Annotated in this window: 51 protein-coding genes and 1 pseudogene; 29 read left to right on the plus strand and 23 right to left on the minus strand. The window is 49.9% G+C overall.

What is annotated here, in order from left to right; all coding sequences use genetic code 11:
- Positions 1-163: 163 nt before the first annotated feature.
- The 4 genes from H6G00_RS34215 to H6G00_RS34230 form a co-directional block, all read right to left on the minus strand.
- On the minus strand, positions 164-1,279 hold the full coding sequence (locus H6G00_RS34215; RefSeq protein ID WP_190800141.1) for a PEP-CTERM sorting domain-containing protein: 1,116 nt from the start codon (positions 1,277-1,279) through the stop codon (positions 164-166).
- Between the two features lie 427 nt (positions 1,280-1,706).
- Entirely contained in the window at positions 1,707-2,165 is a 459-nt protein-coding gene (locus H6G00_RS34220; protein WP_190800142.1) for a hypothetical protein, read from the minus strand.
- A 514-nt stretch (positions 2,166-2,679) separates the two neighbouring features.
- On the minus strand, positions 2,680-3,243 hold the full coding sequence (dps, locus tag H6G00_RS34225; protein ID WP_190800143.1) for a DNA starvation/stationary phase protection protein Dps: 564 nt from the start codon (positions 3,241-3,243) through the stop codon (positions 2,680-2,682).
- Between the two features lie 190 nt (positions 3,244-3,433).
- The gene (locus tag H6G00_RS34230) at positions 3,434-3,667 is read right to left on the minus strand and encodes a hypothetical protein (protein WP_190643520.1); all 234 of its coding nucleotides are present in this window, start codon (positions 3,665-3,667) and stop codon (positions 3,434-3,436) included.
- A 150-nt stretch (positions 3,668-3,817) separates the two neighbouring features.
- On the opposite strand from H6G00_RS34230, the gene H6G00_RS34235 reads away from it, so the two are divergent.
- The 6 genes from H6G00_RS34235 (at position 3,818) to H6G00_RS34260 (ending at position 11,436) form a co-directional block, all read left to right on the plus strand.
- Positions 3,818-5,986, plus strand: coding sequence for a flavin-dependent dehydrogenase (locus H6G00_RS34235; protein WP_242042665.1), 2,169 nt, complete (start codon positions 3,818-3,820; stop codon positions 5,984-5,986).
- 120 nt (positions 5,987-6,106) lie between these two features.
- A complete protein-coding gene (locus tag H6G00_RS34240) occupies positions 6,107-6,391 on the plus strand; it encodes a DUF3303 family protein (RefSeq protein ID WP_190800144.1) in 285 nt (94 codons plus the stop codon).
- A gap of 462 nt (positions 6,392-6,853) precedes the next feature.
- Positions 6,854-8,200 (plus strand): GAF domain-containing protein, encoded by a 1,347-nt coding sequence (locus H6G00_RS36455; RefSeq protein ID WP_190643273.1) that lies wholly within the window; start codon positions 6,854-6,856, stop codon positions 8,198-8,200.
- A gap of 95 nt (positions 8,201-8,295) precedes the next feature.
- Positions 8,296-9,288, plus strand: coding sequence for an aldo/keto reductase (locus tag H6G00_RS34250; RefSeq protein ID WP_190800145.1), 993 nt, complete (start codon positions 8,296-8,298; stop codon positions 9,286-9,288).
- Between the two features lie 110 nt (positions 9,289-9,398).
- Positions 9,399-9,998 (plus strand): TetR family transcriptional regulator, encoded by a 600-nt coding sequence (locus H6G00_RS34255; protein ID WP_190800146.1) that lies wholly within the window; start codon positions 9,399-9,401, stop codon positions 9,996-9,998.
- A gap of 127 nt (positions 9,999-10,125) precedes the next feature.
- On the plus strand, positions 10,126-11,436 hold the full coding sequence (locus tag H6G00_RS34260) for a serine hydrolase (RefSeq protein WP_190800147.1): 1,311 nt from the start codon (positions 10,126-10,128) through the stop codon (positions 11,434-11,436).
- Positions 11,437-11,686: 250 nt separating this feature from the next.
- On the opposite strand, the gene H6G00_RS34265 is transcribed toward H6G00_RS34260, so the two are convergent.
- Positions 11,687-12,226, minus strand: coding sequence for a phycobiliprotein lyase (locus tag H6G00_RS34265; protein ID WP_347278265.1), 540 nt, complete (start codon positions 12,224-12,226; stop codon positions 11,687-11,689).
- Positions 12,227-12,474: 248 nt separating this feature from the next.
- On the opposite strand from H6G00_RS34265, the gene H6G00_RS34270 reads away from it, so the two are divergent.
- A complete protein-coding gene (locus H6G00_RS34270) occupies positions 12,475-13,200 on the plus strand; it encodes a M15 family metallopeptidase (protein WP_190800148.1) in 726 nt (241 codons plus the stop codon).
- 5 nt (positions 13,201-13,205) lie between these two features.
- On the opposite strand, the gene H6G00_RS34275 is transcribed toward H6G00_RS34270, so the two are convergent.
- Both H6G00_RS34275 and H6G00_RS34280 read right to left on the minus strand, forming a co-directional pair.
- Positions 13,206-13,676 (minus strand): hypothetical protein, encoded by a 471-nt coding sequence (locus H6G00_RS34275; protein WP_190800149.1) that lies wholly within the window; start codon positions 13,674-13,676, stop codon positions 13,206-13,208.
- A 117-nt stretch (positions 13,677-13,793) separates the two neighbouring features.
- On the minus strand, positions 13,794-14,270 hold the full coding sequence (locus tag H6G00_RS34280; protein WP_190800150.1) for a TspO/MBR family protein: 477 nt from the start codon (positions 14,268-14,270) through the stop codon (positions 13,794-13,796).
- A 136-nt stretch (positions 14,271-14,406) separates the two neighbouring features.
- Here H6G00_RS34280 and H6G00_RS34285 point away from each other — a divergent pair, with 136 nt between their 5' ends.
- The gene (locus tag H6G00_RS34285) at positions 14,407-14,661 is read left to right on the plus strand and encodes a hypothetical protein (RefSeq protein WP_190800151.1); all 255 of its coding nucleotides are present in this window, start codon (positions 14,407-14,409) and stop codon (positions 14,659-14,661) included.
- Between the two features lie 150 nt (positions 14,662-14,811).
- Here H6G00_RS34285 and H6G00_RS34290 read toward each other — a convergent pair whose 3' ends face one another.
- The 7 genes from H6G00_RS34290 to H6G00_RS34320 all read right to left on the minus strand — a co-directional run bounded on the left by H6G00_RS34290 (position 14,812) and on the right by H6G00_RS34320 (position 21,222).
- Positions 14,812-16,074, minus strand: a complete 1,263-nt coding sequence (locus H6G00_RS34290; protein WP_190800152.1) for a SufS family cysteine desulfurase — start codon at positions 16,072-16,074, stop codon at positions 14,812-14,814.
- Positions 16,075-16,111: 37 nt separating this feature from the next.
- Positions 16,112-17,476 (minus strand): Fe-S cluster assembly protein SufD, encoded by a 1,365-nt coding sequence (sufD, locus tag H6G00_RS34295; RefSeq protein ID WP_190800153.1) that lies wholly within the window; start codon positions 17,474-17,476, stop codon positions 16,112-16,114.
- Positions 17,473-18,264: a Fe-S cluster assembly ATPase SufC gene (sufC, locus tag H6G00_RS34300; RefSeq protein WP_190680436.1), complete on the minus strand. Its 792-nt coding sequence runs from the start codon at positions 18,262-18,264 to the stop codon at positions 17,473-17,475. Before sufC ends, sufD begins: the two co-directional genes overlap by 4 nt.
- A 65-nt stretch (positions 18,265-18,329) precedes the next feature.
- On the minus strand, positions 18,330-18,953 hold the full coding sequence (locus tag H6G00_RS34305) for a restriction endonuclease subunit R (protein ID WP_190800154.1): 624 nt from the start codon (positions 18,951-18,953) through the stop codon (positions 18,330-18,332).
- A gap of 8 nt (positions 18,954-18,961) precedes the next feature.
- Entirely contained in the window at positions 18,962-19,381 is a 420-nt protein-coding gene (locus tag H6G00_RS34310) for a retroviral-like aspartic protease family protein (protein ID WP_190800155.1), read from the minus strand.
- Between the two features lie 15 nt (positions 19,382-19,396).
- Positions 19,397-20,833 carry a Fe-S cluster assembly protein SufB gene (sufB, locus tag H6G00_RS34315; RefSeq protein ID WP_190643261.1) on the minus strand — a complete coding sequence of 479 codons (1,437 nt, stop codon included), beginning with the start codon at positions 20,831-20,833 and terminating at the stop codon, positions 19,397-19,399.
- A 26-nt stretch (positions 20,834-20,859) separates the two neighbouring features.
- Positions 20,860-21,222, minus strand: coding sequence for a ferredoxin-thioredoxin reductase catalytic domain-containing protein (locus tag H6G00_RS34320; RefSeq protein WP_190643260.1), 363 nt, complete (start codon positions 21,220-21,222; stop codon positions 20,860-20,862).
- A gap of 152 nt (positions 21,223-21,374) precedes the next feature.
- On the opposite strand from H6G00_RS34320, the gene sufR reads away from it, so the two are divergent.
- Together sufR and H6G00_RS34330 are read left to right on the plus strand one after the other, a co-directional pair.
- Positions 21,375-22,025 carry an iron-sulfur cluster biosynthesis transcriptional regulator SufR gene (sufR, locus tag H6G00_RS34325; protein WP_190643259.1) on the plus strand — a complete coding sequence of 217 codons (651 nt, stop codon included), beginning with the start codon at positions 21,375-21,377 and terminating at the stop codon, positions 22,023-22,025.
- Between the two features lie 4 nt (positions 22,026-22,029).
- On the plus strand, positions 22,030-22,446 hold the full coding sequence (locus H6G00_RS34330) for a hypothetical protein (protein ID WP_190800156.1): 417 nt from the start codon (positions 22,030-22,032) through the stop codon (positions 22,444-22,446).
- Between the two features lie 55 nt (positions 22,447-22,501).
- On the opposite strand, the gene H6G00_RS34335 is transcribed toward H6G00_RS34330, so the two are convergent.
- Positions 22,502-26,389 carry a PAS domain S-box protein gene (locus H6G00_RS34335; protein WP_190800157.1) on the minus strand — a complete coding sequence of 1,296 codons (3,888 nt, stop codon included), beginning with the start codon at positions 26,387-26,389 and terminating at the stop codon, positions 22,502-22,504.
- Between the two features lie 543 nt (positions 26,390-26,932).
- Here H6G00_RS34335 and H6G00_RS34340 point away from each other — a divergent pair.
- On the plus strand, positions 26,933-27,670 hold the full coding sequence (locus H6G00_RS34340) for a Uma2 family endonuclease (RefSeq protein ID WP_190643256.1): 738 nt from the start codon (positions 26,933-26,935) through the stop codon (positions 27,668-27,670).
- A gap of 61 nt (positions 27,671-27,731) precedes the next feature.
- Here H6G00_RS34340 and H6G00_RS34345 read toward each other — a convergent pair whose 3' ends face one another.
- The 4 genes and pseudogenes from H6G00_RS34345 to H6G00_RS34360 all read right to left on the minus strand — a co-directional run bounded on the left by H6G00_RS34345 (position 27,732) and on the right by H6G00_RS34360 (position 33,231).
- Positions 27,732-30,077 carry an amylo-alpha-1,6-glucosidase gene (locus H6G00_RS34345; RefSeq protein ID WP_190643255.1) on the minus strand — a complete coding sequence of 782 codons (2,346 nt, stop codon included), beginning with the start codon at positions 30,075-30,077 and terminating at the stop codon, positions 27,732-27,734.
- 531 nt (positions 30,078-30,608) lie between these two features.
- Positions 30,609-31,698 (minus strand): annotated as a pseudogene (locus H6G00_RS36995) (glycosyltransferase family 4 protein).
- A 541-nt stretch (positions 31,699-32,239) separates the two neighbouring features.
- A complete protein-coding gene (locus H6G00_RS34355; RefSeq protein WP_190800158.1) occupies positions 32,240-32,644 on the minus strand; it encodes a BON domain-containing protein in 405 nt (134 codons plus the stop codon).
- Between the two features lie 92 nt (positions 32,645-32,736).
- Positions 32,737-33,231: a hypothetical protein gene (locus H6G00_RS34360; RefSeq protein WP_190800159.1), complete on the minus strand. Its 495-nt coding sequence runs from the start codon at positions 33,229-33,231 to the stop codon at positions 32,737-32,739.
- 260 nt (positions 33,232-33,491) lie between these two features.
- Between H6G00_RS34360 and H6G00_RS34365 the strand changes: the two genes are divergently transcribed.
- From H6G00_RS34365 to H6G00_RS34380, 4 genes are all read left to right on the plus strand, one after another.
- Complete coding sequence (locus H6G00_RS34365; RefSeq protein WP_242042667.1) at positions 33,492-33,773, plus strand: acetyltransferase; 282 nt, start codon at positions 33,492-33,494, stop codon at positions 33,771-33,773.
- 47 nt (positions 33,774-33,820) lie between these two features.
- Positions 33,821-34,561, plus strand: a complete 741-nt coding sequence (locus tag H6G00_RS34370; protein ID WP_190680450.1) for an LmeA family phospholipid-binding protein — start codon at positions 33,821-33,823, stop codon at positions 34,559-34,561.
- Positions 34,562-34,632: 71 nt separating this feature from the next.
- A complete protein-coding gene (locus H6G00_RS34375; RefSeq protein WP_190800160.1) occupies positions 34,633-35,154 on the plus strand; it encodes a DUF2231 domain-containing protein in 522 nt (173 codons plus the stop codon).
- A 247-nt stretch (positions 35,155-35,401) separates the two neighbouring features.
- Complete coding sequence (locus tag H6G00_RS34380; RefSeq protein ID WP_190643249.1) at positions 35,402-35,902, plus strand: hypothetical protein; 501 nt, start codon at positions 35,402-35,404, stop codon at positions 35,900-35,902.
- Between the two features lie 62 nt (positions 35,903-35,964).
- On the opposite strand, the gene H6G00_RS34385 is transcribed toward H6G00_RS34380, so the two are convergent.
- Positions 35,965-36,852 (minus strand): PAS domain-containing protein, encoded by an 888-nt coding sequence (locus H6G00_RS34385; RefSeq protein ID WP_190643248.1) that lies wholly within the window; start codon positions 36,850-36,852, stop codon positions 35,965-35,967.
- Between the two features lie 416 nt (positions 36,853-37,268).
- On the opposite strand from H6G00_RS34385, the gene H6G00_RS34390 reads away from it, so the two are divergent.
- A complete protein-coding gene (locus H6G00_RS34390; protein WP_190643247.1) occupies positions 37,269-37,517 on the plus strand; it encodes a hypothetical protein in 249 nt (82 codons plus the stop codon).
- Between the two features lie 98 nt (positions 37,518-37,615).
- Here the strand turns inward: H6G00_RS34390 and H6G00_RS34395 are convergent, their stop codons facing one another.
- Positions 37,616-38,020, minus strand: coding sequence for a hypothetical protein (locus H6G00_RS34395; RefSeq protein ID WP_199318878.1), 405 nt, complete (start codon positions 38,018-38,020; stop codon positions 37,616-37,618).
- Between the two features lie 122 nt (positions 38,021-38,142).
- The gene (locus H6G00_RS34400; protein ID WP_190643245.1) at positions 38,143-39,432 is read right to left on the minus strand and encodes an inorganic phosphate transporter; all 1,290 of its coding nucleotides are present in this window, start codon (positions 39,430-39,432) and stop codon (positions 38,143-38,145) included.
- A 639-nt stretch (positions 39,433-40,071) separates the two neighbouring features.
- On the opposite strand from H6G00_RS34400, the gene H6G00_RS34405 reads away from it, so the two are divergent.
- The 6 genes from H6G00_RS34405 to H6G00_RS34430 all read left to right on the plus strand — a co-directional run bounded on the left by H6G00_RS34405 (position 40,072) and on the right by H6G00_RS34430 (position 48,107).
- Positions 40,072-40,923, plus strand: a complete 852-nt coding sequence (locus H6G00_RS34405; protein WP_190643276.1) for a WecB/TagA/CpsF family glycosyltransferase — start codon at positions 40,072-40,074, stop codon at positions 40,921-40,923.
- Between the two features lie 16 nt (positions 40,924-40,939).
- Positions 40,940-42,052: a glycosyltransferase gene (locus H6G00_RS34410; protein ID WP_190643244.1), complete on the plus strand. Its 1,113-nt coding sequence runs from the start codon at positions 40,940-40,942 to the stop codon at positions 42,050-42,052.
- A 66-nt stretch (positions 42,053-42,118) separates the two neighbouring features.
- A complete protein-coding gene (locus tag H6G00_RS34415) occupies positions 42,119-43,138 on the plus strand; it encodes a glycosyltransferase (RefSeq protein WP_190800161.1) in 1,020 nt (339 codons plus the stop codon).
- Between the two features lie 141 nt (positions 43,139-43,279).
- Entirely contained in the window at positions 43,280-45,349 is a 2,070-nt protein-coding gene (locus H6G00_RS34420) for a GNVR domain-containing protein (RefSeq protein WP_190800162.1), read from the plus strand.
- Positions 45,350-45,359: 10 nt separating this feature from the next.
- Entirely contained in the window at positions 45,360-46,751 is a 1,392-nt protein-coding gene (locus H6G00_RS34425; protein ID WP_190800163.1) for an O-antigen ligase family protein, read from the plus strand.
- A gap of 342 nt (positions 46,752-47,093) precedes the next feature.
- A complete protein-coding gene (locus H6G00_RS34430; protein WP_190800164.1) occupies positions 47,094-48,107 on the plus strand; it encodes a glycosyl hydrolase in 1,014 nt (337 codons plus the stop codon).
- 109 nt (positions 48,108-48,216) lie between these two features.
- On the opposite strand, the gene H6G00_RS34435 is transcribed toward H6G00_RS34430, so the two are convergent.
- Complete coding sequence (locus tag H6G00_RS34435) at positions 48,217-48,462, minus strand: hypothetical protein (protein ID WP_190680469.1); 246 nt, start codon at positions 48,460-48,462, stop codon at positions 48,217-48,219.
- 224 nt (positions 48,463-48,686) lie between these two features.
- Between H6G00_RS34435 and H6G00_RS34440 the strand changes: the two genes are divergently transcribed.
- The 7 genes from H6G00_RS34440 (at position 48,687) to H6G00_RS34470 (ending at position 57,611) form a co-directional block, all read left to right on the plus strand.
- On the plus strand, positions 48,687-49,715 hold the full coding sequence (locus H6G00_RS34440; protein WP_190800165.1) for a glycosyltransferase: 1,029 nt from the start codon (positions 48,687-48,689) through the stop codon (positions 49,713-49,715).
- Between the two features lie 4 nt (positions 49,716-49,719).
- A complete protein-coding gene (locus H6G00_RS34445; protein ID WP_190800166.1) occupies positions 49,720-50,769 on the plus strand; it encodes a glycosyltransferase family 4 protein in 1,050 nt (349 codons plus the stop codon).
- Entirely contained in the window at positions 50,769-52,304 is a 1,536-nt protein-coding gene (locus H6G00_RS34450) for a lipopolysaccharide biosynthesis protein (RefSeq protein WP_190800167.1), read from the plus strand. The genes H6G00_RS34445 and H6G00_RS34450 overlap by 1 nt, the downstream gene beginning before the upstream one ends.
- Positions 52,305-52,341: 37 nt before the next feature.
- Complete coding sequence (locus H6G00_RS34455; protein ID WP_190800168.1) at positions 52,342-53,646, plus strand: polysaccharide pyruvyl transferase family protein; 1,305 nt, start codon at positions 52,342-52,344, stop codon at positions 53,644-53,646.
- Positions 53,643-54,887 carry a glycosyltransferase gene (locus H6G00_RS34460; RefSeq protein ID WP_242042668.1) on the plus strand — a complete coding sequence of 415 codons (1,245 nt, stop codon included), beginning with the start codon at positions 53,643-53,645 and terminating at the stop codon, positions 54,885-54,887. Before H6G00_RS34455 ends, H6G00_RS34460 begins: the two co-directional genes overlap by 4 nt.
- Positions 54,888-55,267: 380 nt before the next feature.
- Complete coding sequence (locus H6G00_RS34465; RefSeq protein WP_190800169.1) at positions 55,268-56,506, plus strand: glycosyltransferase; 1,239 nt, start codon at positions 55,268-55,270, stop codon at positions 56,504-56,506.
- Between the two features lie 124 nt (positions 56,507-56,630).
- The gene (locus H6G00_RS34470; RefSeq protein ID WP_190800181.1) at positions 56,631-57,611 is read left to right on the plus strand and encodes a glycosyltransferase; all 981 of its coding nucleotides are present in this window, start codon (positions 56,631-56,633) and stop codon (positions 57,609-57,611) included.
- Positions 57,612-57,671 lie beyond the last annotated feature (60 nt).

Below are 57,671 nucleotides of genomic sequence, written 5' to 3' on the forward strand. Positions count from 1 at the left end.
TACGCTTGATGGGTTGCGTCAGCAGTTGCGAGAACGTCTGGCAGCACTCACTCCTGAAGTGATTGCATCGATTACCGCTCGTCCCTCTATCTTGGAAGCTTTATCTGTCGCCGGAATTTAGAGAATTGGTATAACTACAAGGCGCTATAAAATTGCATCTCTACTAGTTGGACTGATGGCGATCGCCTCTCTTCCTTCCCATAAACATTGCACCCATTGCCACTAGCCCAAGGGTCAATGCAGGTTCTGGCACCACAATAGGGGAGTAGGTAATGCCGATCGGACGTTTCAAATTTGGATTTGTGGATACAAAGATAGGTCCAGTTTCACCCACACCAGGCAACGGATCGCCCGTCTCTCCATCAAACCGCAGAATTGCGCCCTGGTTGCCTTTGGTAAAATCAAACCCAACGCTGTATAACGTCCCGGTTGGGGCAAAGGTAAGACCTCCAACGAAATTGTTGCTGGGGGTTGTACCCGTGTAATTGGTTGATAGAGTATCGACTAAACTGCCCGTAAGCAAGTCATAGCGGCGAATATCATTTGCAAAATCGCTGACAAAGAGATCTCCATCTGCGCCAAACTCCAAACCTAGGAAACTCACGAAGCCAAAACTATCTGGCGATGGTGTAGGTTGTGGCACAAACACATCTGGTTCTGGTGCAGCCGCGAAAATGTTGTAGCGCAACACCTGACTTTCAAACAAGAATTCAATTCCACCTTTACCATCAGCCACGCTGCCCTGAGTCGTGACGTAAAGGTTGCCATCTTCGTCAAACAACAGATCGTTTGGTCCATTCAGCCCGTTCGCCGTACCCGTACCAAAAGCAAACACATCCAGAAACTTACCCGTGGTGCCATCAAAGCGCAGAATTTCATCAGAACGGAAACTGCTGACGTAGAGATTGCCGTCGGGTCCAAAAGCATTGCCGTAGGGGCGAAGAAGGCTCCCCCCCTGGTCAAATCTGCCTAAGAAATCTCCCGTTTTGCCATCGAACTTCAAAATTGCGCCAGAGGTTTCGGTTCCACTGCTGATATAAAGGTTGCCATCGGGACCATAGGTCAGGTCATCTGGGGACGTTAAGCCCCCCGTACCCGCAGCGATGAACTCGACGCCAAATCTACCTGTGCGTTCGTCAAAGATGACAACGTTGTTGCCCTCCGTATTGCCAACCAGCAAAGCTGCGTTTGCGCCTGACACACCACAGGTTAATGAAGCTAAGGTTCCTAAAAAGATAGAAGTTTGGACGCTAAGTAATTTCTGGTTAATTAAACGCATTATTTCTAAAAAAAGACAGCGCCCAATTATCCAAGCCAGTCAAAGTTATGAGTGTTTGTCGAGCTACAAATTTCTAGAAATTTACTGATGCTTCATCTTGTGTGAAGGTTATACCAACCCTCTTTCAAAGCTACATATTTTGGGACTGTCCGTGCACTTCGGAATATGGCACTGCTGCTCTGATGTATGAATTCCGTAGGGGCATGGCATTGTGTTACCCGACAGAGGGAATTGAGATCCGTGAATCGTACCCGCATTCAAGGACGCCCAAAACAAATAGTTTCTACAGAAACTTGCTCCGTAGATGAGTAGCTTAAAGCCAACTACATGAAGCCGCTAGAAACGTAACGCTAAGAACCCCAGATTCTTGGAGAATCTGGGGTTCTCAAACCTACATTAGATATGGGATGAGCGTTTTCCCTTCGAGTTATTCGGCATATTCGCTGAGGAACAGCTGATAACGATAGGTGCCCTGGCTGGGACCAGCAAAATCGCCAATCCAGATGCGGTAGGTACCAGCGGGCCAGGCACCAGAGACTTCAGGCATCAAGCCATTCACATCATCTGAGCAGTAGCGACCATCTGGACCTTCAACTAGCATCGTTACATCTCCGGGAGCTTCTACATAGGCACGGAGATAGCTAAATCCTTCGTTGACGGTGAGAACGTGGTCTGGAGCGTTATCAGCATCTACATAGCCACAGTCAGAGGTAGAACGACCGCCTCCAGACATGCCTGTACCGATTTGGGGGTCAGGCAAGAAACCAGGAGTCAGGCTGAACGAACCGTAATCCTGAGCTTTAGCTTGTTGTGGTAGAGCGAAAATAATGCCAGCACTCAAAGCACAGGTGGTTAAAGCGATCGCAGAATTCTTGAGGATGTTCATAGTTCGGGAAGGTTGTCTTAAGAATCAGGTGTTCATGATTAATAGCACAGTAAAAAACATCTAGGTGTCGTTTGTTACAATTGCTGCGTGATGATTTGGTTAAGCAGCTTGAAGCAAACGTGAAGCTAAAAAGTCAAATTGTTGACCATCTTTTTGCAGTTAGAGTTTGAGAATAAGTTGAACTAACGCAATTCGAGATGTTCCTTCTTTTGACTTTTAGTAGATGGTTGATTGTCCTGCTGTGCTATTGATATTGGGAACTACACTGGCTGTCAGAGCTTTTCCGGTGGCGTAAAACATCCAATAAAATTGCAGTTTTATGCAATGCATTAGAAGAGATTTAGATATATTTTGGAGGAAGAATTATTTTTTATATAAAGGCTTGTTAAAGTCTTTATCTACATAAAAGAATACTGAGGAAGCGATCGCCCCTCAGTATAGATAAAACATTGTCCTATTCAATTAACAGAGATTCATCTTGAACTCGGTGTAATTACGGTTAACCGAGAATAGACTATTTGCTCTTTGCTTTGACTTTCTCTTGGATAGTAGTCCCATCCTTGCTGGTAGTCTCAGGAGCCTGCAAGTGAGCTTCCAGGAACCAAAGGCGCTTATCGATTGTGCGGGAAACCTCGGTGTAAAGGTCAGCCGTATCGGCATCCCCCAAGTCGTCGGTTTGGGCGATCGCTTCCCGCAAAGACTTAGCATAAGGGGCAAAGCGATCGGCCAGCGCCACAATGTGGTCTTTCCCGCTTAGAATGTCAAACGGATATTCTGGCAAGGTTGACTGACTGGCAGCAACGCGAGCTGTTCCAAGCGCCAAACCGCCCAAGGCAGTAACCCGCTCAGCAAACATATCAGTGTACTCTTCCAACTCCGTGGCCATCTCATCAAATAGCTCATGAAGCTGATAGAAGTCCATCCCTTTAACGTTCCAGTGAGCCTGTTTGACCTGAGTCTTGAGATCGAGTGTAGAAGCCAGGGTCTGATTTAGAATGGCAATGACTTGAGTACGAACCTCAACGGAAATATCAATGCGAGTCGGATAGAGAGTCTGGCTACGACCATTAGTACTCATACGCCTGTGTCCTGGTAAGACGGTTAGATCATCAACATTAGTCGAAAAGCAGGCGTTGACGAAACCGTATGCTTAGAGGACGTAGGTCAAGGAGCGATCTTTCTTTTGGTAGCGGGTGAGAGGGTGAAGGGAGTTTGGAGTGATAGGGTGATGCGTTTATCTACTCCGTTATCCTACTTCCCCACTTTATCTACGGGAGGCTTTCCCAAGCCTGGGCAACAATTTCACTCAGCCACACCCTGCTTTGCCAGTCGAGTAGGCTGTCATCCGCTAAAACTTCGGCTCTCAGATCTTCTAAAGATTGCCCCTTAGACCGAGCCACGCCGATGACTCCAGCGATCGCCGCTGCAATTAATTCTTCATCTACACGCTGCTGTCTAAGAGCAACAACTTCTTGAGGGCTAGCCGGAATGGGATAATTCATAGCTGATTAATAAAACGTTCACTCCTTTAACAAATATGAGAAACCTGTAAAGTTTTTTAAGCTATTTCATGGTAATCGGAAGTGTAGCGCACTTTCAGACTTTGTCAACCCGCTTTCAGCATTAAACTGATTGGAGTTAATATCAGCGAAATGAAAGAGATTCTTTATATCGAGATCCCCACCCCTAATGTTGCGGCTGTTCGAGCGTGGTTGCAGCAGCAGTTTGAATTTAAATCTGGAGAAAAAGTCATCACTCCAGATGGCTTTTGCCTCAGATATCCTAAAGCTACATTTCAAGCTGCATCCCTTTCAGAAACGACTGAAAAATTACCATCTGAGCTTTCTGTTTTTGTTTGGTCAGTTCAGCGAACGACCTATCTAAAGGTGTTTCGCTGGGCAAGCCAGCCAATCGCAGACGAGCGGCTGATGGTGCAGCAGTTGACGAAAGGATTGCGGGTTCAGTTTCCCAATCAGTATCCGGTGCCCCCGGCGATCGCCCCTGGACAATCTATTTTTGAGGCGTTAGCGGCAAACTACCCCAAAACAGTGAAGTACTTCCAGGACATGCCCAACGGGGAATATGACCTGAACCGAGCCTATTGGTGGGAACAGCGCTGGCGGAAAGGCGTAAAGAATCCGAAACAGCCCAAACAGGTAATCTTTTCAGCGTCAGAAGGACAAGGTCAACAGGATGCTGAAACTGCCCATCAGTCGTCTACAGAATCTCCTCCTTACGATTTAATTTATATTGGCGGTGCGCTTGGGGTGATCCATGCCGCAGTGATGGCGCGGCTGGGCTACCGGGTGCTGCTGATCGAACGGCTGCCGTTTGGGCGGATGAATCGGGAGTGGAATATCTCCCGCGACGAGTTTCAAAGCCTGATCGACCTGGGTCTGTTTACCCCCGCCGAGTTTGAAAGCATGATTGCGCGGGAGTATGTAGACGGGTTCCACAAGTTTTTTGATGCAAACAATCCGCCCCAGTGTAAAGCCCCCGTTTTGAGAACTCCAACGGTTCTAAATGTGGCGCTAGACACGGAAATACTGCTGCGGCTGTGTGGCGACAAGCTGAAAGCTGCGGCTGGCAAAATTTTGGACGAGACAGAGTTTATTCGAGCAGAGGTGGCGGGCGATCGCGTCACCGTTTTAGTCAAACACCTACCAACCCAGGCAACCCAGACGCTAGAAGGACGACTATTAGTAGACGCAATGGGCACAGCTTCCCCGATTGCCTGGCAGCTTAATGGCGGACGAGCCTTTGATAGCGTTTGCCCAACTGTCGGAGCCGTGGTTGAAAGCGGATTTGAGCCGCAGGTCTGGGATGCCCACTATGGCGATGTGCTAAACAGCCACGGCGATATTTCACGCGGACGACAGCTAATTTGGGAATTGTTTCCCGGAGCAAATGACGAGTTGACGATTTATCTATTTCACTACCACCAGGTGAATGCCGAAAATCCCGGTTCGCTCCTGGAAATGTATGAGGATTTCTTCACTATTCTGCCGGAATATCGCCGCTGCGACCTGAGCAAACTGAAATGGCGAAAGCCCACGTTTGGCTACATTCCGGGTCACTTCAGCACGAGTGGGAGTGATCGCCAGATTGCCTTCGATCGCCTCGTCTCGATTGGGGATGCTGCCTCTTTGCAATCGCCTCTTGTGTTTACCGGATTTGGTTCCCTTGTGCGAAACCTGTCCCGCCTCACCGATTTGCTCGATACGGCGTTGCGCCATGACTTGCTCAAAGCCAAACACCTGAATCAGATTCGCGCTTACCAGAGCAACATTTCTGTCACCTGGCTATTTTCCAAGGGCATGATGGTGCCGACAGGTCAATTTCTGTCGCCGCAAAAGGTTAACGCTATGCTGAATACCTTCTTTGGCATTTTGGCAGGGGAATCACCCGCTGTGGCAGACAGCTTCATCAAAGACCGGGGGAGCTGGCTTGACTTTAACCGCATGGCAATTAAAGCCGCCTGGAGAAATCCGTCTCTGCTGCTGTGGATCTGGCAGCTTGCAGGCGCAAAAGACCTGGTGCGCTGGCTTGGCAGTTACCTCAACTTTACGATTAGCGCTTTGATTAGCTGGCTATTTCGCTGGGTACCTGGCTTTGCCCAACAGATTCAACCCTGGCTAGAGCCTCGCTATCCCGCAGTTTGGCTGTGGCTGCTAGCCCAAAGCTATGCCCTCACTTACGGTATGGGGCGACCGCTTGCACGGATCAAGGCGGGGGGAGAAGAGCGGCGATCACTCACACCTTCCACTTCCCTCAAGTCAGTAGCCGACGTCAGCTCAACCCAAGCTAAACCTGACCCCTAAAAGGTGCATCAACTCTAGTAGTTCTAAATTAGTTGTGGAATGATGTGTTGTGAGAGATACACCTCAGAACGGTGTGCTCACAACACTTTTGAGATCGCTGTAGAACTTAGGAACTACTAAATGCTGTTCATGATTGTTGAGCGATTCAAAGACAACGATATGCTGCCAATTTATAAGCGTGTCCGCGACGAAGGCAGAATGTTTCCTGAAGGACTTAAATACATTGATAGCTGGGTAGAGCCAAATTTCAGCAGATGCTTTCAACTCATGGAATGTGATGACCTGCGGTTGATCCAGGAATGGATTTTGAAGTGGCGTGGTGCAGGCGCAATTTTTGAAATTGTCCCAGTCGTGAGCAGCAAGGAAACTCAACAGGTTGTTAGTCCATTTCTTGATCACTTATGAACCGGTCTGAAATATCAACCCTTCGCCCAAATAAGTCTATCTAAATTGGGCAGCATCCTCGGCTCACGTTAAGTAAGTATCGCTTCATCGTGAATTTCTTATGAAGCTCTCAGTAAATTTCAGGAGATCATAAGTAATCTAGATAAAATTTTCACAGTGTTTTCCCTTACTCGGTCGATCCTTAATTCTGGTGGTGGCTGTTTAGGTCGTCCTATTAAAGGTAAGTAGGAACGGTTTAGGGAGTTAGCTATTTACTCGTCTAACTCAAATAGGATCGCCGTATCGCGGTACATAACCTGAGTAGCTAATGCCAGGAAAGATTGTGCTGTCTTCAGGGTGTATAGGAAAATCCAAAGCTTTTGCAACAGCAAGCTCAACCATTCGCGGCAAACTTCTTGGGCAAAAGCTGCACATCAGAGCCTTTACGCATTTACCTCTTCAATCCAAAGGAAAGCGATCGCCATGCCTAGAAAAACTATACTCATTCCGCTATTTGGATGGATTCCAAAATCACCAGGCGCGAAGTTGAGAGGTTTACTTTATCGAGGGTTATTCGCTGAATTAGGAAATGGCTGCGCCATTCGAGAAGGCGTAGAGTTCACTGCTCCTGAGAGCATTGAGATTGGTAGTAATGTTTTGATTGAAAGCCGAGCACGTCTTGATGCAGCCGGTGTAGATAGCAAGATTACGATTGGTAAAAAGTCTTACATCAGGCAAGACGTTCACATCAAATGTATGGGAGACAATCATCAGATTTTAATTGGAGAACAAGTCAACATTGATCGCGGGGTAGACATCAGAGGCAGTCGGGCAAACTGCCGAATTGAAATCGGTGACAGAACCTATATTGCGCCTTATGTCTGCATTGCTGGTCCCGGTCCAATTAAAATTGGTCGCTACTGCATGATTGCCTCCCATACAGGAATCTATGCTAATCAACATCGATTCACAAATTTGGAGCGTCCAATTCAGGAGCAGGGAGTGACTTGCAAAGGAATTGTAATTGAGGATAATTGCTGGATTGGCAGTGGTGCCAGGATTTTGGATGGGGTCACTATTGGTGAAGGCAGTGTGATTGGTGCAGCGGCAGTTGTGACCAAAGACATTCCCCCCTATTCCATTGCAGTGGGGGTACCTGCAAAGGTAGTTTCTAGCCGCAAACCCAAGGAACTGGTCGCCGCACCCGCTAGCCAAGACATGCACTATCGCGATTTAAGCTATCTGCCCGCATCGCTCCAAGCTGTGGTGGCTGAGACCGAAGAAGTTTTTAAGTTAATCAGTGCCGATCGCGAGAAAGGTCTTGAGTTGCTTCAGCAGCACATTAAAGCTTCTAGCCATACAGTTTTTGGAGAGTCAGAAGATTTTCTGCTACAGCATTTCCTGCACAACTTGCTGCATAGCGTCTGTCAGATGTTGGAGGTAGAGACGGCAACCGTTCTTTTAATCAGAAAAGATGAGCAACGACTAGCCATTCAAGCCACGCTTGGGTTAGAAGAGGAAATTTTAGAGAAAATTAGAATTCCGTTAGGACATGGCTTTGCAGGACAAGTTGCTGAAACGGGCGAACCTGTCGTTGTGGCAAACTTGTCGGACATTGAGGTTGTCAGCCCTGTGCTCCGCACTAAAGGGCTGATATCTATGCTAGGAGTGCCTTTGCGCATTAAGGATCAGGTTTTGGGAGTCTTCCATGTTGGTACGTCCTGTCACCGTCCGTTTACCGGCGATGAGACGAGGCTGCTGAAATTTGTTGCTGACTACATCGGCTGGGCAATCGACCGTTTACAGACTTTGAAGATTGTTGCTTTGTAGCGATCGCCCTGCTCTGACAACTTAAGAATAACAGATATTGATTTCTGTCAGTCGTCATGCGATACTGTTTCTATCACGACAGTGGAGAAGTCGCTATGCAAATGCGTCAGATCGGAAACAGTTCGCTATCGGCGATTGGCTTGGGCTGCATGGGTATGTCGGGTATGTATGGCCCTGCAGACCGAGAAGAGAGCATTGCAACGGTTCATGGTGCGCTTGATGCAGGAATTACACTGCTCGACACGGGTGACTTTTACGGCATGGGACACAACGAACTACTGCTGCATGAGGCTTTGGCTGGACGGCAGCGAGAAGAGGTGTTCATTGCGGTCAAGTTTGGGGCGATGCGATCGCCCGATGGTAATTTCATTGGGTTTGATGGTCGCCCAGCAGCCGTAAAAACTTCACTTGCCTACACCTTGCAACGTCTGGGAACCGATTACATTGACCTTTACCAACCCGCACGGCTTGACCCAGCAGTACCGATCGAGGAGACAATTGGGGCGATTGCCGAAATGGTTCAAGCTGGTTATGTGCGGCAGATTGGCTTATCAGAGGTCGGTGCAGACACAATTCGACGCGCCCATGCGGTTCACCCAATTACCTGGCTGCAAATCGAGTATTCTTTGCTGAGCCGCAGCATCGAGACAGAAATTTTGCCTACGGTGCGAGAATTGGGCATTGGTGTTACGGCGTATGGAGTTCTCTCACGGGGGCTGTTGAGTGGTCGCTGGTCAAAGGAGCGATCGCAAACAGCACAAGATTTTCGCAGCCACCTGCCCCGCTTCTCAGGTGAAAATCTAGACCGAAATTTAACCCTGGTAGAAGCACTGCGCGAGATTGCTCAAGCTCAAGATGCAACGGTGGCGCAGGTGGCGATCGCCTGGGTCTTGGCCCAAGGCGATGACATCGTTCCGCTAATTGGAGCCCGTCGTCGCGATCGCCTCCAGGAAGCGTTAGGCGCTTTAGATCTAAACCTGAGTGCAGAACAACTATCTCAGATTGAAGCGGCAATTCCTCCGGATGCGGTAGCGGGCGATCGCTATGATGCAGGACAGATGGCTATGCTAGACAGTGAAAGACGCTAAAAGCAAATTCTTACCAGGCTTGTTCAAGGGAGATAAAACCAGAATGCCATTCTGGTTTTATCTCCCTATTTAAGTTCTAATAAAGTTCGCGATCGCATAGAAACATCAGCATGAATGACTCAGCTTTGACTTCAGATCGAATCCTCGACGTAGCAGAAGACGTGTTGCGTCGCTATGGTCCCAGCAAGGCAACTGTGGTGGATGTCGCACGAGTGCTAGAGGTGAGTCACGGCTCGATTTATCGACATTTTTCTAGCAAAGTTGCCCTTCGCGATGCAGTCGCCGCACGATGGCTGCACCGAGTCTCTGCACCGCTAGCCGAAATTGTCCAAGAACAAGGAACTGCGGCTGAACGGCTACATCACTGGCTAGAGCGGTTAATGTCGCTCAAGCGACAAAAAGTATTAGACGATCCAGAACTGTTTGCGACCTACCATGCGATCGCCCAGGAATCACGAGAGGTTGTGCAAGCCCACGTTGACGAGCTAGTTGGACAACTCACGCAAATTATTAAACAAGGCATTTCTAGTCAACAGTTTCAGGCTTCTGATCCGCATCAGGTCGCCAGGGCAATTTTTAGTGCGACTGCTCGATTTCATCATCCGGCTCATGCTGCTGAGTGGAGCGATCCAAGCATTGACGCTGATTTTGCTCAAGTGTGGAGTCTGTTGCTAGCAGGTCTTACATCAAGAGATCTGGCAAAAAGCTAATTTGCAAACAGATTAATTTGTCCGTTTGCTGAAAAACTGCAAACAAGTGCGTAAATACCCTTATATTTAATTTTGATTGAGTTTGCTTGCGTTTGATGCTGCTATCTCTTCGGTGTGAGGTCAATTAATGCGCCGGGTCGCATATCTACTCGTTGTTCCAGTGGTTGCCATAGGCATGGTAGCGGCTTTGTCTGTTGCTAACCCCCCCTTAGCGCTGGCTCCCCCGATCGAAACGCCCTACGCTGAGCCACCCGAACTGCCCACGATCGAGTCGTTGGAGCAACTTTATGAGATGCGCGATCGCCTTCAGGCTGACCTGGATCAGGTTTCGGTCTTTCCCGATGGCGATGAAGCAGGAATTTTTTCGCCACCCACGGCAATGCTGCAAACGCTTCAAGCAGTAGAAATTCGAATTCAAGTTGAGGAAACCGCCAAGCAAAACTGGAACCAAGCAATTCGTCTGGCAAATCAGGCGGTTACGGCGCAGCAGCAGTCTGACGGTTCGCTAGAAGCGACAGAAAAACTTTATTCTCTCTGGAATGATGCGGTTAGCTCGCTCAGATCGGTGCCAGAGCAATCCTTTTTGTCTCAAAACGCTAACGAAAAGGCTGAGGAATACGAAAACTACCTGAAACTCGCTTCCTATAACTACGACACGGCTCGTTCTGGCTACCTAGAGCCGATCGCTGAAAAGACGGGACTTGGCTCAGATCGAGTTCACATCACGGTCTGTCGTGCAGCCTCGCGAGAATGCCGCCGCTTGAATGGCAGCGCACCGCCCGCCAGTCCCGCCAGCCTAATCAAAGTGCCAGTGGCGATCGCCGTGATGGAAAAGGTTAATTCCGACAACATTGACCTTGATACGCCCATTTCGATTAGCCGAGGAAACTACACCGAAGACGCATCTGACGTTTGGGTGGGGTCAGAATACCCACTGCGACAAGTCCTGTTGCGGATGATCGAACACAGCAGCAACATTGCCACAAATCAGCTCATTGATTACGTAGGACGCGATCGCATCAACCAAATTTTGAGCGATCGCGGTTACCGAGTCACTCGCGTCAATACCAAGCTCGTTGGCGAACGCACCTATCCAGCTAATGCTGGTGTTGGCCCAAATCAGATCAACACCGATGAACTGACCGAAATGATGGTGTCGATCTACAACAAGGAGAATCCCGGTGACGATGAGCTAATCAAGACGCTAATGAGCCAGGATGATCTGGTGCTGGGTCATCAGGGCTTACGAAACTCGAAAGCCTTCTGGATGGGTGAAAAAACCGGGCAAAACTCGAAAGCGCTAGGTACAACCGTTGCCTTCATGCTGGACGATGAATACTACGTCGTTAGCATCGTGCTTGATTACAGCGGCAATGAACGTGCTATTCGAGAAACCATTAATGCGATCGCCAACCACATTGACCAAAAGGGACTTTAAGCAAACTAGTTTTTCGTTACAAGGCTTCGCCTTATAGTGCCGCTTAGAGCGCTATAGCTTTGTGTACGGACGAAGCATTCGGTAGAGAGATTGCGATTGAGTTGCAGAGTTTTTGCCCGAATGCTTCGCCCCTACCGATACCGTTACCTTATGCAGGATTCGGTATCACAAGGCGGCAGAGCCTCAAAACACGCATCCCCAAGCAGAACCTGGGGACAAGGATACGATTAACCTGACGAAGTACTACGTCCTAAGCCAATCGCTTTTCCAAGTATTGCCCGATCATCTGTTGCTCACCTGCGCGAGAAATGATCGTTTGGCGAGTGCGATACTGCTGACCAACCAGCTTCAACTCTTCCTCGAACACAGAGTCTTTGTACTCGGTTCTCAGACAAAGCGTTTCTGGATTTGGGAAATAGAACTCAGCAGTAACGGGCTTAGAGGTGGCAAAGCCGCGATCGCGATACAGCACATCGCCCAGCGCACCAAATAGCGTCAACCCTTTAGACTGCTTCTTACCTGATACGGAGTCAACGCTGTCCCACGTTACCTCAGCTCCGCAAATCATTGAGTGGCGATCGGACAATTCATGCAAATCTGCTAGGTGAGCCAGTTCATCACAGCCCTGTTCCAGAAAGCGGATGGTGATGTTGCTAACCATCTCCTTCGTTTCGCCATCCGGTAAGGTGTAGTAGCGACGTTCTGAGCGCCACTGACCTACCGAGCGACGAAAAAAATTGCTGATCAGCGATTCGTCTGTAGTAGTGGTAGACCTTGAAGATACAATCACCCGATTAGTTCCTTCCGTAGAAATAATTTGGTCAGAAAGCGGATACAGTGTTTGGGGAAAACTGTCAGCATTCTGTTAATTTTCTTAATGTTAATCGCACAACTCCATGATAGCAATGGTTCATAGGCAGATGTGCCATCCTTGTACACTGTGCCCAAGGGCAAGCTTGAGAGTGAGGTTAAGCTGGACTCAACTGACTCGTCTGTAGCTCTCTTTGGTCTCGTCCGTGTCGTCCGCACAGGTCATTCATGAAACCTTATCAGAGAATCCCGATTCTGGAATGCGGAGAGCCACTGCTCCCGATTCCGGTGGAGCTGTTTGCAATAGAAGATCCCCACCCCTACGTCAAGTTATCTGCGCCTTATGGCGGCAAGTCTCCCTACTCTGTGCGCCAAGGTGTATTGGAAGGATTGATCAGAGCGCAAGACTATCTGCAACAGCTACATCCTCAGTGGCGTATTCAAATTTTTGATGCTTATCGCCCGATCGCCGTGCAGCAGTTTATGGTGGACTACACTTTTGTTGAGACTGTTCAGGCACAAGGCTTTCACCTTAATCAGCTAACCCCTGAGCAGCGTCAGGTAATTTTAGAACAGGTCTATCAGTTTTGGGCTGTTCCCAGTGCTGACCCAAAGATGCCTCCGCCCCACAGCACGGGAGCAGCAGTAGATGTGACACTGGTAAACGATCAGGGGCAAGCTGTAGATATGGGTTCTCCGATTGATGAACTGTCTCCTCGCTCTTACCCTGACCATTTCATGAGTGCTTCAGGCAAGGAAGATTCACGGCAGCAAAGCCTGCGCGAAACCTTTCACCGCAACCGTCAGCTTCTCCGTAATGCAATGATTCGGGCTGGGTTTCGGCAGCATCCTCACGAGTGGTGGCACTTTTCTCAGGGAGATCAGATGTGGGCCTGGCTAATGGGTTTGGAAAGCCTGGACACCATGATAGTGGCTCGCTATGGGTCTGTCTGATTGTCCTATGGTGCTGTCTGATTGCCTTGTTGTGCTGGGGCTCTGCCGCCGCAGTAGCCGTTCACTTCGTTTACTAGATTAGGTTCTTCGGCGATCGCCTGCTGGAGTGCATCATAAGCCTGCTGAGCAGCCTGATTGTCCTGCGCGTTTACCGCCTCAACTAGATTGCGGGTTGAGTCGCCCGTGTTTGTGTAAAGCGTGACGAATCGTTCTTGATAAGTTTGAAGCTGCTCATCTGTGACCTCAATTGCTTGTAGGTTTGTCTTTGCCTGGTCAGCCGTATCTGCAATTCGCAGAAAAGCGGCCGGATCGTCCGGGCTGGCATTCTCAGTGATTGCCTGCACCTCGGTCACCGCTTCATTGGCAACTTCAATCAACTGATTACACTGGGCTATTTTGTTCTGGCTACAGCCGATCGCGAAAACTCCCAGTGCAGCAGACAACACAACAACAGCTCGATTACGCGAAAAGAGCATCTAGATTCTCCTGGGTATGCATCAACGGGGGCTTTAAAAATTAAACCAGGACTTAGGCAGGGATTGGGGATTGGGAATTAGAGATTGGGAATTAGAGATTGGGAATTAGGGATCGAGCTATGCATCTTGCGGATTGAGGCGCATCAGTTCCCATGTGGTGTAGGTGCCAACTGGACTCCACAGCAGGTAAGGCAACAACAGAGCAGATGCCCAGACAGAAATAGGCAATACCAAAATTGCCAGAATTAGTCCCAGGACAAAGCCTGTGCCTCCAATGAAGGTTCCTGCTTTGAGGCTCTTCAGAGTCAACATCACCGAGTTGTAAGACAAAGTGACTAATTCCAACAGCAGATATAACCCCATGAGCAGCCAAGTTTTGCGGCTACCGGGATCATGTTCCCAGACGATGTAAGCAGACCATGCGCCGCAGATAAAAACAGTCGTCCAAATCAACGGAATCAACGGTTCAAATGTCAGCCAATAGGGACGACGTAGCCGAGCAAACCATTTAACGCCACTTGGCGGCACGATTGATCCGCCAACTCCTCCTAAGATCAGTGCAATTCCTCCAATCACCATCCAAGATTTAATCATTATCCTCACCCTTAGCGGCACGATGCTCCGCGTTGTCTAAGCTACTGCCATAGAAATAGCTCGAATTGCACAGCTATCTTTGCAGGTTTGAGAGGTAACTGTAATCAATCTCTAGAGGTGTCGTCAGGATGCAGCATTGATAGATGATTTTTGTTTAGAAGCAAACTTGGAAGAATGTAACTTCTCACAAATTCAACTAGCACTCCAACGGGATGGCTCCGAAGCGATCGCAGACCGTTCTGGAGCAGCCAGAAAAGGTCCAACAGCAGTGCAGAAAGACTTAGCAGCTATGCGGAAAAGCTCAGCAGCGGTGCGGAACGATTTTGGAACTTTTCTCAGCGCTGCTAGAACTGTCGTGTATGTTTTCGGGGCGATCGCTGGTTCTTTGTAATCCCTTGTATGGTGCTGTAGGGTGCGTTAGCGCCAGCGTAACGCACCGGAAGATCGACAGGTGATGCGTTCGCTACCGCTAACGGCATCCTACGCAATTCCCCTTAAGGCGTCCTATGTGGACGATAAGCTTAAACTCTTAAACCTTCCCTTATCCAAAAATTCCGCTAAAGAATTCGATCGCTTCCTTGAGAGACGCGATAAAAGTATCAATTTCCTCGCGGGTGTTGTAGAAGTAAAGACTTGCCCTAGCGGTGGACTGTGCCCCGACGTGACGGTGCAAGGGCTGAGTGCAGTGATGCCCGGCTCGGATGGCGATCCCTGCCTGATCGAGAATGGTAGACAGGTCGTGTGGGTGGACGCTTCCGGCAGTAAAGGCAGACAAGGCAGCTCTACCTTCACCTTTTGAATCTGGCTTAGGTCCGTAGAGCGTCAGTTCAGGAATTTGCTGAAGCTGTTGGAACAGGTAAGCCGTTAGCTCGGCTTCGTAGGCGTGAATTTTGTCCATGCCCAGGCTAGAGAGGTAATCTACAGCAGCACCGAGGGCGATTGCCTCAGCAATGGCAGGAGTTCCAGCTTCAAACTTGTGGGGCAGATCAGCATAGGTGGAATGATCAAAAAATACGTCCGCGATCATTTCGCCACCACCCAAGAAAGGAGGCATGGAACGCAGCAGGTCTAGCTTGCCGTAGAGGAAGCCGATTCCGGTAGGGGCACACATTTTGTGTCCTGATGCGACTAACCAATCACAGTCCATCGCCTGTACGTCTACAGTCATGTGCGGGACGCTCTGGCAGGCATCAATCAAAACTTTTGCGCCGTAGTGGTGCGCCAGTTCCACAATTTCCTTGACTGGATTGATGCAGCCGAGCGTATTGGAGACGTGAACGACCGAGACCAATTTGGTTTTGTCAGACAGCAGAGACTTGAAGTGTTCCAGGTCAAATTCTTGCCTCTCGGTTAGCTCAACAAACTTCAGCACAGCTCCGGTGCGCTGAGCCAACAGTTGCCAGGGAATCAGGTTGCTGTGATGTTCCATGACGGAGAGGATGATTTCATCTCCGCGCTGCAAATTGCTGTTGCCCCAAGCGTAAGCAACCAGGTTGATTGCTTCGCTAGCGTTGCGGGTGTAGATGATTTCTTGACGAGAGGCAGCGTTGACAAAATTAGCCACTTTGTCTCTTGCGCCTTCGTAAGCATCCGTAGCGCGAGAACTGAGGGTATGCACGCCGCGATGCACGTTGGCGTTGTCATGCTGGTAGTAGTGCTGAAGGGCGTTCAGGACGGCCACTGGTTTTTGAGACGTGGCAGCGTTGTCCAGGTAAACGAGTGGTTTGCCGTGAATCTCCTGGTGCAGGATGGGGAAGTCGGCACGAACCTGAGCAGCGAGGGTCTTTTCTTGGGTGAAGGTCATGGATCGGGTGTGGGAGGTAGGGTGTGGGGTGTGAGGGTTAGGGGATTTGAGTTTTAAGAAAGTGGGTGAGGGTGTCCTGGAGGGAAGCGATCGCCACCTGCTCAACCACTTCAAAGGCAAAGGCGTAGACTAACAGGCTACGGGCGCTGGCTGCGTCGATGCCCCGGCTTTGCAGGTAGAAGACTTCATCGGCATCTAGCTGTCCGACGGTAGCTCCGTGGGTGCATTTGACGTTGTCTGCAACAATTTCGAGCTGAGGCTTGGTATCTACCCGTGCTTTGGGCGACAGCAGCAGGTTGCGGTTGAGCTGTCCGGCATCGGTGAGTTGGGCAGCTTGCGGCACAAATACTTTACCGTTGAATACGCCGTGAGCCTTGTCGCCAACGATGCATTTATGTAATTGACGACTGCTGCCGTAAGGCTTGCTGTAGACGATCGCACTATGCGTATCTGACAGTTGATCTTGCAGGGCTATCGTCAGTCCGTTTAAGTAAGTTTCCGTCTGCTCCCCAGTCTGGAAAATCTCCGGATTGTGACGAGAAACCTTTCCACCCAAACTGATAGCAGTGCAGGTGTAACGTGAGTCCCTTGCTTGAGAAACCGCCGTTTTGCCAATGTGAAAAGCAGCTTTGCTTTCACGCTGAATGCGAGAGTGATTGACTTGCGCGTTTGCTTCGACCCACACTTCGGTGACGGAGTTAGTGAAATAAACGCCTTCGTCCAGTCCAACGTACTCCTCAACCAGCGTTACGGCACTGTTAGGTTCAGCCACGACCAAACAGCGAGGCTGGGAAAAAGCTGGGGAAGCGGCTGCGGTTGAGAGAAACAGTAGGTGAATCGGAGTCTCTACCACCAAGTTTTTGGGTGCCCAAATAATCGCAGCATCGGTAAGGTTTGCCGTATTTAGCGCAGTGAAAAGTTCTGCGGCTCCTGGCTGTTTACCCACATAGTGAGAGAGGCGAGACTGAAGGGCAATCGCCTCTTCCTGCTTCCCTGCCAACAATTCTGATAAGCTGCCCACATACAAATCCTTGGGCAACCCTTTCACCAAGGATAGGTGTGGTTGATACACGCCATTCACAAATACCAGTCGGCTCTCTGCGGCTTCAGGTAATGTAAAAGGTGCAATTTGCTCTGAGCTAACCGAGGACTGAGAAGTGCGTGCCTCAAAGTTAACCTGTAGCAGTGAGGATAGATCCGTAAATCGCCACTCCTCATCGCGAGTTGTGGGAAATGCCTGCTCCTGTATCAGAAGCTTGGATTGAGACCGGAGCGATCGCAACAGCTCCAAATCCGTCTCCGGGCTACTCGTTTGCTCTAGCAGGCGCAGCAGATAGCCGTCGCGGTTAAGGGGCGATCGCTGCATTACCTCGTTATTACTCGAAGAAACCTGAATACTCATCGTCCTGCCACCTCAGCCGCTTCTGCCTCTAGCACCCAGTCATAGCCCCTGCTCTCCAGTTCATGAGCCAACTCCTTCGTGCCTGTGGTGACAATTCTGCCGCCTTCCATCACATGTACAAAGTCAGGCTCAATGTAGTTGAGCAAGCGCTGATAGTGAGTAATCAAAATCGTTGCATTATCTGGCTTAGCAAGCTGGTTTACCCCATTGGCGACAATCTTTAGTGCGTCAATGTCTAAACCAGAATCCGTCTCATCCAGAATCGCTAGCTTTGGCTCTAGCATTGCCATTTGCAAGATCTCATTACGCTTTTTCTCACCACCCGAAAAGCCCTCATTGACGCTGCGACCAAGGAAGCTAGGATTCATCTTGACGACTTCTAACCGTTCTCGCACCAACTCATCAAAGTCAAATGCATCCAGTTCTTCTAAACCTTGATGCTTACGACGAGAATTGTAGGCAACTCGGAGAAAGTCCAAGTTACTCACGCCAGGAATTTCTAACGGATACTGGAATGCCAGAAAAACGCCCGATCGCGCTCGATCTTCTGGCTCCAACTCCAGCAGATTTTCGCCCTGAAACAGGATTTCTCCACCCGTCACGTCATAGCTCGGATGCCCTGCCAACACTTTAGAAAACGTACTTTTGCCGGAACCATTCGGACCCATGATGGCGTGGATTTCTCCTGCCTTGACTTCCAAATTCAGCCCTTTCAAAATCTGATTGCCATCTACTTCAGCCGTCAGATCTCGCACCGAAAGAATCACTTCACTGTTTTCAATAATCACGCTAAAAGCTCCTCATCGACTGCCATTCGTTCAACTAAGTAAATTCAATAAAATCTATAACCAGTTCACCTACTTTGACCAACTTGCTTCAGAATCTGAAAAACGTCATATAGTTCATTGCCAGGATTACGAAGCTCAAAAATCTTAGACGTACTGTATTGAGGCACCTTTCCATGTGTCAACTTGACAAAAGTAAAGCTACCTCCAGTGGTAATCATGCCAAACCCAGGCTGGTCCTTATTAGGGTTCGCCAGCATATAAGACAGAAGTTGCGCCAACCCCGCCTCGATCGAGAAAAAAGCTCGTTTAGATTCAATTACCAGTAACCAAAACTGTTCCTTTAGCAGCAGAATGTCAATTTGCCCTCGAATCGCAACCTCATCATCTTCATCAGAAATCTCGCTCGATTCCTCTGCACAAATACGAAAGGGAGGAAGAAAGAAATCTGCCAAAAATAGAATTGGGCTGACAATCGAAAATTGAATTGTTTTCTCAAGTAAGGGAGGGTACTCAATCAGGTTGAGATAGCCTGCTTTTACCTTGTCTAAGTACTGCCTTTCCAGTTCAGTAACCTCAGGTAAATTCTCTTGCCACTCTCGAAAAAACTGGCTGTCTTGGGCTCGTTGTAACCCAAAATTGTCAATTAAATCTCTTAAAGTTGCATCTCTAGCCTGTAGGACTTGCACCATATCACACTCTATTTGAGAAACTTTCGGGCAATGTCGGGGCTTTTAGGATTGACGATCAGCACTTCTCGTTTTGGGTCAACTAATACATCCAAATCTTGCAGCGGATGCGCTCCAAGTAAGACATCTGGTGAGTTCGGTACTACAATCGCGTACTCAACTGTCTTTCGATTCTCAAACCTGAGTTCTACTGGCCCAACTACATCAAACTGAGCCACAGAGCCATCCGCTAACTCTGCCTGCTGCTCATCGACTTTTGGTAGATCCAAATAGTCTCTAACGGCTGGAGTGATTGACAGCATCGAGGCACCACTATCTACTAAAGCTCTGACGATTATCCGTCTAACTCGGTTCTCTGGGATGTAACCCTCACGAAAAAGAGCCAGATCATCCCCACGAGTCAATTCAATTTCAGCGTAAGTGATGCCCATTGTTGCTGATCTCACTTAGCCAACGCTGCCTTCTAGTTTCAGGCTTAATAGGCGGTCGGCTTCGACGGCAAACTCCATTGGCAACTGGTTAAACACATCCTTACAGAAGCCGCTGATCATCATTGAGATTGCGTCTTCTAAAGAGATGCCCCGTTGAGAGAAGTAGAAGAGCTGGTCTTCCCCAATCTTGGAGGTAGAGGCTTCGTGTTCTACTTTGGCGGTGTTGTTTTGCACCTGAATATAAGGGAAGGTGTTTGCTCCAGCAGTATCGCCAATTAGCATCGAGTCGCACTGGGAATAGTTGCGAGCGCCTTCGGCTTTAGGTCCGATTTTGACCAGACCCCGGTAGCTATTTTGCGATCGCCCTGCCGAGATTCCCTTCGACACAATCGTGCTGCGGGTATTCTTGCCGATATGCACCATCTTGGTGCCCGTATCTGCCTGCTGCATATTATTAGTGAGTGCAACAGAATAGAACTCACCGACTGAGTTATCCCCTACCAGCACACAGCTTGGATACTTCCAGGTGATTGCAGATCCGGTTTCTACCTGTGTCCAGGAAATCTTGGAGTTTACGCCCTGGCACAAACCGCGCTTGGTGACAAAGTTATAAATGCCGCCTTTGCCGTTTTCATCGCCAGCAAACCAGTTTTGCACAGTGGAATATTTGATTTCGGCATTATCCAATGCCACCAATTCCACTACAGCCGCGTGAAGCTGGTTGGTGTCAAACATGGGAGCCGTACAGCCCTCCAGGTAGCTCACCGAACTGCCTTCTTCGGCAACGATCAGCGTCCGCTCAAACTGTCCCGAATCGCCGTTGTTGATTCGGAAGTAGGTGGACAACTCCATCGGACATTTGGTGTTCTTGGGAATGTAGACAAAAGAGCCATCGCTAAACACGGCTGAATTCAACGCTGCGTAATAGTTATCGCCTACAGGAACCACGCTGCCCAGGTACTTCTTCACCAGGTCGGGATGGTGCTGGAGCGCCTCTGAGATCGAGCAAAAAATCACGCCCTCTTCAGCCAGCTTTTCCTTAAACGTGGTAGCGACAGAAACGCTATCAAAAATTGCGTCAACTGCCACGTTCGACAACCGCTTTTGCTCAGATAGGGGAATTCCCAGCTTCTCAAAGGTTTCCAACAGCGTCGGGTCAACCTCATCCAGACTGCCCAGCTTGTCTTTCTTCTTGGGCGCTGAGTAGTAAACAATATTTTGGTAGTCAATCGGTGGATATTTCACCTGGGGCCAGGTTGGCTCAGTCATCTTAAGCCACTGACGATAAGCTTTTAGGCGAAACTCCAGCATGAACTCTGGCTCTTGCTTTTTCGCTGAAATCAAACGAATCACATCTTCGCTTAGCCCACGCGGAATCGACTCCGACTCAATATCCGTGACGAAGCCGTACTTGTAAGGCTGGTTAACTAAGGATCTAACCGTTGCAGTCATCGGGGGTGTTCTCTCTCAACAAACAATTAGTATTGGCTAGTCGTAGCCCGGATTTCCTCAAAGGTAATTTCTTGTTGGTCGCCTGCGAAGTCGTTATCCGGAGTTAGAAATAACATGCAGTGGCACTCTTTGCGCTCTCGCATGGGCACACAGGGACAGTTCCAGTAGGCGGCAGCGGCTTCTGCCTCTTTATCTTCGTAGTGACGGCACGGACAGAGGGGCGCACCCAGATCATCTTTATGCTTGGCTAGCCCTTCGATCACGACAGCAGTCACACCCAGGTCGGCACAGAAATAGGTGCCAGTCCGTTTGGCATAGGTTTCAGAAAAGTGCCGCATGGCTTCGAGGCTCTTTTCGGTGGCTTGGGTAGGTTTCTCAGATGGATTCATTTGATAAAGCGACAGGTCAGCCGAATAATTCTATAATTAAAACAACATTTTTGTTGCTTAACTTTATTGTAGGGTACTTTAGCAACATCAAAGTTGTCAAAGTCTATTTTAGGCTTTAAATTGATTTGTCTCAGCACTCCGTTAGGAAGACGATGGCAACCACGCAGGAACCTTCCACTAAACAAGACATCCTGAACTATCTGCTAAAGCAAAGTCAGGCTAGCGCTCAGGAATTGGCTGGCGCGCTCAACGTCAGTCCACAAGCGATTCGCCGTCACTTAAAGGATTTAGAGTCCGATGGCTTAATTGAGCATGAGGCGATCCAGGCGAGTATGGGTCGTCCTAATTTTGTTTATCACTTGAGTCGGGAAGGGCGCGATCGCCTGCCTGACCGCTACGACGAATTTGCCCTCTCCCTGCTCAACACCCTGGCAGAAACCGTTGGACACGACCAGGTCGGTACCATTCTACGCAAACAGTGGGAGCGTAAAGCTGAGGAATATCGAGAGCGATTGGGGACAGGCTCGATCGCCGAACGGGTTGCGAACCTGGTCAAGCTGCGTCAAGCAGAAGGCTACATGGCAGAGTGGTATGCCGTTGACGATTCAGAGAGTGCTGCTAATTCTAAATTTATCGTCACTGAATATAACTGTGCAATTTCTCATATTGCCGAGTCTTTCCCTAGCGTGTGTGGGCATGAGCTAGAAATGTTTGCAGCGGCATTGCAAGATTGCATCGTTGAGCGGACTCACTGGTTGGTCAATGGTGAGCATCGCTGTGGTTATTTGATTCAGGGAAAATAGCAGTATGAATGATTCGTCAGAACCAATGCAGTTCTTAACGCCAGAGGAATCGGCTGAGGTCGATCAGGCATTGCTGACTTCGCGGGACAAGTTTTTGACGCGGGTAGCAATCTATTCACTGCGATCGCTCAAACAGCTTTCTCAACAAACTGGGCTAGCGGTTGAAAACATCACAGCTCAACAAATTGCCGACTGGGTTGAAAACGATGAGAGCCTGCGGCGAGAAGCAGCCGCAAATGAGTCCTTTGGACAGTTTTTTACGCAACTGGTGTTGTCCTCACTCAAGCCGTTACGTCAAGTTGCAGAGAGTGAGGGGAAGGCGATCGCCGAGCTCACACCCTCTCAGGTCATTGCCTGGTTTGAGCAAGAAGCAAAAGCCAAAGTTGGACAGGAGCTAAACTCACAACAACCAGACGGTTAGAAGCTGCATTAGCTCGATAGCCAATTATCAAAAACCCGTAACCAGCAACTAATGATTAACGACCAGTAACCAATGCCACAATTGCTCCAACCAAAACACTTGGTTCAACAGGTTTAGCGATGTGCTGGTCAAATCCGGCTGAGTGAGCAAGCTGCTGATCTTGTTCGCTAGCGTGGGCGGTGAGCGCGATCGCCGGAAGCTGTCTGCCCTGATCCGGGGCTAAATTTCTGACCTGGCGGATCAACTCATATCCATCCACATTCGCCATGCCGATGTCACTGAGCAACAGATCTGGCTGAACGGCGGCGATCGCATCTAGAGCGGCCCGAGCGGAGGCAACTGCAAACACCGTTGCGCCGTATTTTTCTAGCATGAAGGTCAGAAATTCGCGGGTATCTGCTTCGTCATCTACTACTAAAATTTTTAGGTTCTGCAAACTGGGAAATGGCTCAGACCGCTTGATGGGCGATCGCATCTCTGGGGCAGAAGTCATCAATGGAATTCGCACAGTAAAGGTTGCCCCTTGCTCTTCACCTGGGCTATCTGCGGTAACGGTGCCACCGTGCAATTCAACCAAATGTCGCACGATCGCCAGTCCAATTCCGAGTCCGCCATGCCGCCGAGTGATGGAGCCGTCCGCCTGCCGAAAATAATCAAAAATGTAGGGCAAGAAATCAGCGCGGATGCCTTTACCCGTGTCGCTTACCTGAATTTGGGCATGAGTGTCACTGCACCCCAGCCGAATCGTCACCCGTCCACCTTCAGTCGTGAACTTAATTGCATTGGACAGCAAATTCCAAATGACCTGCTGAAGCCGATTTGCGTCGCCTATCACCCAATATTGGGAAGGTTGAATGTTGAGTTTTGAGTTTTGAGTTTTGAAGGAATCCAGCATTTCATCCGCTGGATGACTCGCCGTGGACTCCAATCCAAAATCTGTAATCCAAAACCTAAAATCGATCGATTTTGCATCGGCTGCAAGCTGCATCGTTTCCATAGCTGCCTCAATCACAGGCACCAGGTTCACTGGAGAAACATCAAGGCTGAGTTTGCCGCGCAAAATTCGAGAAATGTCTAGCAAATCTTCGATCAGCTGCGTTTGCAAATTAGCGTTGCGTTCAATCGTTTCAACCGCACGAGCGACGGTGGAAGGATCGAGGTGACGGGTTCGCAGCAGTTTTGCCCAACCTAAAATCGGGTTAAGGGGCGATCGCAATTCATGGGAAAGAATCGCCAAAAACTCATCCTTGGCACGGTTTGCCGCCTCTGCCTCTGCCCGCGCTGCCTGCTCCCGTGCCAGCAGTTCTTCTCGCTCTACCTCCGCCTGCTTGAGTGCGTGAATGTCAGTAGCAGAGCCAATCCAACGGATCAGGTTACCTGCATTGTCTTTGAGCGGCACTGCTCGACCCATAAACCAGCGATATTCACCATCGTGTCGTTGTAGCCGCAGTTCCACCTCAAATGGCTCTTTGGACTGTTTGGCTTGCCTCCACCGTCGTCGATGGGCACGAAGATCATCTGGGTGAATCAGTTGCGCCACAGCACCCGATTGATTGAGTTGATCCAGTCGGGTGCCTGTGTAGTCAACCCAGCGCAAGTTAACATAATCGACCTGCTCATTTGCACCAGCAGACCAGACAAAATCAGGCACCGCCTCTCCTAATGTGCGGTAGAGCAATTCACTTGCCTGAAGCGCCTCTTCTGCCCATTTGCGTTCGCTGATGTCTTCGACAATTCCGGCAATGCGATACAGGTTGCCTTGAGGGTCGTAGATCGGAAAGATTCGTTTATGCACCCAGCGAGTTTCGCCATTTGGTTGGACAACGCGAAACTGTTCGTCAAACTCGGCTCGCGCAAACCCCGTCAGTGCTGCTCGAATCCGCGCCTGGTCGTCAGGATGAATGGCATCAAGCCAGCCCTGAGGATTTGCGTAAAGCTGCTGAGGCGATCGCCCCCAAACCTTCTCATAGGCAGGGCTGACGTAAATTACTTGTCCTGGGGAAACATCGTTGAATTCCTCGTAAATAAAGAAGACAACATCAATGTTTTCAGCCAGTTGCCGGAATCGTTCCTCACTTTCTCGCAGAATTTGTTCTGCCTGTTTCCGTTCAGTAATATTTGTCGCGGCTCCGGTCAGCCCTACTACATTCCCCCCTGGACTGCGGAGGGGCTCCAACGCCACATCATAAGTCGTGATTTGCCCATTAATTTCTATCTCTACCTCGGTACGTGCCCGGATTCCTTGCTCAATCACCGATCGCTTAATTGCTGTAACCCGCTCCGCAGTTTCTAATGGCAAAATTTCTCGATCGGTTTTGCCCAGAATGAACTCGGCCGCCATATCCGGGTGAGGATTATAGATCCAGTTGTGACGCAGCTCTAAATCTTGGGAAAAAACAATAATCGAGCTTCCCTGAAGCGCTACCCGAAAACGTTCTTCACTTTTACGCAACGCCTCTTGAGTCTGTTTGCGATCGGTAACATTTTTGAAATACAGCGAAAATCCATTGTTTGAAGGATAGCCCCGAACGCTAAACCAGGCGTTAAAAGGTGGGTAGTAGCCTTCATCCTCAACGGTAATTCCCTCCAACATGGCTTGCTTACAAAGCCGACCAAAGTTGGTTTGTTCCAAGTCTGGAAACTCTGCCCAGACATTTTTGCCTAATAGTGCTTCACGAGTGCAGCCGAGATTTCGCGCTCCCTCCGCATTGATGTAGGTAAACCGCCACTCTCGATCGACTGCAACAAAGCCATCCGTAATGCTTTCAAGAATTTGAGAGACTTGCTCTCTGGCACTTTCTGCTTCTGAACGAGCAGCTTGTTCCCGCCTGAGCAACTCATCCTTCTCTAAATTAGAGTCTTCTAGACAGGCGTTTGCTTCAGAGAGAGAATGATTGAGTCGAATCAACTGCTCAGACATCTGCGCTCGGGCTTCATATTCGCTCAGGCGCACCCGCTCAACTGCCAACGCTACTTGACTGGCAGCTCGTTCGGTGATGGCAGTGCCTACCAGTAAACCTACCGCGCACTGTACGAGCAGACTCAGCGTATGAACGCTCAACACCTCTTCAGGAATCGGAAACTGGTCTAGCGCGAAGGCATCCCCGTAGCTCAGCAAATAAGACAGGAATGTCACCAGTACACAGAAGCTGGAGGTGAGAATTCCACCTGTTGCCCCAAATCGAGTTGCTGCCCACACGATTGGCACAAAACTGAGAAACGAAAATTGCTGAAACACCAAAACCGCTTCACCCGTTTTCCAAACGGTCAGTAAAGCTGTACTGATCAGCACAGCGAGAATCGGAAGAGCTTCTAGCCAAAAACTCCGATAACGGGGAAGCTGCAAGAGGTGTACGGGTTCAGATGAGTTGGCAGACGAAAGCAATCCCCGTTGCTGCAATAGAGGAGTTAATAAAAGCAGCAAGGCGGGGGTAACTGAGAAAGCCCCCAGTGCGTTACCTAGCCACCACAACACAATGCCCTGGGAGAAGCTAGTTTCTGGCAATCTCTGCAATGTGCCTAAAAGTAAGCTACTGAGTAGGGCTGTAAGAATGCAAGCTGAAAGCGGCACGCTGAGAATGAAGGCAGCTGCATCTTTGAGTCGTTTAAGCGTAAGCGAACCTTGCCAAGCGTAGCGATAAAGCATCCAGGCAACCAGCGGCTCAACTGCATCTGCGGCTCCAACTAAGCTGCTCCAGCCTGTGTGTCCCCACAGCGGCGCAACCATAATGCCGGCTGCACCTGCCAGAATTGCACCAATCGGGCCAAACCAAAAAGTGAGAGCGATCGCCACTCCCGATGGCACAAACCAAAGAGAAAGCGAGGGCTGAACCCGATAAACCAACGCGATCCAGTGAGCCGCGAACAACGCCAAAATCCCTACTAAAACTACAATCCACCAGCGGTGCTGATTCGCAGGAGCGGTATTTGGAGAAGAAAGCATAGGATTCCAAGGGGCGCGACTGCTGAGCTAGATTTATTTGGCGATGTTCCGACACAAAGTCGTCAGCGCCTCGCTACCTCTAGCGATCGCGCTGACCTGTTCATAAAGATATATTCCGATGCAAATCGAAAAAAATCTTCCCCACTAGGAAACAATCCGATATGTAGATTAGACAAACTTATCGGTTGAATAATATAGAACGCGATGGTAAGACAAGGTGATAGTGAGTGATGGTGAGAGGGTGGGAAGAGCACCTCTAAACCCTTACCTTTAACGGGTGATGTGTTTGGATATTGGTTTGATTTTGGGGATGATCAGTGGCAACAAATCAATGTTGTTTCAATTACTGAGAAGGCTGGCAAAGGCAAATATCCTAAAATTACTCAACGAGTAGGAGCCCGTCCTCCCTCAATATGTAAACTTTGACTAACGCATGGCACGACTGCATGTAAGGACTGACAGAGCCTATAGTTCTTGACAAGTACGGGCGATCGCCTTCCGCTAAACTGAGATATACATACACGGATAAAATAACCTGCGCTTATGTCTTCCCCAACTGCTGAATCCGTGCAAGCCGTTCTTGAGGAAGCGAAAACAAACGGTGTTTGCTTTCCTCCAGGAGACCTCTACAGTAACGAACCTCCCTTGGAAAGTGACCTGCACCGCGATCAAATTGATTTGTTGATTCGTCTGCTCCGATGGTATTGGCAGCAGCGACAAGACTTCTACGTTTCAGGCAACCTTACGGTTTACTACAGCCCTTATCAACGCAAGTCAGAAGATTTTCGCGGGCCGGACTTTTTTGTGGTGCTGGGCACAGAACGTAAGCCGCGCAAGAGTTGGGTCGTGTGGGAAGAGGAAGGTAAATACCCCAACGTCATCATTGAACTGCTCTCAGATTCGACCGCCAAAACCGACCGAGGCTTGAAGAAACAAATTTATCAAGATACCTTCCGCACCCCGGACTACTTTTGGTTTGACCCAAACACACTGGAGCTTCAGGGTTTTCATCTTCTGGATGGGCAATATCAAGACCTTCAGCCCAATCAGCAAGGTCAATTGTGGAGTCAACAGCTAAATTTATATCTGGGCATCCATAATCGTGAACTACGCTTCTTTACGCCAGAAGGGCAACTGATTCCTACCCCAGAAGAATCGGCACAGGCATCTGAAGCAATAGCGGAGGCGGAACGACAACGGGCTGAAGCAGAACAGCAACGCAGTGAAAAACTAGCAGCAAAGCTAAGGGAACTAGGCATCGATCCGGATGCAGAAGCTTAAGTCTTATATCGAGGGCTTAAATTTTGAAGGGTGCTCCCGCACTCGGGAGCACCCTTCAAAATTAAGCTTCAATGACGACTCGCAGGTTGCCTCGCTTCTTAATTACCCGGCAGGCGGTCGCACTTCCCGATCGCTCAAACTCTAGATCTAGCAACGTTTGCCCGATTCTGAGATTGTGCAGCGACAAATGGTTGATCGACTCTGGCAAATTAGGGTCAATTACCCGCACATAGTTGTTTGCTGCGTCGGGTACCAGGTTAATCATCATTTGTAACAGTTGGAAAATCGTGCCAGTTGCCCACGCCTGAGGTGAACAGGCAACAGGATACTGCACAGGCCCGCTGTCATCGGTGCGATCGTAACCACAGAATAGCTCTGGCGGACGCTGGTAGGGTTGTTGTAGTGTCATATCTACTAAACCCTGAGCAACTTCTAACGCCTGATCGACGAGTCCTAGCGATCGCAACCCCTGCACGATCATGCCGTTGTCGTGTGGCCAGACAGAGCCGACATGATAGCCCATTGGATTGTAAGCCGGAGAAAGGCTGCTGAGGGTACGAATGCCCCACCCATTAAACATATCTGGCGCGTGGAGCCGCTCTGCTACACTCTGAGCTTTTTCAGGGGTGAGAATGCCCAAGTTTAAGCAATGACCTGGGTTAGAGGTGATGCTGTCTACAGGGTTGCCGTTGCCATCAAGGGCGAGCGCACAGTAGTCCTGATCGGTTAACCAAAAGTCCTGATTAAACCGAGCTTTCAGATCTCTGGCTTCTTCCTGCCAGCGGTCTGCTAGGTCGAGCCGCTTCTTCATGCGGGCGATCTCGCTCAGGCGGACTTTAGCCGCGTACACATAGGCTTGAACCTCGCAAAGAGCGATTGCCCCAGTTGCCAGTTCTCCCTTGCGATTGACGATGCAGTCATTCGAGTCTTTCCAGCCCTGGTTGGCTAATCCCCGCTTAGACCGACGGTTGTAGCTGAGATAGCCCGTTTCCTGACAATTGATGTCAACCCATTCCATCGCAGCTAATGCGTTTGACCAGAGACGATCCAGGGTTTCCCGGTCGTGTGTCCAGGCATAGTGTTCAGCGTAGAGCATCAGCCACAACGGAGTTGCATCGACAGTGCCGTAGTAAGGCGTATGGGGAACTTCGTGGCAACGAGCCATCTCACCCAGGCGCAACTCGTGCAAGATTTTACCGGGTTCCTCTTCACGCCAATCATCGTCCGTTTTGCCCTGATATTGAGCCAGGATTGTTAGCGTTTCTTTGGCGATCGTGGGGTCGAGGATCAGCGTTTGAGAGGCGGCAATGATTGAGTCGCGCCCAAACAGCGTTGAGAACCAGGGCACCCCAGCTGACAAGATTTTGCCCTTGCCAAAGGTTTGCCGCAACAAGTAAACATCTTGCTCTGCCCGCTCAATCACCTGGTTAAAGCCCCGGTTGTCAGTGCGGATTTGAGTTACTAGCGATCGCCAGCTTTGCTCTTCTAACAACTCTGCAGCCTTAGCCTGCATCAGCGTCATCGGCACACTCACCGTTGAGACATGTCGGTTGTTAGTCAATAGCTGCAGCCGATAGCCTAACCGCTGGGTCTCATGAGACTGAAGCTCTAGCTGCCAAATTGCCGTAAATCCCTTAAAGGAGTCGGGCTGGCGATGGCAAAACTGAATGCGGGACTCCATCAAAGCGCCATCTAGCCCTTGATAGGCGATCGTTAACTCTTGGGGAGGGCGATCGACATCACCGTTCCAAGGAATATCTTGCGTTCGCGCCAGTTCTTCCAGCATCGCCAACTCTTCAGCAGAAGCCCCCCGAAAGCGATCGCCCACATTTGCTAGCACAGGTAGCTCAGTAGAAACAGTTTTTTCCTCTGGAGTCTGCACCAGACACAGCAACTGTCCCCGGTTTTCTCGGGCAGAACCCCGCACCTCAAACAAGTCAACAAAGTCAGCACCGAAACTCAAAGTCAGTTCAAATTTGACGGGACGGGTGCTGTAGTTAGTAATGGTTAACTCTTCAAACAGACCACCATTCAGCACAATATCTCGCTGAATGCCAATGGTTTCTGCCCGAATACCGCTATCGAGATTGGGGTTCGCACACAATACTGAAAGAGCAAATCCCTTGCGGGCATCGCTGCTTAGCAAAATGGGTGCCCGTCCTTCAAGCTGCAATTCCAGGCGGCTGAGAAATCGTGTGTCTCGACAAAACAACCCCATGCTGGTGGTTTGTTCGTTAACCAAACATCCACCGATGTTGCCGATCGTATCGGTGATTAGAAATAGGTCATCGTCTTTAAGCGTTAACGTTGGCTGAGGACGTTCTACAAGAACGCAAGGCCACTCTGGAACAGCAGCCTGGTCAGCAGGGATAAAAGTTCTACCGTCGATTTCGAGAATATCTGACATCCTTCCTACTTCAATTCTTGGGTCAAGGGAGTGATCGTAGCTTAGGAAGTCAGGCTAGAACTGCACTGTAAACGCTTAAAAATGCTTCTACACATCGCGTTAAGTGACGGGTCTAAACAGAATTAAACCCATCAGCTTTAGAACCATTGACTTATCCCAGGCTGGTCTAGTGAACCACAAAGCAGTGCAATCGTTAGGACGTTAATCCCAGAAAATATGGAGATGCCATACAGGATAAGAAAACTGCACGACGGGTGTTGCAAAGTTTGTGAGTGGGTCTGTTGGTTGATACCAAGGCACTCTATCAGGAGTGCCACAAAACCATAGTTCACTCATACTTTATTCTGCCAACTCATTACACCAGCTGCCACCCTGCATCCCCCTATAGCAAGATGAATTAAATAATTTCTCAAGATCCTGAGATTTATAGTGGCTTAAATAGAGTGATTCAAATACAGTGACTCGAACCTTAAAAGGGGCTTGGCATTGCCAACCCCTTAGAGAAAACCGTCACGTGCTAAGCGTGAATGATTAGCTAACGCTATATTTGCTCAAACGGGGTAAGCTACGGGATTGCCCATTTTTTGCAAAGCAGCCTTCTAGAATCTGCTGATACACCGCTTCGTAACCATCTACCATGCGTTGAACGCTAAAGTTGTCTGCGATGTGTTGACGACAATCGGCACGATTTAACCGGGGAACTGAGTCAAGCGCTGCTACACATTCTTCTACTGTGTGACACAGGAAACCTGTTTTGCCATGAGCAATTACTTCTGGAGCTGAGCCAAGATTTATCCCAATTACAGGTGTTCCAGAAGCCATTGACTCAATCATTACCAGCCCAAACGGTTCTCGCCAAGTGATAGGGAACAGGGTCGCGACGGCTCCTCCCATTAGAGCATTCTTCTGAACGTGATTGAGTTCGCCTAAAAATTCAATCTGTTTGCTGTCAATGTGTGGCTTAATCGCTTCTTCGTAATAGGCCACATCTACTCGATCGACTTTTCCGCCTATTTTTAGGTGCCAACCTGTTTGTTTAGCAACGGCGATCGCCAGATGCGTTCCCTTCTCGGGAGAAATTCGTCCTAAAAAGGCCAGGTAAGGCGGGTTATCAGGTTGAGCATAAAATTTGTAAGTATCCAGCGCTACTCCGTTGTAGACGGGAGCGACGTAGTTAAGTCCTAGTCTGGCTTCTCGCTGAGCATTGGAGATGCTGACGTAAGGCTGGTTTTTAGCGTGAGTAATATAGTTTTTCGTTGTCGGGCGTAAAAATGCCGTGAAGGGTATGAACTGTAGGGGTCTTCACCAAACCCGTATAAGGAATAGCACTGCAACCCATGTGAGAGTGAATAACATCAAACTGGTTTGCTTGTTCGTATACTCGCCCCAACTGCATCATCTCGTAAACACCAGGTTCTTTCACGGTCGAGTCCAACCGTAGCGCTCTAGGATGAACAGACTCTAACTGAGCCAAGCTAATAGAATCACCTGATGCGAACAGCGTTACTTCGTGACCCCGACGTACTAATTCATCCGTTAGTAAGCTGACAACCAATTCTGCACCCCCATAAGCGGGGGGCGGCACCCTTTCCCATAAAGAAGCAATTTGAGCAATTTTCATTGAATTAATCTCCTAAAAATAAAGAAAGTTAAAACAAAGCAGCTCTATCCTATTCAGGTTTATCCCTTACCCCATCATGCTCGGGAGCTATAACCATAGACCAAAAGGAATGGAAAAACGGCTTTATGAAAGACTATGCGGCAACTGCATTAAATCCTTGCGCCACCTGCATCAAACTAGACTCTTTATGCCTTGGGATACAGATACGGCTCTTGTTTTTAGCTGACAATTGATAGGCTGTTCTTCTCTAGCAATTCAAGATGAACTCGAACTCGAAAACTGAACAGAGAAAGCCTTCTGAGGCGGCACTTAATACTAACAGTGACAGTTTTGATTTTGATCTATGGTCACGAGAAGTGAGAAGTCAGCTATTGGCATCTCTGCGAAAGAGAACGATGCGAGAGCAAGAAGAGCGGTAGTGTTGCATCACTACTGCATTCTTTGCTTAAAGCATTCCTTAATCAGATAAAGCATTGGGTAACTCTATTTCTATGGAGATGGTAGTTGCTCAAATGCCTTGCTTATTTGCTTTTCTAGAGGTTCAAGGGGCGATCGCCACCTGGTCAGTTTCGATTTGTTTCACTCCATCGATCTGAGCCGTGATTTTTACAACTTGCTCTAACACTGACTGATTGGGTGACTCTCCTCGAAACTCGATCATGTTGCCTCGTTGCACGATTTGTAAACTCTCAACATCTGCAACTGAGCTTTGATCCAGCGCTAAAGCCACCCGTTTTGCTAACCCACCCTGGTCAAATTCTCCCTCTAAACCCATGTTTTCTGGTAGGGGTGGCGGGGTGTGCATTCCTGCTTTCTCACGCAAATCGCGGTCATACTGTCCTGTAAGCCCTGGACTCATTTGCCCTTCATAGTGAGCTGGGCGATCGCTAGCAGAGTGCTTATCTTCTGCGACCTTCTCAACGATCAGTCTTTCCATCCAAGTCATGACTTGACCTCCTTTTCAGATCCTTGCGGCGTAGCCCAGCGCTTACTCAATTCTTAGAAGGTGTGTTTAGAAAGCTCGCTCAAGCAGGTTTACTACTGCTGCGCTAACTCTTTTGCTCTAGCCAATTCATCTTTGTCACCCACAAACATCAGTAAATATTTGTGGGAAAGATGATCCCGGTCAGTTGCTACACCTGACTTAGGCACGTTTACTCCAGCAAGGCCAGCGATTAACCCTCCGGCGATCGCTCCGATGCCTGCCCCTGCAAAAATAGCACCCCATGAAAAGGGACCAGAGTTGATAAACGCAACAGGGCTAACCGCTTTCATGTTCCCTGCTCCCAAACTTAGTAGCAGACCAACTAGCGCTCCTAGTATCGTCCCAACCAAAGCACCCCCTCCAGCACTTTCAGCAGCTTTGGTGTCTTGAGCCGGAGGATTTGGGTCTAGAGCTTGAGTTTGGATAAAAACCTGATCGTTGGAAAAACCTGCTTTGAGTAGTGCGTCGCGAGCAACTTCTGCTGACTGCTGCTGCTGAAAGACTCCCACAGTATGGTGCAGCCTTTCTGTTGGGCTTTGACTCGTCATGATCGTCCCCCTCGTATCCGTACTGAGCCTAACTGATCCTAGTGATCCCGTTCTATGTGTCTTCAGCTTGTGTTTTGTTCGCTACAAAAACTTCAGGCCACAGCAGCAAAAGACAATTCAGTTAATCCTTCTTTGGGTAGAACACATCGCTTTAATTACTAGACAAACTATCACTCAAAAAAACTAGGTGAAGCGCTCTATCTAATCTGTCTTGAGAACGAGGAGAGTTAGATTTAGACATTCTAGACTTGAGCGTAACCTTGGGAATCTATAGAGAAGTATTAGCTTCACTCATTGCTCAAGAAGAACTAGGAATAAATATAGGAACCGTAATGTTTTTAGAGAATAAGCAAACAGGAGATCTGGTTGAAGTGCTTGATCCAGAAGCTTTGTTTAACCCTGTAAAAGATTCAATCTCTGCTCAAGTGCAAGCTGGACAAGAGGAACAAGAGCCGGCTTCAATTAGCAAAGAAAATTTGAAATTTCCTTCTGGTGAAGAGTTGCCTCGCTGCTGGGTCGATGCAGATTACCGAACCAACTAACTGTTTTTGAACTGTAATATTTTTTGAATTGCATAAGGTTAGAACGCGTGACCAAAGATGATAGAAGCCTTGAAGGACAAGCATTAGGCAAGGCTGCTGAGATTGGCATTAAAAGCCAACTAGATGAAGTCCAAGAAGTGAATGTCGATGTCGATGCACAGGCTCTTGGACTCGCTCAAGGAAAGGTAGATTCTGTCTCCATCAAAGGCAAGGGAATGGTGATGGAGAAAGACCTGCGGGTTGAAGATATGGAGCTTCAAACGGACAGTGTTTCAATTAACCCACTTAGCCTTGCTTTCGGTAAAGTCGAATTAACTCGCCCAGTAGATGCTTCCGCTCACGTAGTTTTGTTGGAAGAAGACATTAATCGGGCGTTCAATTCTGAATACATTCAGAGCAAAATGCAAGGGTTGGATGTACATGTAAACGGAAAGGTGACAAAAGTTGATTTTCAACAGGTCGATTTTCGTTTGCCTGATTCTACTAAAGTCGCTCTAAGCGCCACCATTTTAGACAAGGAAACGGGTGAGAGTCAGCCTGTCGCTTTTACAGCAAAGCCAGAAATTGGTGAAGGTGGGCAACGAGTTGTTTTGACACAAGTAGAATATCACGATGGTAAAGATCTTTCACCAGAGCTAACAGAAGCACTTTTGGAACGCTCTGCTGAATTACTAGATTTACGTAATTTTGAACTAGAAGGTATGTCCTTCCAAATTCAAAAGTTAGATATTTCTGAAGGTAAATTAGCGCTTCAAACAGCAGCCCGTGTTGAGCAGTTTCCTTCATAAGCCGTTGTAATTCACTACTGTGAATTTGCAATTCCACGCTTTATCCATCGTTTTACACTAGGAGAATCAGCATGACTCAAACGCCTAACATTCCGCCCATTATTGAGAGCGATGAGAGAGAATATCGTGATAGCGGTGTGCCTAGCACCGTGGCGATCGCCGGACACCCTATTCATCCTGTAATTGTGACTCTTCCAATCGCATTTTTAGTCGGTGCGTTTGCGACGGATGCTGTGTATTGGTTGGTGGGTGATGACTTTTGGGCAAGAGCTTCTTTCTGGCTAATTGCTGCGGGTCTAGTAACTGGAATCGCTGCAGCCATAACCGGGATGTTAGATTTCTTGAGAATTGGACGAGTTCGTAAGCATAGTGCAGGTTGGGCGCACATGGTTGCGAATGTGGCCGTGTTGGTGCTGACCATCATTAATCTAGTGCTGCGCTTGAACAATGTAACTGGGGCAGTTCTACCAGCTGGGTTAATCCTGTCGCTGATTGTTGCAGCCCTGTTAGGCATCAGCGGATGGTATGGGGGTGAACTGGTCTATCGCCACAAAATTGCTGTAATTGGCTATGGCGACCCTGAAGGACCATAAAGGCGATCGGTACTGGAAACACCAAGGTTGAATCAAAGGTTGAGTGGAAAAGGGGAAGGATTAGTCCTTCCCCTTTTTATTTACTCCCTTCCTAGTTAGAGATTAAGTACTAAAAGATTCAGGGATGTACCCCCGCTGAGCGGGGGTACATCCCTGAATCTTTTGGTGGAAAAGGAGCGATTGAAATGACTGGCGCTATAAAAGTACACTTTCTAAAAGTTTAGTGCTGGAGCTTCAGGAAGTTTTTATGGAACTATTTACAGGAGTTTTGAGTGCTGTAATTGCTGCAATTGTGTCTCTTATCATCGCGCTCATTTCCTTTGTGACTAACAAAAATACTTTAAGGTCAGAGCGGGAAAAGTTTGAGCGAGAGCTGCAAAGAAGTATGACTTCTAAGCTATATGATTTAAGACTCGAAATGTATCCAGAAGCGATCGCCATCACGGATGGGTTGCGAAAATCACAAATGGCTGCTCAACAAGCACACTTATCTGAAACTTATTTCAAAGATATTGCTAAAAAACTCGATGAATGGCACAGTACCAAAGCATTTTTGTTGTTGTCACGCAGTGCAGTGGATACCCTTTACACTTTACGTAGAGTTTTGAGAGAAAAACCTGAGATGGAGGGGCAGTATTCAAAAGAGCAGTTAGAGAAAATCTGGAAAGCTAAAGGCGCGTTTCGGAGTGCTTTACGTTCTGATATCCAGTTTTTGTATGAGGAAGAAACAGAATCTCGAGATGATTAAACAGAGGGATAGATATAAGAATCAAGGAGGTGATTAGCGGATGCTTTCCTAATTCTCAGGATTTAAAGGGTTAGTTGAAAGGTATTTTCCAAATCGAACGCGGTACCAATTAAAGCAGGGCGACCGTTGAATTCAGCCCAGGTTGCTATTATCTCCAAGCAATGGATCTCACCTGCTTTCGTAATCATTTCTAGCTCATGGCGAAGAAATATAGGTTTACCAAGCTGAATTTCTAGCCTATTAGTATAAGCAAGCAGATCAGGATCAACCAGATCCCAAAGTTTCATGGTGTGAAGTTCTGTTTGGGTGTAGCCCGTCAACTGCTCTGTGGCTGGGTTGACATAGCAGAACTGTTCGTCTTGATAGATAAAAATGGCAGATGTAGCTGTCTCGGCTACTGCCCGAAATTTTGCTTCACTTTCCTGCAACGTTGCCTCTATTTGTCTGCGCTCAGTAACATCACGCGCTACAACACAGAGTGCCAACACACCTTTAAATGAAATTAGGCTCAGTCTAACTTCAGCTTCTATCCAAAATCCATCTTTGTGACGACACGGTTGTTCTGTGATGAGGCAGTGCTGTTCTAGCAGCAGATGATGAATCTGCCGATCGATTTGGTGGCGATCGCCCTCCACTATGTCGTACAAGTTTAAGGTTAATCCCTCAATCTGGTCATATCCCAACCACCGCTGAAAAGCTAAATTAGCTTGCAGAACCTGCTTAGTATCTAGGTCTACTACGCAAATGCTTTCTAAGGTTGACTTGTCGTGGTCTAAAGAATTTTGGTCTGGACGTTTTAAAGAAGTCTGGTGAGCCACACACACAAGTTTTGCCAGAGCTTGTTTGGCAGCTTCGGCTGACCGGAGACGCAACAATAGCTGCTCCAAAATCTGGCACTCAGTCTGGAATATGCCTAACTCAATCACGGGTTCTCCTGATGCTGAGATCACGGGTAGTGCAAACTCCTGAAGCCTGTTAAAGGGTTCAAGGGCTTGACTTAATAACTTGCCCCGATGTTCCTGAGTCAGAAATTAAGAAGGGAAGAGAGAGCCTGCGGGAGGAAGAAGAGTGTAACATTTATTTCCTTCAGGGCTTATATAGACAAAGCACGAAACAGATAATTCCTGCCTTAACAAGGGGCTTAAGCTCTTTATATCTAAAGGTAAGCGCGTGGGTTTGTTCTTAACAAATTTACAAGCCCATTCGGATTAGGTTGTAGATTCCGTGAAGTCTTTATACAAAGCTGGCTTAGCCCGCTTTGGGCTGATACGTTTTAGGTAGGGTAATCTATCGTCTGGCGCTGTAGGAGTCTACAAGCTGAGCAGAGTAAACGGTTTTAAAGTTTGAACAATAAATTTAAGTAAAAATGGCTAGTAAGTTAGTAGCATTTAGACTGCCAGACGATGTCGTACAGGCGATCGAATCTGAAGCTAAGACAACTGGAAAAGACAAAACGGCAGTTGTCGTTCAGGCGCTCCGACATTTCTTTGATTTGCCTTCTGCATCAGAGTCCAACCGGGTAGAAGGACTTCAGCAACAGATGAATGAGCTTCAGCAGAAGGTGGAAAGGTTGACCGAGCAGCTTAGCAAAACGACTTTATCTCAACTGAAGTAACTGGCGCTGTTGCTTAACCTACACACAGGACTGATTATTTAAACGAAGAAAGGGAGATGGGGCTTTGCCCCGTCTCCCTTTCTTCAACCTGTTCCTTTCTAGTTCTCTTGCACGATCGTGAGCGTGTATGGATGGCTGGACTGAGTGCGATCGCCCACAAACACGGAGTAAGTTCCCTGTTCCCACACGCCAGGAACTTCGATATTGCCACCAGAATAGCTATCCGCCAAGACGCACTGATTGCGTCCACCCGGACCCTGGATTAGTAGGGTTGGCTGTCCTTCACTTTGCAAGGTAAACCGCAGGGAGGCATTTTCCCCGGTCACTCTCACAACCTCGTTGGGTGTGCTAGCAATAAAACCACACTGGCTGGATTGCGAACCGCCTGATGAGCCTTGGCTAACCGCTTGACCAGAGGAGATCGGAGTTTGTACATCTGCACGAGCAACGGTTGCAGCGGTGAGGGTTGCTAGTAGAGCGGCAGGGATAACCAGAGCTTTCATTAGTAGTTTCATGTGTTCAACCCTCCAATGGGGCTTCAATATCTGTATCCTAGCGTTGTAATTTTTATAACCTTGTTCTTTCTGTGACAGTTCCTCAACTGAACAATATTAGCTTTGAAATCTCACAGGTTCAATTTCTGAAGGACCGTAAAAATAGCGATTGATAGCCCGGCGGCAGCAGGAATTGTAACAAGCCAGGCTAAGGCAATCTGGCGCAGGGTGCCAAATTGAATAGAGGAGTCCGGCGATCGCCCTCGTTGTACCAGTCCAATCCCCACGACCGCACCCACTAGAGCATGGGAAGTAGAAATCGGCAAACCCAGTCGAGATGCAAGTAAAACAGTGGTTGCAGTCGATAATTCTGCACAAAAGCCAGCACTGGGCTGAAGCGGAATGATGCCTTCTCCAATAGTTTTGATCACGTTCTTGCCGAATACTGCCAATCCAGCCGTGATCCCAATGCCGCCCAGTACCAAAATCCAGGTCGGAACGCTGAAATCGCTAAGAGGAATGCTGCCTGTGCGGTGAATGTAAACGATCGCCGCTAGGGGTGCGACAGCATTCCCTACATCGTTAGAGCCGTGAGCAAAAGCAACGAAGCAAGCGCTGAGAAATTGGAAGCGAGCAAGTTGGGTTTCAACTGGGTTAGGGAATGGGGAGTGGGGAGTGAGGATCGGGGATTGGGGGGGAGGGGGTGCGGATTGGGTGTGGGTTTTGAGTTGGTTCCAGGTGATGAGGGTGAGGCTGGCGGTGGCGATCGCTCCAACCATTAGCGGCAGATCATGGGACGGAAGTGGTAATGCTTGAAATTGCGGTAGACGAAAAATGGGTGGGAGAGCGATCGCGCTAAAAACGCTGACTAGAGCAGCACTGAGCCAGGGAATCCATTCATAAAGCTGCTGGACTGGGTTGGATTGCGCCAGAATCCAGCGGTAAATCAGGGTGTAAAACAGTGCGCTGACCGAGCCACTAATTGCTGGGGTCAATATCCAGGTAACGGAAATGATACCCAGTGAGCCCCAATCTACGGCTTGAGTGCCTGCTGCTAGCCAACCAAATCCGGCGATCGCTCCTACAACGGCGTGAGAAGAAGCAACGGGTAGCCCAAACGTTGTTGCGACTTGTAGCCAGATGCCACAGGCAATTAACGTTGAGGTCATTCCCAGTAGCAGCACATGGGGATCAGCAGCAAACGTAGCGGGATCAACAACTCCCGTAGCAATTGTGTTTGAAACATTTCTGCCAAATAGAACTGCGCCGGTGAATTCGAGAATTCCGGCGATCGCCAATGCCTGCCGCAGGGTTACTGCCTTTGAACCAACAGACGTTCCCATCGAGTTGGCAACATCGTTAGCACCCAGGTTCCAGGCGACATAAAAAGCGAGAACAGCAGTTAGACCAAGAAACAGCATGTTAAGTGAACCAGACCAGCTTAACTCCCTTCAAACTCTCGCCTGTAGCGCCCCTCGTATAACTTAGCTTCATCAAAAATTTATACTTGAGCCGGATAAAACCTTGTGCTGAAAAGAGTTTGATCCTAATTTCTGCAATTTTTGCCTTCCCTGAGATTCAGCCTAGGGTAAGATGTTGTGCTTTTTTCCGCTTGTTACAGTGCGGTTGTTAACTTAACGTTACGTGAACGTCACTTGGAAATAGCCTGCTTTAGTAGGTTTTGTAGCCCACTCATAGCCCATTGTTAAACGCTGGTCTTGACACTATCTTTACACATGGATACAACCGATGTTATACACGTATAACGCCTTGACTTTGACTGACTGTTAGACCTTGTTTGGTTTTAGGTCAGAACTCAGCCCCCGATTCAGCGTTGTTTCAGTTAGGGAGTTCAGTAGATACAGCGCCAAGGAGTTGCAAAGTCAAAATTCAGTTTGAGAACTGAAATGGCGGTCGGATTTAGGGCAATTATCGCCAGTATTCTTCAGCCTTGATTGGAAGGATAGCTAGTGACTTCTAACCCTAAGTCAATCACCTGAAGATTCGTCACAATTGCACACCCCTGACTGCTCACCCTTTAACGAGTGAACTTTTTTCATATGGCTATTTCACACGTTCACCCTACTGTCGTAGCGCTGCCAGATGTGACTGACGCAGAGGCGTTACCAAACCTGGATGTACATCTACTAGGTCGTCGAATTACCTGTATGACAGCGACAGCAATCGTTGGAGCTATTCATAGCGCCTGTGTTGAGCAGAGAAAAATTACGGTGGCGCACTCCAATGTGCATGGGTTCAATCTATCCATGCAGCTACCCTGGTTCTACAATTTCTTGCAAAGTGCAGACATCGTGCATTGTGATGGCACGGGGATTTTAAAGGCAATCCGGATTATGGGAACGGAGCTACCGATTCAGTATCGTGTCTCCTACACTCAGCTATTGCCGAAGCTTTTACAGCATTGTGACCAGCATGGGCTGTCTCTTTTTCTGCTGGGTTCTGAGTGTGAGCATTTGCAGAAAGCATTGGAGAATGTGCGGACTCAGTACCCCAACATTCGGCTGAGCGGTCACGACGGCTATTTCGACATGAATGACCCTGTTGAGAATGATTTAGTGGTTGAGCAGATCAATCGAGTCAAGCCCAACGTTTTGTTAGTGGGAATGGGAATGCCACGCCAGGAAAACTGGATTCGGCAAAACCGTCATCGGCTTTCGACCAATGCGATTTTGGCGGGTGGTGCAGCAATTGATCGGCTGGCAGGGATCGTTTCAACCTGTCCTACTTATCTCTCTAATGCTGGACTGGAGTGGCTTTATCGGTTGTGGCACGAGCCCAAACGGTTAGCGACGCGCTATTTGCTGGGCAATCCTGCTTTCCTGATGCAGATTGCTTTGGCAAAGGTGCAGGTACGTCCGGCAGAGGTTCTGGTGATTCAGTCTCAGCAATGACTTTCATACACATGAGATGAAAATTCTCCAGGCAATTTATCAGTATCAAACGGGTGGCGGCTCGCTTCAGGTTGTCGCGGACTTAGCAACTGCTGCCCGCTGTAGTGAACATGAGGTGACGGTTTTAGCCAAAGATGCTGATGTGTCGGAGGCGATCGCCGCTGAGCGTTTCTTTACAGGCAACAAACTTCTAGACGGTTGGCGGCTCTGGCAGCGACTACAGCGCGAGAATTACGACATTGTGCATGTGCACGATCGCTACTGTTCCCTGTTGTTGCGGTTGATCCCCCAGGTGCCTGCTTCTGTGCAGACCAACCACATTGCCTATCGCACTCGCCGTCGCCTCACCCGCTTTGCTGATTGTGTAGTGGGTTGTTCTAAAGCAATGGACCGACACCATGCGGAGTTTTTTCGTCTGCCGCCGGAGCGACGGGCACTGATCCCCAATGGTGTCTATTTCCGTTCACCCAACCTAGAACGCGCTGAAGCACTGCGTCAGCAATTACCCGCATCATTGCGATCGCGTCAAATTTGCTTAACGGTGGCTCGGCTTTCAGAGCAGAAGGGTCATGCTCATCTGTTGGAGGCGATTGCCCAGCTTCCACACTCCCTGCGTGAATCTTGGTGCTTTGTCTGGGCAGGGGACGGTGAACTCAGAGAAACTCTGCAACTCCAGGCAAAACAGCAAGGCGTTTCCCAGGACATTGTATTTTTGGGGCAAACTTCAGAGGTTTCAGAATGGCTCTCTCTTGCCGATGCCTTCGTGCTGCCGTCTCTGTATGAAGGTTTGCCTCTAGCGCTAATGGAAGCAATGGCAGCAGGTTTACCCTGTCTCGCAACAGATATTGACGGCAATCAAGAATTACTGCATCAGGGTGAAAATGGCTGGCTGTGCCAAGCGCGTGATCCAAAAGCTTTGGCTAATGCACTAGAGCATTTGCTAACGGATGAGGAATTGCGATCGCGCCTCGGCAAGCAAGCTCAAGCCGATTACTGGAGCCAGTGGACCTTTGATCGCACCTGGCAGCAGTACGAAGCGCTTTATCAGCGGTTAGCGTCTAGAAGTCGGGGATTGGGGGTTAGAGGTTGGGGATTGGGAAAGATCTCCAGCCCAACCCCCAGCCCCTAGTTCTTTCTTCATGAAACTTTATTGAGATTTCACCGTCTCTTCAGCAGAAGTATCTGGATCACTGCAATGCCTAATTCATCTGAAGCGTCCAGCGATCGCCTTCCCAAGTTTAGCGTCGTGATCCCGGCGTACAACGCCAGTCTGTTTTTGGCAGATTGTCTCAACTCGGTGTTGGCGCAGACCGACCCAGACTTTGAGGCGATCGTGGTCAACGATGGCTCTACGGACAATACGCTTGAGATTGCGGCAGAATTTGCCCAGCGCGATCGGCGGATTGTTCTGGTTAGTCGAATCAACGGAGGGTTGGCGGCTGCCCGCAACAGCGGCATCGCAGCGGCAAAAGGTGAACTGGTGGCATTTCTGGATGCAGACGATCGCTGGTGTCCTGAAAAATTGGCGGCTCACCGTCAGGCGATGGATAGTGACCCTAATGCATCAGTGAGTTATGACTGGGCAGCGTTTATTGACGTAAAGGGCGATCGCACGGGACTTCACATGAGCCAAGCCCAGATCAACCTGACCCACGAAGCACTGCTGCTCAAAAATTATCTAGGCAATGGCAGTACAGCCGTGGTGCGACGGTATGTGCTAGAGCAAGCCAATAGATTTGACCCCAGCCTGCGCCGGATGGTTGACCAAGAACTTTGGGTCCGCCTGAGTTTTTATGGACATCGGTTTCATCTCGTTCCGCAAACGCTAACCGAATATCGAACGCATCCGGGCAGCTTCACGGCGGACACCGAGCGAATGCTGCAAGGGCTGGAGACGTTTTTGCAGCAGATTGCCGTTTATGCGCCCGATAGCGTTGAGCGGTTAAGACCCCAAGCGATCGCCTTTACCCATCGCTGGATGGCACGGGCTGCTTTTGTTGCTGGAAACTACTCCGCCGCAAGGCAACACGCCCAAGAATCATTAAAAGCTTCGCCTAAAGTCCTGTGGCATGATCCCCGCGCACCGATTACTTTTGCGGCGATCGCCGTTCAGGCTGTCACGCCTCAACCCGTATTCAACCAATTCCTACAGCTAGGACATCAGCTTACATCACGCTGGTTTCAAATGCGATCAGGAGGGCAGGCAAGGATTTAGGAAATGTTATTGATCGTTGGTTTTGAGTATTCCAACCTAAAAAAACAGGAATAAATGCCTATAGCAGGATGTAAAAACTCAAGTTCAATGATTTGATACTGCTCAGTCCTTCTACTCCGAGAGGTGGAATAGGTTGCCGTGATGACAGATTGGTCTTTTTCTCAGCGTCCATCTATCCCAGTTCGGGTGCTGCAAGCGATTAATAAGGAGCGCGTGCCGTTTCTGCTCACGCTGACACTGCTCTTGGGAGTGGGAACCGTGCTAACGCGCCTTCCCGAACGAGTTTATGAGTCAAAGTCTACGCTGCTCATTCAGGCTCCGGCGACGAGTACCCGGTTGATTAGTCCAGGAGAGCAGCCTACGGTGGTAGGCGAACTGGATGCCGTGGGCGATCGCGTCAGTCCAGTCAACAACCAGGTGGCGCTGCTAAAGTCTCGCCCGGTGTACGACCTGGCTTTAGAACGGTTGAACTTGAGTTCCTCGGATGCGCCCTATGGCAATCTCCAGGTAAAAGGAGTGGAGGGAACTGACCTGGTCGAGGTGTCTTACCAGTCAGACTCGGCGGAACTCGCTGCCGACGTTGTGAAAGCTGTGGTTGAGGTTTACATGGAGCAAAACCTCAGCGCCAACCGGGAACAGGGCTCTCAAGCCCGCCAGTTTATTCAGAGTCAGCTAGACAGCTTACAAGGTGAGCTAGCCCAAGCCCGCGATCGCCTGGAGAATTTTCAAACCAGCAGCGGATTCCTTGGCACAACGGTTGAGACAGATGCGATCACAGAATCGCTCAGCGAATTTGCCAGTCAGGTCGCCGCAGCCCGGGCAGAGCTTTCTGCAACGGAGCAAAGAATTGCCCAGATGAGAACTCAGCTTTCAGGCGATCCGTTGACGACGCTGAATGCAGCCGGGGTGAGCCAAGATCCGGCTTACCAGGAATTGCAATCGCAGTTGGTTGAGGCGCAGGGGCAACTGGCTGACTATGAGAATCGGTTCACTGAGAATGACCCGTATGTCGTCAGCGCCCGGGAAAGACGCGATCGCATTCAAGCCTTGATGAATCAGCGGTCAGAACAGTTATTAGGACAACAGACGCCTCAGCAGCCCGTTGACCCGATTCGCCAACGCTTGGTCGAGCAGTGGTTTACGCTTCAGGCGGAGCGATCGGCTCAGGCGGCACGATTGGCTCAACTAACTCAGCAATATAACCAGCTTCAGGCGCGTTCTCGCCAGTTGCCGGAGCTGATTAAACAGCAGTCGCAGCTTCAGCTTGATGCAGAATTGGCGGAACAGGAATATCGCACCTTTGAGCAGCAATACACCGCAACCCGAATTGCCGAACAGCAAGAAGTCAGCAATGTACGGGTGGTCGAGCCTGCTGCCGTGAACAATAACCCGATCGCCCCCAATGACAAACTGCTGTTAGCGCTGGTGGTAGTCGTGAGTACGGCGATCGCCCTGGCGCTGGTTTGGCTGTTGCGATCGCGCAGCGATTCCCTAGAGGAAACCCGGGATCTGAAGCAAATTTTGCCGCTACCGATTTTGGCAACCATTCCTCGACGTGGCAATGGCAGATTGAACCATGAGGAATCGCTAGACCACCAGCCACTCTCACATAGCTATCGCTTGTTGCAAGCTCACATGCGAATGCTGCCGCAGCAGGTACGGGCGATCGCCATCTGTAGCTGGGCACCGCAGGAAGGGCGATCGTCGGTGGCGCATAACCTGGCGCTGGTCGAGGCAAAGTCGGGTCAGCGAGTCTTGCTGATTGATGCCCATCGTCGTCCCAGTCCTGCTTACGCTCCATTGCTAGCTGCTAGGTCCAATGACACAAACGGCTCTCCTTCTTGGCAAAGCACGGTGCAAAAGGTGCTGCCTGGGTTTGATGTGCTGCCTCAAGTTACTGCCAGCCTGACGACCAACTATCGAGATTGGCTGGTGCTGCTGGATCAGGCACGGGAGCGCTATGACCTGGTGATTTTAGACTGTCCGCCTGCTTGCCAAAATGCCGATGCCGCATTGCTTGCCTCCCTTTCAGATGGCGTACTGTGGGTGGTTTACCCCGATCTGCTAGGTCGTCAAGGCGTAGAAGCCGCAGCGGAAACCCTGCAAACCTGGAGTACTCGTCTATTAGGTCAAGTGGTGATTGGAGTAGAAGAACCCTTGCCTGCTGCAATGTCCGACTCCAGCCGCTATTTGGTTGGTAGTGAAGTCTGAGGGAGGCACGATGAGGCTTAGCCCAGAAGATCTACCCTCTAAAGCGCTGCTGAGCTCTGTTGCTTCGCCGGTTTGGATACCGCAAGCCAGGGTAGAGCGATCGCACACTGACCTCTTCGCCGAAAAGATGGTCTTCGGGACGATCGCCCTGGTGCCGCTGTGGTGGATTTTAGGAATTCAGGTATTTGTCTACCCTACAGTCGGCTGGTATTTGCTTTATCGCAGTCTTCAGCGTCCTAGCCGCGTTACCTTGCCGTTCGGCTGGCAGATGTGGTGCCTGTATGCAGGCGTTTGGCTGGTGGCGATCGTCCTCAACCTGTGGACGGGCGGTGCAGAATTAGGACGCAGCGTCACCGCAACGGGCTCAATCCTGGGTGTGTGGCTGCTGACGGTAGCAGTCTGGTATGCGATGCGGCAGCTGAATGTACGCTATCGCGTCATCGTCCGAGCGATCTGCATCGTCGGTGTTTGTCAGCTTGCAGCGGTTGTGTTTGGCGAGATTTACAAGCATCTGACAGGCAGCATTCCTGAAACCCAAAGCTTACTGATCACGCTCGTACCGTCCATGCCTGCCGATATCTTTTTTGAAGCACGGCTCTATAACTATGAGCAACTAGAATGGGACGCTGAACCCGTAACGCGATTGCGGTCTTTCTACTACTGGGCACCGTTGGCGGGTACGATGAGCATCTTTGTCTGCATGGGGTCTTTAGTGGAGCGCGATCGCCTGCTCCGCTGGGTCAGCATTGCGGGAGGACTCATCACCATTCTGCTAGCTGCCGGACGCGCCGCTCAGGTGGGCATCGTTCTTGCCGGATTCATTGCCATCTGGCTAGGCAGTCGCGAAGGCAGACGAGCCTTACTGTGGTGTGCTCCCGTTCTAGGAATTGCCTCGCCCATCATTCTCAGCAAGCTGTACAACTACTTCTTTAACTACCGCAGCGACTCCACCTCGGGACGATTAGCCCTCTATGAGGAAACCTTCCAAGCATTCACTAACTCACCCTGGATCGGCTTTGGCGCACAGGGACGTTCCCAAGTGCTAGATGTACCGCTGGGGTCACACTCCCAGCTTTATTCCACGCTTTACCAAACCGGACTGATTGGCTGCTTTGTCCTAGCCGTCGCCTGGATTGCCATCAGCTTTTCTATCTATCGCCTGGTGCGTCAGCAGCCTAGCCTTTCCCCCACCCTCGGAGCCTGGGCTGGCTTATCCCTCGCCATGCTGACCGGGGAACTAGCCGCCGCCAGCGTCACCGTCTTTGTCTTCGCCGCCTGGCTCGGCTGCGCCTGGAACTGGGCAGATCGACAAGTGCAGCAGGTACCCTGGTCAGCCGCTACCCTGGCTGAGCCGCTGACTCCTTGGGAGAGCTTTGGGCGTTGGTGGGGAGGGAGTGGCTAGGGGCTGGTGGCTAGAGTTGGTTTTTCCCTGGTCAACTCGTAGGTTGGGTTGAGGCACGAAACCCAACAGCATGGGTTACGCTGCGCTAACCCATCCTACTAGTGCGGCAAGTCTAAAGCGTTGGGTTTCGCTTTGCTCCACCTAACCTACAGTTCTTCTCAACTTATGCAGCTTGCGTAGGTTGGGTGAAGCGCAGCGGAACCCAACATCTTAGGCTAGACATGCTACTACGCCTTCCTAACCATCCCTATTCTTCTCCCTAGCCCCCAGCCCCTTCCTCTCCCCCTAGCCCCCAGCCCCTAGCCCCTAACCCCTTTGTAACTACCAACCGGAGAACTCTAAATGATCAAACGTAGAGTAGCCCTGGGACTTTTAGGTGGAGCGATCGCCGGACTGTCGGCTCAGTGCCGTAGCAGTCAGCCGCTCGTGCAAAAATCCCTGGCACAAACTGTTCAATCCCTTTCCCCAACAGCAGAGTTTCTCGGTCTGAATGTGGGTACAGAACTCAACTGGACAAACTGGCGCGACAAACTGCTGCCGCTTTACCAGTCCGCTGGAATCCGCTGGCTGCGGGTGTGGTACAACTGGGCGACGCTAGAATCTGTGCGCGGTCGATATGACAGCGAACTGACGCTGGAGTCTTTGCAGCTAGCCAAAAACATGGGCTTCAAAATCCTGTTTGTCGTTTGGGGAACGCCAGCCTTTGCCGGGAATGGTGAACTGAGTGCCGTACCCAATGCCACCGACTGGGTGCGCTACTGCAACTGGCTGAGAAGCAACATGGCAGGGCTGGTCGATGCCTGGGAAATCGGCAACGAGCCAAACCTGGACAAATATCACCAGGGAAGCCCCGCTAGCTATGTGCAACTGCTGTCGAGTGCCAATCAGGTATTGCGTCAGTCAGCCCCGGTGATCGCGGCTGGCCCCAGCGGTGCGTCCACCGAAGAATATTGGCAGGCGTTGCTCGATAGCGGGCTAGAGCAGCATTGCGATCGCGTCAACATTCACCCCTACCGCGTTCGCTCGGACGAAGTGATTGAAGTCGTCGATCGCTTCCTACGTCGCGTCAACAAACCGCTCTGGATTACCGAGTTGGGACGCTCTACGGATGATGGTGGCGAACGGCTCAAAGCAGAATTTCTCACTAATGTCATGCCCCGTTTGTCACAACGGGCGGAGAAAGTCTTCTGGTATCGCAGCATTCAAGGTGAAGGACTGCACCCCATGAGCTACGGCTTGATTGAAGCAGATGAAGACTCCGGCAGGGTCAAAACCTTGCCTGCCTATTCTGCCTACAACCGCTACGCTCAAGCGCTGACGACTAACGCCACACAAGCAAATCTGTCACAGCCATAAAACGACCTCCCTAGCTCTTGTCCAGCCCCGGCTTGAGCAAAGCACCCATGCCCTGTCCAGCAGCCCCAATCAGGAAAGAGTTAGGAGATGAAAGCCGATTGCAAGTTCATCAACATAACCTCATCTTTTGACACCACTTGAATCTAAAGATGTTGCGGATTTGGGTAGGGGCGCACCGCAGTGCGCCCTTACAACGAGGAAAAATAACCAACGACCATTGCTGAATTGCTCCCAACCATTGCTGAACCATTCCCGACCATTGCCGAGCTGTTCCCGACCACTGCCGAATCATTCCCAACCCTCGCTGAATCGTTCCTGACCACTGCCGAATCGCTCCCGACCACTGCTGAGTCATTCCCAACCACTGCTAAATCGTTCCTGACTACTGCTGAATCATTCCCCACTACAGAAAGATCATTCTTGATCCCGTGTAGCAGTCCCGTAGGTTGGGTGGAGCGAATGCGGAACCCAACAAATCCCAGACCCATGTTGGGTTTCGCCATGCTTCACCCAACCTACTTCTGAAACTTCCCTATTGATAGATTGAGACGACAGGTTGAGACAACGTAGGTTTCTGTAATGACAATGCCACCCGACCCATTTCCCCATCCTGTGCAGTCCCAGGTAGGTATTTCTATCCAAATGCCGATGATTTCGGTGATTGTTCCGGTCTACAACGGTGAAGTTTTGCTGCCGCTTTTACTCCAGTCACTTTCCCGGTTGGAATATCCATCAGACCGTTTGGAAATTTTGATCGTGAACAACAACTCCAGCGATCGCACCGCCGAGATCTTGGCTGAATTCCCGTCTGCTGCTTCCTTCACTGCCCTATTTGAACCGAGTCCCGGTGCCGGAACTGCCCGCAATGCTGGAATTCGACAGGCGAAGGGAGAGTTTTTGGCTTTCACTGATGCTGATTGTGTCGTCGATTCCAACTGGCTCAAAGACTTGTTGGCTGGCTTCACCAATGCCACGATTGGCGCAGTCGCAGGCACGCTCAAACCGCACACGCTGACCCATCCGGTGGAACGCTATGAGGCACTGCGGCTCAACTGTCCGGGACATCGGGCAGTTCATGTGTTTTTGCCCACTGCCGTAACCGCCAATGTGATGTATCGGGCAGACGTGTTTGCCCAAGTTGGGACATTCTTGGAATGTACAGGTGGTGAAGAGACTGACTTGAACTGGCGGATGCAGACCGAAACGCCCTACCGAATTCACTTCTTGACGGAAGGCGGACTGGTCTGGCACCGCTACCGGGCTGACCTGAAAGCATTTTGCCGCACCCAGCGCTATAAGGCTCGCACGCTAATCGACCTGCACCGCCGCTGGAATTTGCACGTGCCGACTGGACGCAAGGAGCTATTTAAGGCGGCGATCGCCCTTCCCAATTTCATCCCTACTGTGATTAAACACAGCCTGAAGCAGCGCGATCGCCTCTTACAGGAACCGGAGCGTGTCCTCTGGGAGGGCATTTGGGAAGCGAGGCTAGATTTATTAGTGCCGTGGGAGCGCTACCGGGGAATTCGGGAAGGACTGGGGCTCCAGGCACCTCCAAGTCAGTCCACCTCTCAAAACATTCCTATGCAGCAACTGTCAGGAGGGTAAACCGATGGCACTGCCCGTCACACCTACGGAACCCGTAGCGATCGATCGAACAAATCCGAAAATTCTGCACATTGTCGGCGACAAAAAAATGGGTGGCGTGAAGTCTACCTTGGGCGGCTTAGTTAACTCTGAGCTGGCAGAGCTGTTTGACTTCACCGTTTCCTCGATCGCTTCCGATCCAACACTAAGGGAAAACTGGCGATCGCAGCCCGATTTGATCGTCTGCCATCACCCGCTGCGGCTTAAGGTGTTGCCCCACTTGATCTTGATGAAATGGCTTAACCCTCATGCCAAAGTGCTGATCCACGAACATGGCTATTCTCAAGGCTACGAAACCTATAACGTGAACGCGATCGACCGTTTTCACACCATGCTCAAAATCTTCTACGGGCTGGCTGACCAGGTTGCTGCCATCTCCCAGGCACAGGGAAACTGGATGCTGAAAAATCGGCTAGTCGCTGCCGAAAAGCTCAAAGTTATTACCCAATGTCCGCCGCTCCAGCGCTTCTTTAAAGTTGCTCCCAAACCCGTTGGAAAACCGCTGGTTTTAGCTGCCTACGGTCGCTTCTGCGAACACAAAGGATTTGACGTTCTGATCAAAGCGCTTCAGCAAACTTCCGATCTTCCCGTCCAGCTTAAGCTTGCTGGAGAAGGACTGCTCGAAGCCGAATTACGCCAACTGGCAGCAGGGCTACCCAATGTGGAATTTGTTGGACGAGTAGACGATGTCCCTTACTTCCTGCAAACCTGCGATGCAGTCGTGATCCCCTCTCGCTGGGAGGCGTGGGGTAACGTTTGCCTGGAGGCAAAAGCCGCAGGCAGACCTGTAATCGCCTCAGACGTAGACGGCTTAACCGAACAGGTGCAGAACTGTGGACTATTAGTGCCGCCGGATGATCCCACCAAGCTGGCAGAGGCGATCGCCCACCTCGTTTCCCTTCCTGCGGAACAGTTCGAAACCTGGGGACGTAACGGTCGCAATGCAGTCCAGGGTAGCAACGAACGCTACCTGGCAGAGTGGAAAGCTCTCTTTCAGGAGGTGCTAGCAGGCTGATGCGAAAAGATGCGGCTAAAACTCCTGAACAGAATCCAAATCAGTACTTTGAAACTGAACACCTGAAAGCCAACATCAAGGGGCGATCGGTGCGAGGCGGCGCGATCACAATGGTGTCGCAAGCCTGCAAGTTTGTTTTGCAAACTGGCTCAACGGTAGTGCTGGCGCGGTTGCTGACTCCCGAAGACTACGGACTGTTTGGCATGGTTGCCGCTGTGACGGGCTTCATTAGCCTGTTCAAGGACCTGGGTTTATCAAAGGCGACCGTGCAGCGAGAAACGATCAACCAGGCGCAGGTGAGTACGCTGTTTTGGGTGAACGTGGGCGTGAGTTTGCTGCTGGCGTTTGTCACGGCTGCTATTGCTCCGGCGATCGCCTGGTTCTATGGTGAGCCGCGACTGATGGGGATCACGCTGGTGTTAGCGATCGGTTACTTCTTCGGTGGACTAGCCGTACAGCATCAGGCTTTGCTCAACCGTCAGATGCAGTTCACCGTTCTGGCGATCATCGACATCGCAGACATGGCGGTCGGCGTTCTCGTCGGCGTAGTTGCCGCCCTGATGGGATACGGCTTGTGGGCACTGGTGTTCATGCAGTTGGCAATGGGGTTCACCAACACGATCATGAGTTGGGCTGTTTGTGGTTGGCGACCCAGCCTGCCTTCCCGCAAAGCAGGCGTTCGCTCCATGCTCGCCTTTGGCGCAAACCTGACCGGCTTCAATGTGATCAACTACTTTGCCCGCAACGCTGACAATGTTTTGATTGGTCGCTTTTGGGGAGCGCAACAGCTTGGACTCTACACCAAGGCATACCAACTCTTGCTAATGCCGCTCTATCAGATCAACGCTCCCCTTACCCGCGTTGCCGTTCCTGCCTTGAGCCGTCTAGCCAGCACCCCCGATCGCTACCGCCAGGCCTACCTGAAAATCCTGGGAGCCGTCTGCATTCTCACCATGCCGCTGATCGTGTTTATGATTGGCACTGCTGACTGGCTGATGACCGTCGTGTTAGGGCCGCAGTGGGTCGAAGCAGGCAAGTTGTTTGCGCTGTTGGGTATTGTCGCCTGGACGCAACCCGTCTCAAATACGACCGGCTGGCTGTTTGTCACTCAAGATCGCACCCGCAAACAGTTGCAGTGGGGCGTGGTGGGCAGCACGTTGTCGATTATTGCGATCGCCGCCGGACTACCCTGGGGCGCAATGGGCGTAGCCGCCTCCTATTCCATCAGCGGTCTGCTAATTCGCACGCCGCTGCTGTTCTGGTATGTCGGTCAAGGAGGCTTCGTTCGCACGGGCGACCTCTACCGCACTCTCGCCCCCTTCGCCTTCTCTGCGTTGGGAGCATTATTGGGAATTGGCGCTCTGCGTTACTGGGTGGAAGTGCCCAGTCCTCTGTTGGGGTTAATCCTTGCAGCAGCCATCACCGTTATCACCACCGGATCAATTTTGCTGGCGATGCCAGCTGGACGTGCCGCCATTCGAGATTTTCGAGATTTGTTAATTCCGCTGCTGTTTAAGAAGAATAAGCCGATTTAGTTTTGGAGAATTCTGCTCAATCCATAAGGAGCCTTCGATGAAAATTCTCATCACCAACGTCGTCATGTTGAATACCGGAGATGCCGCCATTTTGATGGGGCTAATGTCGATTCTCAAGCAGGCGTTTGGTGCTGATGTGGAATTCGTGATCTATGACAGCAAGCCAGAAGTCTCCAGCAAATATTATCCGAAGTTGACCTTCAGACGCTGGGTTTACCTGGATCGGCGCAAGTTTCGCCAATTGGGAAGGTGGAGCGATCGCCTCCAGCAAATCAACCAAAACTACGTCCTCTTTGCTGCCTGGTGTTGGACGCACGGCTTCAAGCAAATTACCAAAGCCTTGCTCTCTCCCAACGAACTCAGAGCCTTAATGGAATATGCTTCTGCCGACCTGATTGTGAGTACGGGTGGAACGTATCTGGTCGAAAACTATTCTCTGGAAAAACGTATCTTTGACTTTCAGTTTTCTTTGCTGCTCAAAAAACCTCTGATGCTGTTTACGCAGTCTCTAGGTCCATTTAGCAAGCCAGTTCATCAGACAGAACTACAAAAGATATTTAACGATGCAGCTTTGATTTTGCTGCGCGATCGCGCCTCCCTCAAACATCTAGAAGAAATTAGCGTAAACACCCAAAATAGCCACGTTAGCTCTGACGCAGCCTTTGCTCTAGCCCAACCAGAGGCAATTCAAAATCCTCAACCTGTACCCAAAAACTCTCGCCTCAAAGTTGCCATTTCATCTCGCCAGTGGTCGCACTTCAAACACATTGATTCTAAATTTGGGATGCGAAAGTATCAGGAATCGCTCAGCAAGGCAACCGAATATTTGGTTGAACAACACGGAGCCGAAGTCACCTTCCTCTCAACCTGTCAAGGCATTCCTGAATACTGGACAGATGATTCCAAGGTCGGTGAAGAAATTGCCGCGATGGTGCCCGACTCCATTCGGCAACACGTCCAGGTAGACCATCAGTTTCGCCCTCCCGAAGCTCTGCTAGAACAGCTAAAAACCTACGACTTTGTCATTGCCACCCGAATGCACATGGCAATTCTTGCTCTAGCCGCAGGGACTCCAGTGCTGCCGATTGCCTACGAATTCAAAACCCGCGAATTGTTCGACCGATTGCAGCTAGGCAAATGGGTTCACGACATCGAACTGATTGAGCCAGAGGAGTTTACGCAGTCGATGGAGGTGTTTATCCAGGAAATTCCTGAGATTCGTCAAACTCTGGCAGTGGGCGTGATCAAGGAGCAGCAACAGGCATTGGCAGCAGGGGCGATCGCCAAGCAAGCCCTGGAAAAGTGGCAATCCGAACAGGGCAATCCAGGAGGTAAACCATGAGCGGTAAGCCGATGAAATTTGCGTTCGTCGTCGGACAATTTCCCGTCATATCCGAAACCTTCATCCTCAACCAAATCACCGGACTAATCGACCGGGGACACCAGGTAGACATCTACACGCCCCAGCGTCGGGCTGCATCCGTGATGCAAACTGATGTTGAAAAGTATAGTTTGCTGGCGCATACCTACAGCCCAATTCCGATGCCATCCAGCTTACCGATGCGGCTGGTTCAAGGACTAAAGTTGATTGCAACTCACTTTCCCAAAGATCCTAAAACCGCTGCTAACCTACTCAACATTGCCAAATATGGTGGACGCGCTGCCTCACTCTGGCAGTTTTACACCGCCGCACCGCTGCTCGGACGCGGACCCTATGATGCAATTCACTGTCACTTTGGCCCATCAGGCTTGAAAGGAGCCTTGTTGCGAGAACTAGGAGTCTTGCAAGGCAAACTAATCACGACCTTTCACGGCTCCGATATCACGACTTATCTGAAGGAGAAAGGCGATCGCGCATACGATCACCTCTTCCAAGTTGGAGACTTATTTCTCCCGATCAGCGAACACTGGAAACAGCAATTGCTCAAACTCGGCTGCGACGAACGTAAAATCGTCGTGCATCATATGGGCATCGACTGCGACAAATTTTCCTTCGCACCCCGGTTTTTGCAAGAGGGTGATCCCATTCGCCTGATTACCATCTGTCGCTTAGTCGAGAAAAAAGGAGTCGAATACGGCATCCGCGCCGTTGCCCAACTCGTCAAAACTCATCCCGACCTCAAACTTAAACTCGAATACAACATTGCAGGCGACGGACCTCTCAAAGCTAACCTGGAAAACCTGATTCAGGAATTAGAAGTTGGTGATACCGTCAAACTCCTAGGCTGGAAACAGCAGCAAGACCTAATTGAACTGCTCGACCAATCCCACATCTTGCTTGCCCCCAGTGTCACCAGTCACAACGGCAACCAGGAAGGTATCCCCGTTGCCCTCATGGAAGCCATGGCTAGAGGCTTACCCGTCATCAGCAGCCTACACAGCGGTATCCCTGAACTGATCGAAAACGGCAAATCCGGCTTCCTCGTCCCCGAACGAGACGTTAACGGAATAGCCGCCAAACTCGACCACCTAATCCAACATCCCGAAACTTGGCCCGACCTAGGCAAAGCCGGACGCACCCACGTCGAACAGCACTTCAATATCAAAAAGCTAAACGACCGATTAGTTGAACTTTCGCGATGAAGAGAGTTAAGAGTTGGAGATTAAGGGTTAAAGATTGGAAATTAGGAGTAAATGACAAATGATGCAGCATGAGACTTTACGAATCATCTTGACCTCCACACGGAAATGAGGCTTTGGAGGAACAAGAGAATTTGTGCATACACAGTAGTTCATAGAAGGAGAGAAACTTCAACCTGTTCCTCCTTCTCCCTTGGGAGAAAAAATTGGGGAATCAATGCTGTCACCCATGCGAAGCGCGCCATGCCTCCTATTCCCAGTACCTTCGGAGGGGGTCTGGGGGAAGCACCCGTCCCCCAGCGGGGGGTTTGGGGGAGCGCCCCCAAGGTTCGGATTCTCCCAGATATTGCTTAAACCCCAATTCCTAAATATCAAAGTTAAGTATGAGAATCGCCTTTATCGTCAATCGTTTCCCTCTTCTCTCAGAAACCTTCATCCTAAACCAGATTGTTGGCTGCATCGATCGCGGTCACGAAGTAGATATCTATGGCATCAAACCCGCCGACCTATCCAAACTGCATCCCGATGTTATCCAATACAACTTATTAGAACGAACTCACTATCGCGATCGCATTCCCCAAAATCGGGTCAAAGAAATTGCCAAAGGGATAAAACTGCTGCTGGCTGACGGGTTTAAGAATCCGGCTGTGGCTTGGCGATCGCTCAATCCTTCCAACTATCGCGAACACCCCGAACTACTCTCCCTGCTCTACGCCACAATGCCCTCACTGGGTAAGCCGCCCTACGATATCATCCACTGTCAGTTCGGCAACCTGGGCTTACTGGGAATGGCTCTGCGAGACATTGGTGCGATTCAAGGAAAACTGATCACCACCTTTCGTGGAAATGATATCAGCGAATACGTTCGGCAACATGGTGAACATGTTTATGATCAGCTATTCCAGAAAGGTGACTTTTTTCTCACTAACTGCGACTTCTTCAGAAATCGGTTACTCAAGCTCGGCTGCGATCCCCAAAAAGTCCTGGTTCATCGCTCTGGGATAGACTGCGATCGCTTCTTCTTTCAGCCGCGCAGCCTTTCCCCCGGTGAACAGGTTCGCATTGTTACCACAGGGCGACTGGTGGAGAAAAAAGGAATTGAATATGTAGTGAGGGCGATCGCCAAATTGAGCAAAACTCATCCCAACATCAAATACGACGTAATTGGTGATGGTCCGCTGAGAGAGAGCCTCCAACAATTAATTCAAGACTTGAACGTCAGCAAATTTGTTGAACTGCTGGGTTGGAAACAAGAACGGGAGTTAATCGAAATCCTCGATCGCTCCCACATCATGGTTGCCCCCAGCATCAGTAGCCGGAACGGAGATCAGGATGCGCCCGTCAACGTGCTTAAAGAAGCAATGGCGATGGGCTTACCCGTCATCGGCACCCAGCACGGCGGCATCCCAGAATTAATCGAAGACGGCAAATCTGGCTTTCTGGTTGCCGAACGTGATGTTGATTCCTTAGCAGATCGCCTGGAATTCCTGGTGACGCACCCAGACCAATGGATAGAGATGGGAAAAGCTGGGCGTGCCTACGTCGAAACTCACTACAACAAAGAAACGCTGAACGATCGCCTCGTTGAAATCTACCAAAGCGTGAAATCTACCAGCCCATGATGTCTTAACCTCAACCCTAACTCTACTGCCTTCAGTGAGAACTATGCCTGGAACCACCTTTTACCCCGTTAGCCGATTTGACAAGATCGCTCCCATGCAGCTACATCTATCCATGTGCTTCAGCATGGATACCCGCACAGCCTTAGAAAATAGTCTGACTAAAATGGTGCAACCTAAAGTTTCAGTCATCGTACCGATTTATAACGGCGAACAGGACGTGCCCGATCTGGTCAAATGCCTCCAGGCACAGACCTATCCTGCCGATCGCGTCGAATATTTGCTGGTTGATAATGCCAGTAGCGATCGCACCGCCGAGATCATCAAAGCCGCCGAAACCGAATCTCAGGAACGGGGCATTACCTTGCGCTACATCAGCGAAACCGATATTCAAAGCTCCTATGCTGCCCGCAACAAAGGCATTCGAGCCTCTACCGGAGAAATATTGGCTTTCACTGATGCCGACTGTCGCCCCAAACCGAACTGGCTAGAGTCACTGGTCAACGCTTTTGAAGGTGAGAAGGTAGGCTTAGTCGTCGGGGCGATCGAAGCCCTGCCCGGTCAATCGCTGCTGGAACAATACGCTGCTCGCAAAAAAATTCTGTCTCATGAAAGTGCCTTGGTGCATCCCTTCTGCCCCTTTGGGAAAACCGCAAATCTGGCCACCCGCCGCGTAGTGTTATCCGAAGTCGGGCTATTTCGCTCGCACTTGACCACAGGCGGTGACGCAGACTTTTGCTGGCGAGTGCAGCGACAGAGCAACTGGAAGTTTAAGTTTACGGAGAAGGCGATCGTTCAGCACCGTCACCGCACGACCCTCCCTGATTTGGTTAGTCAGTTTCGCCGCTACGGTCGCTCAAACCGCTACCTGCACGAACTGCACGGAATTGACTTGATGAAAGAACTGAAGTTTTACCAATACGGCTATCGGCTCAGCCGCTGGTTAGTCAAAGAGCTTCCCTGGGCAGGCATTAAAGCACTGCTGGGTAAAGCTGCTCTAGTTGATTTGGTTATTCCACCTATTTACTTGATTACCGTTCGCGCTCAGGTAGAAGGACAACGAGAAGCAAAACTACCAGAGAAAGCTTCACAAATTGAGTATCTGTAACGTCGTGCTGCCTGAGAGAGTTTTACATCACATTCTAGGGGTGCGATCGCCTACTATAGA

It is taken from the genome of Leptolyngbya sp. FACHB-541 (assembly GCF_014695875.1).
Lineage (GTDB): Bacteria > Cyanobacteriota > Cyanobacteriia > Elainellales > Elainellaceae > JAAUTN01.

Coding starts and splice junctions, on each gene's coding strand:
- H6G00_RS34310 (WP_190800155.1), bottom strand. CDS start 19,381: ATGGGCATCACTTACGCTGAAATTGAATTGACTCGTGGGGATGATCTG.
- H6G00_RS34430 (WP_190800164.1), top strand. CDS start 47,094: ATGATCAAACGTAGAGTAGCCCTGGGACTTTTAGGTGGAGCGATCGCC.
- H6G00_RS34395 (WP_199318878.1), bottom strand. CDS start 38,020: ATGAAAGCTCTGGTTATCCCTGCCGCTCTACTAGCAACCCTCACCGCT.
- H6G00_RS34405 (WP_190643276.1), top strand. CDS start 40,072: ATGGCTATTTCACACGTTCACCCTACTGTCGTAGCGCTGCCAGATGTG.
- H6G00_RS34320 (WP_190643260.1), bottom strand. CDS start 21,222: ATGAATCCATCTGAGAAACCTACCCAAGCCACCGAAAAGAGCCTCGAA.
- H6G00_RS34340 (WP_190643256.1), top strand. CDS start 26,933: ATGTCTTCCCCAACTGCTGAATCCGTGCAAGCCGTTCTTGAGGAAGCG.
- H6G00_RS34455 (WP_190800168.1), top strand. CDS start 52,342: ATGAAAATTCTCATCACCAACGTCGTCATGTTGAATACCGGAGATGCC.
- H6G00_RS34250 (WP_190800145.1), top strand. CDS start 8,296: ATGCAAATGCGTCAGATCGGAAACAGTTCGCTATCGGCGATTGGCTTG.
- H6G00_RS34420 (WP_190800162.1), top strand. CDS start 43,280: ATGACAGATTGGTCTTTTTCTCAGCGTCCATCTATCCCAGTTCGGGTG.
- H6G00_RS34235 (WP_242042665.1), top strand. CDS start 3,818: ATGAAAGAGATTCTTTATATCGAGATCCCCACCCCTAATGTTGCGGCT.
- H6G00_RS34280 (WP_190800150.1), bottom strand. CDS start 14,270: ATGATTAAATCTTGGATGGTGATTGGAGGAATTGCACTGATCTTAGGA.
- H6G00_RS34435 (WP_190680469.1), bottom strand. CDS start 48,462: ATGACTCAGCAGTGGTCGGGAGCGATTCGGCAGTGGTCAGGAACGATT.
- H6G00_RS34290 (WP_190800152.1), bottom strand. CDS start 16,074: ATGACCTTCACCCAAGAAAAGACCCTCGCTGCTCAGGTTCGTGCCGAC.
- H6G00_RS34220 (WP_190800142.1), bottom strand. CDS start 2,165: ATGAACATCCTCAAGAATTCTGCGATCGCTTTAACCACCTGTGCTTTG.
- H6G00_RS34275 (WP_190800149.1), bottom strand. CDS start 13,676: ATGCTCTTTTCGCGTAATCGAGCTGTTGTTGTGTTGTCTGCTGCACTG.
- H6G00_RS34355 (WP_190800158.1), bottom strand. CDS start 32,644: ATGACTTGGATGGAAAGACTGATCGTTGAGAAGGTCGCAGAAGATAAG.
- H6G00_RS34335 (WP_190800157.1), bottom strand. CDS start 26,389: ATGCTTTCTTCTCCAAATACCGCTCCTGCGAATCAGCACCGCTGGTGG.
- sufB (WP_190643261.1), bottom strand. CDS start 20,833: ATGACTGCAACGGTTAGATCCTTAGTTAACCAGCCTTACAAGTACGGC.
- H6G00_RS34450 (WP_190800167.1), top strand. CDS start 50,769: ATGCGAAAAGATGCGGCTAAAACTCCTGAACAGAATCCAAATCAGTAC.
- H6G00_RS34345 (WP_190643255.1), bottom strand. CDS start 30,077: ATGTCAGATATTCTCGAAATCGACGGTAGAACTTTTATCCCTGCTGAC.
- H6G00_RS34330 (WP_190800156.1), top strand. CDS start 22,030: ATGAATGATTCGTCAGAACCAATGCAGTTCTTAACGCCAGAGGAATCG.
- H6G00_RS34270 (WP_190800148.1), top strand. CDS start 12,475: ATGAAACCTTATCAGAGAATCCCGATTCTGGAATGCGGAGAGCCACTG.
- H6G00_RS34410 (WP_190643244.1), top strand. CDS start 40,940: ATGAAAATTCTCCAGGCAATTTATCAGTATCAAACGGGTGGCGGCTCG.
- H6G00_RS34470 (WP_190800181.1), top strand. CDS start 56,631: ATGGATACCCGCACAGCCTTAGAAAATAGTCTGACTAAAATGGTGCAA.
- H6G00_RS34390 (WP_190643247.1), top strand. CDS start 37,269: ATGGCTAGTAAGTTAGTAGCATTTAGACTGCCAGACGATGTCGTACAG.
- H6G00_RS34465 (WP_190800169.1), top strand. CDS start 55,268: ATGAGAATCGCCTTTATCGTCAATCGTTTCCCTCTTCTCTCAGAAACC.
- H6G00_RS34440 (WP_190800165.1), top strand. CDS start 48,687: ATGACAATGCCACCCGACCCATTTCCCCATCCTGTGCAGTCCCAGGTA.
- H6G00_RS34415 (WP_190800161.1), top strand. CDS start 42,119: ATGCCTAATTCATCTGAAGCGTCCAGCGATCGCCTTCCCAAGTTTAGC.
- H6G00_RS34460 (WP_242042668.1), top strand. CDS start 53,643: ATGAGCGGTAAGCCGATGAAATTTGCGTTCGTCGTCGGACAATTTCCC.
- H6G00_RS34380 (WP_190643249.1), top strand. CDS start 35,402: ATGGAACTATTTACAGGAGTTTTGAGTGCTGTAATTGCTGCAATTGTG.
- sufR (WP_190643259.1), top strand. CDS start 21,375: ATGGCAACCACGCAGGAACCTTCCACTAAACAAGACATCCTGAACTAT.
- H6G00_RS34360 (WP_190800159.1), bottom strand. CDS start 33,231: ATGACGAGTCAAAGCCCAACAGAAAGGCTGCACCATACTGTGGGAGTC.
- H6G00_RS34400 (WP_190643245.1), bottom strand. CDS start 39,432: ATGCTGTTTCTTGGTCTAACTGCTGTTCTCGCTTTTTATGTCGCCTGG.
- H6G00_RS34230 (WP_190643520.1), bottom strand. CDS start 3,667: ATGAATTATCCCATTCCGGCTAGCCCTCAAGAAGTTGTTGCTCTTAGA.
- H6G00_RS34425 (WP_190800163.1), top strand. CDS start 45,360: ATGAGGCTTAGCCCAGAAGATCTACCCTCTAAAGCGCTGCTGAGCTCT.
- H6G00_RS34260 (WP_190800147.1), top strand. CDS start 10,126: ATGCGCCGGGTCGCATATCTACTCGTTGTTCCAGTGGTTGCCATAGGC.
- H6G00_RS34215 (WP_190800141.1), bottom strand. CDS start 1,279: ATGCGTTTAATTAACCAGAAATTACTTAGCGTCCAAACTTCTATCTTT.
- H6G00_RS34445 (WP_190800166.1), top strand. CDS start 49,720: ATGGCACTGCCCGTCACACCTACGGAACCCGTAGCGATCGATCGAACA.
- H6G00_RS34240 (WP_190800144.1), top strand. CDS start 6,107: ATGCTGTTCATGATTGTTGAGCGATTCAAAGACAACGATATGCTGCCA.
- H6G00_RS36455 (WP_190643273.1), top strand. CDS start 6,854: ATGCCTAGAAAAACTATACTCATTCCGCTATTTGGATGGATTCCAAAA.
- H6G00_RS34375 (WP_190800160.1), top strand. CDS start 34,633: ATGACTCAAACGCCTAACATTCCGCCCATTATTGAGAGCGATGAGAGA.
- dps (WP_190800143.1), bottom strand. CDS start 3,243: ATGAGTACTAATGGTCGTAGCCAGACTCTCTATCCGACTCGCATTGAT.
- H6G00_RS34305 (WP_190800154.1), bottom strand. CDS start 18,953: ATGGTGCAAGTCCTACAGGCTAGAGATGCAACTTTAAGAGATTTAATT.
- H6G00_RS34255 (WP_190800146.1), top strand. CDS start 9,399: ATGAATGACTCAGCTTTGACTTCAGATCGAATCCTCGACGTAGCAGAA.
- sufD (WP_190800153.1), bottom strand. CDS start 17,476: ATGAGTATTCAGGTTTCTTCGAGTAATAACGAGGTAATGCAGCGATCG.